This is a genomic window from Aeromonas sp. QDB56 (genome assembly GCF_027705505.1).
In the GTDB taxonomy this organism is placed as follows: Bacteria; Pseudomonadota; Gammaproteobacteria; order Enterobacterales; family Aeromonadaceae; genus Aeromonas; species Aeromonas caviae.
Map to the genome: position 1 here is coordinate 1 of NZ_JAPDBZ010000002.1, position 57,671 is coordinate 57,671.

Sequence of the window (57,671 nt, forward strand, 5' to 3'; positions counted from 1 at the left end):
TGCCTCCCTCATTTTTTAGCCCTGATACTACGTGGACTGGAACTCAAATTCTCTTAAGTGAACAGCATTGCGGCAGTTGCCGGGCGTTTTTTTGTGGGCGGGCGCAGCACATGGCCGGGCCGGGGGATCAGATGCCGGAGCCGTCGCTCTCGCCACCTTCCTCATGCAGGCCGCACTCGCGCTTGAGGCCGAAGAAGCGAGTCTGCTCCTCGCTCATGCCGGGCTCCCACTTGGCGGTGGTGTGCACGTCGCCGACCGAGAGGTAGCCCTGCTCCCACAAGGGGTGGTAGGGGAGGTCGAACTCCTTGAAATAGTAGAAGACGTCCTTGTTGCTCCAGTCGATCACCGGCAGGAACTTGAAGCGACCGCGCTGGATGGCCAGCACCGGCAGCTTGCCCCGGCTGCCGGACTGCTCACGGCGCAGGCCCGAGAACCAGGTGCGGGCACCCAGCTCGTTCAGGGCGCGGTCCATCGGCTCCACCTTGTTGAGCTGGTTGTAACGGGTGATCCCCTCCACCCCCTGCTCCCACAGGAGGCCGAAGCGGGCCTCCTGCCAGGCCGGGCTGAGTTCGGCCCGGTAGATCTTGAGGTTGAGCGCGAGACGCTCGGTCAGCTCGTCGATGAAACGGTAGGTCTCGGGGAAGAGATAACCGGTGTCTGTGAGCACCACCGGCACGTCGGCCCGCTCGCGGCTCACCAGGTGCAGCATGAGCGCCGCCTGGATGCCGAAACTCGACGACAGCACATGCTCCCCCGGCAGGTTGGCCAGGGCCCAGCGCACCCGCTCGGGGGCGCTCATGGCGTCCAGCGCCCGGTTGAGGGGGGCCAGCGCCTCGACCTGCTCCTCCCGGCCCTGGGCCAGGAGGGCGTCGAGGTCGAGCCGGCCGTCGGCGGTGCGCGCCAGCCGGGCTGTATCAGTCTGTTCAGGCTGCATAGAAGTCCCTCGCGGAGTCGATAACCGGGGCGATGATGCCGGCGCGAATGACAAAATCGCCGAAGCACTCACCCGGGTTGCGATCCTTGGCCCAGCGGCCGATCAGGGCGTCCAGTTCGGCCAGGATCTGCGGCTCGGTGATGTTCTCCAGATGCAGGCGCGGGATGCGGGTCCCCTCGAGGTTGCCCCCCAGGTGCAGGTTGTAGCGACCCGGCGCCTTGCCCACCAGACCCACTTCCGCCAGCATGGCGCGGCCGCAGCCGTTGGGGCAGCCGGTGACCCGGAAGATGATGGCGTCATCCGCCAGGCCGTGCTTGGCCAGCAGCCCCTCGATGTCGGTGACGAAGGCAGGCAGCATGCGCTCGGCCTCGGCCATTGCCAGGGGGCAGGTAGGCAGGGCCACACAGGCCATGGACTGCTTGCGCTGCTCGCTCACGCCGTCATCCAGCAGACCGTACTGACGCGCCAGGGCCTCAATGCGGGCCTTCTCGCCGGCAGGCACGCCCGCGATGATGAGGTTCTGGTTGGCGGTGAGGCGGAAGTCCCCCTGATGCACCTTGGCGATCTCCAGCATGCCGGTTTTGAGGGGCTTGCCCGGGAAGTCCAGCAGGCGGCCGTTCTCGATGAACAGGGTCAGGTGGTGCTTGCCGTCGATCCCCTCCACCCAGCCGAAGCGATCGCCACGGCTGGTGAATTCATAGGGGTGAACCGGCCCGAACTGGATGCCGGCGCGGTTCTCCACCTCGGCCTTGAAAGCCTCGACCCCCACCCGTTCAAGGGTGTACTTGGTCTTAGCGTTCTTGCGGTTGACCCGGTTGCCCCAGTCGCGCTGGGTGCTGACCACAGCGGCCGCCACCTCCAGCACGTGGGAGAGCGGAATGAAGCCAAAGTCGCTCGCCTTGCGCGGGTAGGTGGTGGTGTCGCCGTGGGTCATGGCCAGACCGCCCCCCACCAGCACGTTAAAGCCCACCAGCTTGCCGTGTTCGGCAATGGCCACGAAGTTGAGATCGTTGGCGTGGATGTCCACGTCGTTGTGGGGCGGGATGACCACGGTTGTCTTGAATTTGCGCGGCAGGTAGTTGGAGCCCAGGATCGGCTCCTCGTCACCCCCCAGCTTCTCGCCATCCAGCCAGATCTCCACGTAGGCGCGGGTCTTGGGCAGCAGGTGCTCGGAGATCTTCTTGGCCCACTCGTAGGCCTCCTGGTGCAACTCGGACTCCACCGGGTTGCTGGTGCAGAGCACGTTGCGGTTCACGTCCCCCGCGGTGGCGATGGAGTCGATACCTGTGCTGTTGAGGGTCTGGTGCATCAGCTTGATGTCGCGCTTCAGTACCCCGTGGAACTGGAAGGTCTGGCGAGTGGTCAGGCGGATGCTGCCGTACATGCTGTGTTCTTCGGCGAACTTGTCGATCACCTGCCACTGGGCCGGGGTGATGATGCCGCCGGGCAGGCGGGCGCGCAGCATGACGTTGTGCAGGGGCTCCAGCTTCTGGGCGGCGCGCTCCGGGCGGATGTCGCGGTCATCCTGCTGATACATGCCGTGGAAGCGGATCAGCTGGAAGTTGTCGCCGTTGAAGCCGCCGGTGAGCGGGTCCTGCAGATCTTCGGCGATGGTGCCGCGCAGGAAGTTGCTCTCGCGCTTGAGGCGTTCGTTGTCAGCCAGCGGCCCTTCGACCGGTCCCGGAATAAGTTGTTTGCTCATCAATAGACATCCCTTTGATAACGTTTGGCACGACGCAATTCGCTCAGATACTCTTCTGCTTCCTCACGGCTCTTGTGGCCGTGTTCCGCAATCACTTCCAGCAGGGCTTCCTGCACATCCTTCGCCATGTGGTTGGCGTCGCCACACACATAGAAGTGAGCGCCTGCTTCCAGCCACTGGTAGAGCTCAAGCCCTGCCTCGCGCAGACGGTCCTGCACATAAATCTTGTTGGCCTGATCCCGGCTGAAGGCCAGGGAGATCTTGGACAGCAGGCCCGATTTCACATAACGCTGCCACTCCACCTGATAGAGGAAGTCCTGGGTGAAGTGGGGGTTGCCGAAGAAGAGCCAGTTCTTGCCCTCTGCCCCCTGTGCTTCCCGCTCCTGCAGGAAGGCGCGGAACGGGGCAATGCCGGTGCCCGGGCCCACCATGATGACGGGGGTGTCGGGATTGGCGGGCAGGCGGAAGTTGTCGTTGTGCTCCACGAACACCCGGACCTCGGCATCTTCCGGCAGACGGTCCGCCAGATAGGAAGAGGCGCCGCCGCTTCGCACTGTGCCATCTTCTTGGCGGTAGCGCACCACGCCGACAGTCAGGTGCACCTCTTCTTCCACCTCGCTCTGGGCGGAGGCGATGGAGTAGAGGCGGGGGGTGAGGGGACGCAGCAGTGCGATCAGTTGATCGGCACTCAAGGAAGCCGGGAAGCGTTTCAGTACGTCCACCACCTGGGCGCTAGCCACCAGGGCGTTGACCTGGGCCTTGTCACCGGCCAGATCTTTGAGCGCCGCGTTGTCCGTGATCTCGGCGAGGCCAGTGATCAGGCCCCCGTGCAGCCGGGTCAGCTCGTAGTGACGGGTCAGCGCCTCGCGCAGGCTGCCATGGGGGGTGGCCTCGTCACCGGTCAGACCGGTCAGGGCCAGCACTTCCCCCACGAGATCGGCGTCGTTGTCGAACCAGATGCCGAGCGCGTCCCCCGGTTGATAGGTGATGCCGGACTCTTCCAGGTTGATCTCGATGTGACGGATGTCCTTGGTGGAGTCGCGGCCGGTGATCTTCTGGTTCACCGAGAGTCTGGCGGGGAAAGGGTTCTCCTTGTTGTACTGGCTGTGGCCGACGGCGGCCTGCACCGAGCCCGCCACGCTGGCAGTCGCGGCGCCGGCAGAGAGGGTGGCGGCGACCGCCGCAACGGCCTGCTCGCCCCAGGCCTTGGCAGCATCCTGATAATCCACATCGAGGCTAGCTAGCTCATGGATGCGCTCTGCCCCTGCCTTGGCGAGGAAGCCATCGAAATCCTTGCCGGTCTGGCAGAAGAACTCATAGGAGCTGTCACCCAGCCCCAGCACGGCAAACTTGAGCCCTTCCAGCTTGCCGACCTTGCCCTTCTTGAGCTGCTCGAACAGATCGACGGCACTCTCGGGGGGCTCCCCCTCCCCGTAAGTGCTCACTACCACCAGCAGGTGGCTCTCTTTCTTGAGCTGCTTGGGTTTGTAGTCCGCCATGGAGGTGAGGGTCACCGGCAGGCCGCGGGCCTCGGCCTGGGCCTTGATGGCGCTGGCCACGCCCTTGGCATTCCCGGTCTGGGAGCCGTAGAGAATGGTCAGGCTGCCGCCGGGAGCAGCGACTTCTACGCCTGCGCTCGCCACGGGTTGGACGCCCGCCTGGGAGAGGCCGTAGAGATAACCGCTGACCCAGGCCAGTTGCTGGGTATTGAGGGTGGTGAGAACTTGGTTGAGCTGGCGCTGCTGTTCGTCAGAGAGCGGGCTCAGGGTGGGGGCTGTCAATGGCATCACACATGTCTTCCATGGTCTGATTTTTGGTCAGGGTAAGGGGTGTAATGAATAACAACAAAGAATAAAAATATCTTCTTTATGCGATTTATGAATTTATAAAGCCAAAATCCATCTCAGCCCCGGGGGGCCCGTGATATAAAAATGGCCTTGCCGAGCCCCCTGTCCCAGGGATCTCTCATGCCTCAAGGAGCAACCATGTCCCGTCTCTATCATGTCAACGCCTTCAGCCATCACCCCTTCGGAGGCAACCCCGCCGTGGTGGTGCTGGGGGAAGCGCGGCCCGACGCCGAGCTGCAGGCCATGGCGGCGGAGTTCAACCTCTCTGAGAGCGCCTTTCTGACCCAACTGGGGGAGGGGCATTACGGGTTGCGCTGGTTCACCCCGCAAGTGGAGGTGGACTTGTGCGGCCATGGTACCCTGGCGGCGGCCCATGTGCTGTGGCAGACGGGGGCGGTGTCGGGGGAGCTCCCCATCCGCTTCGCGACCCGCAGCGGTGAGTTGGTGGCCCGGCGGGAAGGGGAGTGGATCTGGCTCGATTTTCCGCGCATTGTCCTGGCGCCCCTCGAGCTGGACCCTGCCTATGGGGCTGCTCTTGGCTGCCAGCCGCTGCAAACCCTGGCGGCCGGGGCCAAGTTCCTGCTTGAGCTCGGTAGCGAGGAAGAGGTCCGCGCGCTCACCCCCGATTTTCACGCCCTGCGGGCGCTGCCGGGCCGGGGGATCATGGTGACGGCGCCATCGAGCCGGGGAGAGGACGACTTCGTCTCCCGCTATTTCGCCCCCTGGGTCGGGGTGGACGAGGATCCGGTGACCGGCTCCAACCACTGCGCCCTGGTGCCCTTCTGGGCCGAGCGGCTCGGCAAACGGCAATTGCGGGCCCGCCAGATCTCGGCCCGAGGCGGGGATCTCAGGCTGGAATTGCAGGAGGAGCGGGTGCTGATGGCGGGCCGGGCACTGACCCTGTGGCAGGGGGAGTGGCTGCTGCCCCCTGTCGCACCAGCGGACCGATGACCGTTCGTCACTGTGTGACTTCTGCATAAAAAAAACGCCCCGCAATTGCGGCAATGCTGTTCAGATAAGCACATTTTTGACTAATTATTCATAAATGCGACTTGAGTTGGGGGAGCAAGGCTGTTTCCAGTCGATGTTCCTTCAGCCTTTATCCAGCGTGGCTTGCAATAGAAAGAGGGAGGCATCATGCCTCCCTCATTTTTTAGCCCTGATACTACGTGGACTGGAACTCAAATTCTCTTAAGTGAACAGCATTGCGCAATTGCGGGGCGTTTTGATTGCCATGGACGGCAGCGTTTTGCTACGGCCCTGTTTCTGCGGCGCTTACTTTTGTGGACGCAAGGCCGGGAACAGGATGACGTCGCGGATGGTGTGGCTGTTGGTGAACAGCATCACCAGACGGTCGATGCCGATACCTTGACCGGCGGTCGGCGGCAGACCGTGTTCCAGCGCGGTGACGAAGTCGGCGTCGTAGAACATGGCTTCGTCGTCCCCTGCGGCTTTCTGGTCAACCTGGGCCTGGAAGCGCTCGGCCTGATCTTCCGCATCGTTCAGCTCGGAGAAGCCGTTGGCCAGCTCGCGGCCGCCGATGAAGAACTCGAAGCGGTCGGTGACGTCCGGGTTCTGGTCGTTGCGACGGGCCAGCGGGGAGACGGCGGCCGGGTACTCGGTGATGAAGGTCGGTTGCAGCAGCATGTGTTCCACGGTCTCTTCGAAGATCGCGGTGATCACGTGGCCCAGCTCCCAGCTCTTCATCAGCTCGATCTTCAGACCCTTGGCGACGGCGGTGGCCTTCTCCAGGGTGGCCAGATCGTCACGGGTCACACCCGGGTTGTACTTCAGGATGGAGTCGACCATGGAGAGGCGCTGGAACGGCTGACCGAAATCGATGGTCAGGCCCTCTTCGCCCTCTTTGGCGTAACGGATCCTGGTGTCGCCCAGGATGTCTTGCGCCAGAGTGCGCAGCATCTCTTCGGTGAGATCCATCAGATCGATGTAATCGGCGTAGGCCATATAGAACTCGAGCATGGTGAACTCGGGGTTATGGCGAACGGAGATGCCTTCGTTGCGGAAGTTGCGGTTGATCTCGTAGACACGCTCGAAACCACCGACCACCAGACGCTTCAGATAGAGTTCCGGAGCGATACGCAGGTACATGTCGATGTCCAGCGCATTGTGGTGGGTGATGAAGGGACGTGCGGAGGCGCCACCTGGGATGACTTGCATCATGGGGGTTTCCACTTCCATGAAGCGCTTGTCGTTCAGGAACTTGCGAATGCCGGCCACCACCTTGGTGCGGGTCACGAAGGTCTTGCGGGACTCTTCGTTGGCGATCAGGTCCAGGTAACGCTGGCGGCAGCGGGCTTCCTGGTCGGTCAGGCCCTTGTGCTTCTCGGGCAGGGGGCGCAGCGCCTTGGTCAGCAGGCGGATCTCGCCGACGTGGACGGAGAGCTCGCCGGTGTTGGTGCGGAACAGGGTGCCCTCGACGCCGACGATGTCCCCCAGATCCCACTTCTTGAACTGCTCGTTGTAGAAGCCTTCCGGCAGGTCGTCACGGGTCACGTAGACCTGGATCTTGCCAGCCATGTCCTGCAGGGTCGCGAAGGAAGCCTTGCCCATGATCCGACGGGTCATGATGCGACCGGCAATCTTCACCCGTTTATTCAAGGCCGCCAGCTCGTCGGCGCTCTTGTCGCCGAACTCGGCGTGCAGATCGCCGGACAGGCTGTCACGACGGAAGTCGTTGGGGAAGGGGTTGCCCTGGGCGCGCAAGGCGGCCAGCTTGGAGCGACGCTCAGTCATCTCGTTGTTCAGTTCGAGAGTCTGGTCGACTTCCGGGGTGGTGGTTTGTTCAGACATGGTGATTCCTGCTGCTCTGTTTACAGGCCTGATTTCAGGCTGGCTTCGATAAACTTGTCCAAGTCGCCGTCGAGTACGGACTGGGTGTTGCGGGTCTCGACGCCGGTGCGCAGATCCTTGATACGGGAGTCATCCAGTACGTAGGAGCGGATCTGGCTGCCCCAGCCGATGTCGGACTTGGTCTCTTCGAGGGCTTGCTTCTCGGCGTTCTGCTTCTGAATTTCCAGCTCGTAGAGCTTGGCCTTCAGCTGCTTCATACACTGATCTTTGTTCTTGTGCTGGGAACGGTCGTTCTGGCACTGCACCACCACGCCGGTCGGGATGTGGGTGATACGCACCGCGGACTCGGTCCGGTTGACGTGCTGACCACCGGCACCGGAGGCGCGGTAGACGTCGATGCGCAGGTCCGCCGGGTTGATCTCGATCTCGATGTCGTCGTCGATCTCGGGATAGACGAACACGGAGCAGAACGAGGTGTGACGACGGCCGCCGGAATCGAACGGCGACTTGCGAACCAGGCGATGGACGCCGGTCTCGGTGCGCAGCCAGCCGAAGGCATACTCGCCGGTGAACTTGATGGTGGCGGACTTGATGCCGGCCACGTCGCCCTCGGAGCATTCGATGAGCTCGGGCTTGTAGCCGTGGGCATCACCCCAGCGCAGGTACATGCGCAGCACCATGTTGGCCCAGTCCTGGGCCTCGGTGCCGCCGGAACCGGACTGGATGTCGATGTAGCAGTCGGAACCGTCGTGCTGACCGGAGAACATGCGACGGAACTCGAGATCCACCAGCTTGGCCTCCAGCTCGTCCGCTTCGACCACGGCTTCGTTGAAGGTCTCTTCGTCTTCGCCTTCGACGGCCAGGCTGACCAGCATCTCGACGTCATCGACGCCCTGGGTCAGGGTATCGATGGTGCTGACGACGTTCTCCAGGGAGACGCGCTCCTTGCCCAGCGCCTGTGCGCGCTCGGGTTCGTTCCAGACATCCGGCTGTTCCAGCTCGGCATTGACCTCTTCTAGACGCTCTTTCTTGGCGTCATAGTCAAAGGTACCCCCTAAGCAGCTCGGTCCTCTCAGACAGCTCCTTAAGCTTGTTTAATACAGGATTGACTTCAAACATCGTGAAAACTCTCGGGGTCGATGTGATTTAAAAACGGGATATTCTAGCCAATTGCAGAAGGAATAAACAGGGTTGGCTGGCCTCGCTCTTTTTCCTGCTCCAATTTTCCGCAGCATTTTTAAAATTTCCGCGTAAAATATCGTCACTCACGCCATTCTCCGCTTCAGTTTTGTGCGGATTGGCCGCTAACAACACACAGTGCCACGCACTCCCGATTGATCCTGTTCCCGACTCCCACAAGAAGAAAACACGATGAAAAACCTATCACTCAAGCTGAAGATACTGTTGTCTGTGGTCATCGCCTTGTCACTGGTGATCCTGCTGCTCTCCTGGCAGAGCTACAGCAGCCAGAAGTCCATGCTGCTGCAAGACAGTCAGGAACAGGTGCAACGCCTTGGCAGCCAGCAGGCCGCCAGCGTCAGCGACTGGCTTGCCGCCCGTCGTGACGTTATCCAGGCCCTTGGCAACAAGGCCGGTGCCGAGCCCCTCAACGCCCTGCAACAGGCCCAGGTGTCCGGCCGTTTCCAGCTCACCTATTTTGGTGAGGGCAGCGGCAAGATGAACGACTCCGACCCCTCCATCAACCGCGACGGTTACGATCCCCGCTCCCGTGGCTGGTATCAGGAAGCCATGGCCAAGGGCGGCATGATCGTCACCAAACCCTACCTCGACGTGGCCTACAACATTCTGGTGGTGACCCTGGCCCAGCCGGCCCAGGGCGGCGTGGTGGGGGGGGGATCTCTCCATCGCCTCCCTGGTGGATGACATCACCAAGATGAAGCTGCCTGCGGACGGCTTCGCCATCCTGATGCACAAGGATGGCACCGTCATCTCCTACAAGGATGCGGCCAAGGCGATGAAGCCGGCCAGCGAGATCGACAACGATCTGACCAATGCCCTGATCGAGCAGAGCAAGGCGAGCAACAGCCTGGTGCCTGCTTTCTTCGACAACGAGGGGCGTGACAAGCTGCTGTGGGCGACGGACATTCCGGACACCGACTGGGAGCTGGTGCTGGTACTGGACAAGAGCACCCTGGAGGCGCCGCTCTCCTCCCTGCTGATGACCCAGCTCGGCCTGGCCCTGCTGGTGCTGGTGGGCAGCATTCTCGCCATCTCCTGGCTGGTCAGCCTGCTGCTCGGTCCCCTCACCAAGGTGTCCCAGGCCCTGGCCCGCATCGCAGACGGTAACGGCGATCTGACCCAGCGCATCAAGATCGACGCCAATGACGAAGTGGGCCAGCTCGCCGGCAGCTTCAACCGCTTCGTGGGCAGCCAGCATCAGCTCATCGCCAACATCCGTCAGCTTGCCAACGAGCTGAACGCCGATGCCGAACGCAGTCTGGTGACCAACCAGGCCGCGGTGGAAGAGCTGCAACGCCAGCAACAGGAGGTGACCATGGTCGCCACCGCCGTCACCGAGATGGCGAGTGCCACCATGGAGATCGCGGGCAACGCCGAGAACACCGCTGCCGCCGCCCAGCAATCCGCCCAGAGCAGTGAACAGGGCAAGATCCTGGTGAACCAGACTCGCCAATCCATCAACAACCTGGCCGAGGAAGTGGGGCAGGCGACCGGCGTCATCGGCGAGCTGAGCCGTCACGCTCAGGCCATCTCCGGCATCCTCTCCACCATCCAGGGCATCGCCGAGCAGACCAACCTGCTGGCGCTGAACGCGGCCATTGAAGCGGCCCGTGCCGGCGAACAGGGTCGCGGTTTCGCCGTGGTGGCGGACGAGGTGCGGGTGCTGTCGCGCCGTACCCAGGATTCCACCCAGGAGATCCAGTCCACCATCGAAACCCTGCAACAGACCACGGCCCGCGCGGTGAGCCTGATGCAGACCAGCCAGGGGCTGGCGGACAACAGCGTGAAGGATGCCGACGCTGCCGCTGCGGCTCTGGAGGAGATCACCCAGGCCGTCAGCCTCATCTCCGACATGGCGGGCCAGATCGCCACCGCCGCCGAGGAGCAGACCCAGGTGACCGGTGAAATCACCCAGAACACTACCGCCATCAAGGATGTGAGCGACGAGATCACCGCTTCCGCCATGCGCGACTTGGATCAGGCGCACAACCTCAAGGGGCGTGCCACCAACCTGAACCAGCAGGTGTCGACCTTTATTTTGTAAGGAAGGTCAGGCCGCAATCTGAACCAGCAGGTGTCGACCATCCTCCTGTAAGTTCTGACACGCGGCGATCAAGGCCGCCATGACAAAGCCCCGCACTCTGCCGAGTGCGGGGCTTTTTGTTTAGATGTTTCCCAGCGGGCACCCATGAAGGATGGGATTCAGTGCTGCTGGCGAGCAGAAATGACAGAGCCCACCGCAAGGTGGGCTCTGTCATACGGGGCCTGCGTCCGGGATCACAGGAAGGGCAGGGCCAGGAACAGCTTGATCACCACGGCGTTGATGATGTCGATGAAGAAGGCACCGACCATGGGCACCACCAGGAAGGCCAGGTGGGAGGGGCCAAAGCGCTGGGTGATGGCCTGCATGTTGGCAATGGCAGTGGGGGTGGCGCCGAGGCCGAAGCCGCAGTGACCCGCCGCCAGCACGGCCGCATCATAGTTGCGCCCCATGACCCGGAAGGTGACGAAGATGGCGTAGAGCGCCATGGCCACCGTCTGCACGGCCAGCAGGATGAAGATGGGCAGGGCCAGGCTTGCCAGCTCCCACAACCTGAGGCTCATCAGCGCCATGGCGAGGAAGAGCGACAGGCTGACGTTGCCGAGCAGGGAGACCTCGCGGTCGCTCACTTCGTGCCAGTTGAGCAGGGTGAGCAGGTTGCGCAGCAGCACGCCGACAAAGAGCACGCAGACGAAGATCGGCAACTCGAAGACGCCGCCCTTGAGGTAGAGGGCCAGCATTTCGCCCCCTTTCAGGCTGATGGCGATGAGTGCCAGGGTCTCGATCAGGCTGAAGGTGGTGAGCGGGCGCTCCATGTCCGGCATCTCGAAGCCCTGGGGGGCGCCGTCACGGTTATGCTCCTCACCGGGCACCTGCACTTTCTTCACCAGATAGCGGGCCACCGGGCCGCCGATGAGACCCCCCAGCACCAGACCGAAGGTGGCACAGGCAATCGCCAGCTCGGCGGCGGATTGTACGCCGTATTTCTCGGTGAAGATGGAACCCCAGGCCGCCCCGGTGCCGTGGCCGCCGGAGAGGGTGATGGAGCCGGCTAGCAGCCCCATGTGGGGATCCAGCCCCAGCAGGGTGGCCAGACCCACCCCCAGGCTGTTCTGCACCAGCAGCAGGCCGGTGACCACCAGCAGGAAGGTGGCCACCGCCTTGCCGCCGCGCTTGAGGCTGCCCAGATCGGCGGAGAGGCCGATGGAGGCGAAGAAGGTCAGCATCAGGGCCGTCTGCAGGCTGGTATCAAATTGCAGTTCGATCTGCAGGGTGGAACGCAGCACCAGCAGCACCAGGGCAACCACCAGGCCACCGGCCACGGGTTTGGGGATGTTGAAAGTGCGCAGGGGTCCTATCTTGTTGACCAGCAGGCGGCCAAGCAGCAGCACCAGGGTCGCGGCGACCAGGGTGGCGTAGGCATCAAGTTGTAGCATTCAGTGCTCCCATGTTGATCGGCTGTGTCTTTGGCGAGAAAGACTCACGGATCCAGCCGGGATGAAACAGAGTGGCGAACGCGCCAGTGACAGAGGGGCCGCAGCCCCGTCCCTCTGCAAAAGAGGGGGTCGACACGAGCCCGTGTTCGTCGGGCGTCCAGATGAGATTTGTGAAAAATCCGCCGGATACTAGCAAAAAACACCAAGTACATCCACATATATCACATTAATGATTAAAACATGGTGTTAATATGGCATTTAAAACTGCCTCGCCGAGTGTGCTCCGGATCGCAACAATGCTGCTGCGGCTGTCATTTGCAGCGGCACTCTTTATAATTCGCCCGGTTCCGCCCCCACGGGAGGACACAGACCCTCAAGAGGTCTGCTGATGACCGATATTGAGCCCGCCCGCACCATCTGAAGGACGGGGGCTGTATCGGTTGAGCCCTGTTTGATTTGCCGGTTTCCAGTCCAGAGAGAGGAGAGGGTGTGAAGAAGTCCATCTACATTGCCTACACAGGCGGCACCATAGGGATGCAGCGTTCCGACCACGGTTATGTACCGATGGCGGGCTTCATGGAGGACTGTCTGGCACGGATGCCCGAGTTCCATCGACCGGAAATGCCCGATTACCATATCCACGAATATGCCCCCCTCATCGACTCTTCCGACATGACGCCGGCAGACTGGCAGCGCATCGCCGAGGATATCAAGGGCAACTACGACAAGTACGACGGTTTCGTCATTCTGCACGGCACCGACACCATGTCGTTCACCGCGTCTGCGCTCTCCTTCATGCTCGAAGATCTGCACAAGCCGGTCATCATCACCGGCTCCCAGATCCCCCTGGCCGAGCTGCGCTCGGACGGTCAGCAAAACCTGCTCAACGCCCTCTATATCGCGGCCAACTACCCGATCCACGAGGTGACGCTCTTCTTCAACAACCAGCTCTATCGCGGCAACCGCAGCAAGAAGGTGCATGCCGACGGCTTCCACGCCTTCGACTCGCCCAACTACCCGCCCCTGCTCAATGCCGGTATCGCTATCTCCCTGGAGGCAGGTGAGCTGGGCGTGCCGTGCGATCGCCCCCTGGTGCTGCACGACATTACCCCCCAGCCCATCGGGGTGGTGACCCTCTACCCGGGGATATCGGCTGAGGTGATAGCGAACATCCTGCAACAGCCGGTGCGTGCGCTGATCCTGCTCTCCTTCGGGGTGGGCAATGCGCCCCAGAACCCGGCCATGCTGGCGCTGCTCTCCGAGGCATCTGCCCGGGGCGTCATCATCGTCAACCTGAGCCAGTGCCTGCACGGCAAGGTCAACATGGGGGGCTATGCCACCGGCAACGCCCTCTCCCGTGCGGGAGTCATCTCGGGCTTTGACATGACCGCCGAGGCGGCGCTCACCAAGCTGCACTTCCTGCTGAGCCAGGATCTGCCGGCGCCGCGCATCCGCGAGCTGATGCAGCAGTCCCTGCGCGGGGAGCTGACCCCCTGACTTTCCCTCTCACCCTAACCCTCTCACAGCGGGAGAGGGGATAGATCGAGGTGGCGAGGTTTGCCATGAAGATCGCCGGCAGGTGGCCCGCTGACTGCTCGCAGGTGCGTGCCAGCTCCCTTCTCCCCTGGTGGGAGAAGGGCCGGGGATGAGGGGGATGAGTCATCCTGCATAGAGAGGAAAAAAAGAGGGGAGCCATAATGGCTCCCCTCTTTCGTTTCGTTACCGCGATAGGTGACGTGCGGCCTGCCTCAGTGGCTAAGGTCTACCCGTACTATCTCTTCCTCATCGCGATACTGGCGCTTGAGCTCGCTCTTGCTCTTCATCACGATCTCGCCGTCACGGCCGATGTTCATGTGCTCGGGGTTCTCAAGGTGCATCGCCTGCCAGGCCATCACGGCCTGCAGGGAAGTGGCCTTCTGCTCCTCGGTGAGGGGCTTGCCATCCGGCCATTTGCCGAGCTCGACCGCAGTCTTGAGCCGCTCGTACACCTCTTTGGGCATCTGCGCTATCGCTTGTTGAAACGTCACTTGCTGAGACGACATCCGGCCTCTCCTTGAAAATTGAGCCATGAACACGGGTTCAGGCGGGCAGATCCTGTCGGACTATACCGGTAGATCTTGGCGGACTACGCCAGCCATCTGCTCCATCACCCGTACTACCTGACAACTGTACCCGAACTCGTTGTCATACCACACGTAGAGCACGCAGTGATCCCCCTCGGCGATGGTGGCCTGGGAGTCGACGATGCCCGCAAAACGGGAGCCCACCATGTCGGAGGAGACCAGCTCGGTGCTGGCACTGAAGTCGATCTGGCGATGCAGGGCCGAGCTCAGTGCCATCTGCTGCAGATAGGCGTTGAGGCTCTCCCGATCGGTGGTCTGTTCCAGCGACAGGTTGATGATGGCCAGGGACACGTTGGGTGTGGGCACCCGGATGGCGTTGCCGGTCAACTTGCCCTTGAGCTCCGGCAGCGCCTTGGCCACCGCCTTGGCGGCGCCGGTGCTGGTCATCACCATGTTGAGGGCTGCGCTGCGACCGCGGCGCTCGCCTTTGTGATAGTTGTCGATGAGGTTCTGATCGTTGGTATAGGAGTGGACCGTCTCCACGTGGCCGTGGCGGATGCCGTACTTGTCCTGCATCACCTTGAGCACCGGGGTGATGGCGTTGGTGGTGCAGGAGGCGGCGGAGACTATCTTGTCATCCGGGCCTATCACCTCGTGGTTGACCCCGAACACCACGTTCTTCATCTCCCCCTTGCCGGGGGCGGTCAGCAGCACCCGGGCGGCGCCGCGGGCCTTGAGGTGCTCGGACAGCCCCACTTCGTCACGCCAGACCCCGGTGTTGTCAACGATCAGCGCATTGTCGATGCCATAGGCGGTGTAGTCGATGTCGGCCGGGCTGTTGGCGTAGATCACCTGGATGAAGGTGCCATTGGCGATGATAGCGCTGCGTTCTGCATCCACCTCGATGGAGCCGTTGAAGGGGCCGTGCACCGAATCGCGGCGCAACAGGCTGGCACGCTTCTCCAGATCCCCGTCGCGACCGCCGCGCACCACGATGGCGCGCAGGCGCAGGGAGTTGGCGGCGCCGGTGCGCTCGATGAGCAGACGGGCCAGCAGGCGGCCGATGCGACCGAAGCCGTAGAGTACCACGTCGGTCGGGGCGGGCACGGTACTGCGGTTCAGGGCCGGTGCCAGCTTGGCGCGCAGATAGTCCTCGATGCCAGCTTCATCCTGGTGATCCTGCCAGTAGCCCACGGCCAGTTTGCCGAGATCGACTTCGGCGGCGGTGGGGTTCAGGGCGACGATGGTGCGCAGGAGAGGGAAGCTTTGCTGGATGGGCAGCGGGGTGCCCTGGTGGCGGCGAACGACCCGGTGGGCCTTGAGGATATCGATGGTGGAGGCGTTTTGCAGGGGGCGTCCGTAGAGGGTGATCTCTATCCCTTGCTGTCGGTAGAGGCGACCTATCAAGGGTTGCATGGCTTCGGCGAGCTCCTGGCTCTCCTGCCACGCCTGCAAGTAGTGCTCGTGGGTCATTAACCAGATCCTTTTATTTCACGTTGTTGAAGCAAGTTGCCTGGGCAAATTGAAATTCGTCGAAGGCAGATCAGTGTAGGGCTGATGGTTTCGTTATATTATTCTGCAATCGCGGCCTTATACGGCGCGCGCATTGTAATGGATATGTAGCCTGTTTGCTAGTTGGCGGTGGCCGGTGCGGGTTGCGATTGTTATCAACCAGATGTGAACCATGACCTTATTCTCACAGCGTCCGTTACTGCTTTCCCTCGCTTGTTGCCTGACGTTGACGGCCTGCGACGACGACAGGATCCACAACATCTGCTCCCAATATCCCGCCCTGTGCGCGGACCTGGTGGACGACGGCTGGTGCCGCTATGAGCGCAGCGACGTCATTCGCGGTCGTTACTATCTCCAGGAAGAGGGGGCGGACAGGCGCAAGTACGATCTGATGCGCGGCCTGGAACGTTATCTGCAGTGCGCCGAGCACTCCACCAACATTGAGTACAAGCGGGCCAGGGAGCAGAAGAGCCCCAGAGTGGAAGGGATGCTGGCCGCCGGCCGGCAACTGGAGCAACTGGACGCTCAGACCCGGGGCTCCCGAGATCCCTACCTGCTGCTCTGGCACTGGACCAACAACACCAGCCCCGATGCCCGCGCCAGCTTCCTCGCGCAGGAGGGGACGCCGAGCCTCGAGGAGCCCGAGCTGCAACTGGCGCTCGGCGGCATCTATGCGAAGAGCGAGCCCGAGAAGGCCATCAGGCTGATGCACCATGCGCTCTCCCTCTATCGGGAGGGGGACAAGGTCAACAGCCGGATCCTCACCGCCCTCAGCACCCTCTACATGGGGCAGAAGCGATTTGATCAGGCCTATCTGTGGGGCAAGGTGAGCGAGTCATTCCAGGAGAGCCCCGAGGTCTCCGCCACCCGGCTCGGCATTTACCATGCCATCGGCAAGGAGGAGCAGGAGACGCTGGACGACCAGGCGGCCACCATCGTCGATGCACTCAGGCAGGGGAGCTACCGCACACCATGAATCCGACCCTGACAGAGGTCCGGGAGTGGGCCCATCCCTTCGATATCCGTCTCGTCCACGGCCAGATCCGCGGCGAGGACAGGGTGCTTGAACGGGCCACGGTGAGGGCCGTGGTGATGCGTGGTGATCGACTGCTGCTGGTGCACTCCAGCGTCAACGGGGATCTCATGTTCCCCGGTGGCGGCATCGAGCACGGGGAGGCGCACGATGCGGCCCTGGCCCGGGAGCTGCGGGAAGAGTGTGGCGCCGAGCTGGTGGCCGTGGGCCCCCTGCTGGGAGAGACCCGGGAGTATCGTGCCGCGCGCGAGCCGGATTACGATGCCTACTGCATCCGATCGTCCTATTACCTCTGCCGGGTCGGGGAGGACTGGAGTGCGCCGCGCCCCCAGCCCTACGAGATCCGCCTCGGCTTCACGCCGGGCTGGTTCCCCCTGGCCGAGGCCCTGCAGACCAACAAGACCCAGCTGGCGGGTCCCTGTCCCCAGTGGACGGCGCGAGAGACCCGGGTGCTGGCAGAGTTGCACCGCTGGCAAGCGTCCGGCTTGCTGACCTGACAAGGCCGCTTGCCCCATAAAAAAACCGCCTGTCGGCGGTTTTTTTATGGCTGTCCCCGGCGTCAGGGGAGACAGACCTGGCAGAAGGCGTAGGTGCCCTGGGGATCGTTGAAGCGGGTCAGCGGGTCCAGAGTGCGGTTCATCTCCAGCAGCGCCTTGCCAAGCCCGGCGGGCAGCCAGCTTTGCAGGTGCGGGGCCAGCGCCTGGGCGCTGCTGTCAAACAGCTCGCGCAGGAACTTGTCCCTGGCAGACTCTTCCGGTGCGATGGGGGTGACCTGCCAGCTCTTGAGGTTGGCGAGATCGGCGGCCGCCTTGAGGGCGTCATCCAGATTGCCGAACTCGTCCACCAGCCCCAGTGCCTTGGCATCCTGCCCGGTCCAGACCCGGCCTTCGGCGGCTTTTTCCGCCTCTTCCGGGCTAAGGCCCCGGCCCTTGCCCACCAGGCCGACAAAGCGTTGATAGGTGTCTTCCACGCTCAGTTGAATGGCTTCACCCACGTGATCCGGCAGGGCACGGGTCAGCCCGACCCCCACGAAGTCGGTGGTGCCGACGCCGTCGGTGTGTACCCCGTACTGGGAGAGCGCCTTGTCGATGGTGGCGAACATGCCGAACACCCCGATGGAGCCGGTGAGGGTGGTGGGGGAGGCGAAGATCTTGTCCGCATCGGCGGAGATCCAGTAGCCACCGGAGGCGGCGTAGCTGCCCATGGAGATGACCACCGGCTTGCCTGCCTGTTTCAGGGCCAGCAATTCGGCGCGGATCTGCTCGGCGGCGAAGGCGCTGCCGCCCGGGCTGTCCACTCGCAGCACCACGGCTTTCACCTGATCGTCACGGCGGGCCTCGGCCAGCAGATCGGCAAGGCTGTCGCCGCCGATGGTGCCGGCAGGCTGGACGCCATCCATGATGGCGCCGCTGGCGGTGATGAGGCCTACCTCATCCTTGCCGCTCTGGGGGTATTGCTCCGGGATGGCGGCCAGATACTCTTTCAGGCCCACGCCCTTCCAGCCGTGATCATCGGCCTCGCCCACTTCCTTGATCACCGCCTGGGTCATCTCGTCGCGGGTGGCGAGCTGATCCACCAGACCGTTGTCGAGGGCGTAGCTGGCCGCATTGCCACCGGCCTTGCGCAGCAGTTCGAGGAAGTGATCCTTGTTCGGTGCCACGGCATCAGGCTCGATCTCCCGCTGCTCCGCCACGTCGGCCACATAGGATTGCCACAGCTGATCCAGCCAGCGCTGGTTCGCCTCCTTGCTCTCGGGGGACATCTCGTCCCGGGTGTAGGGCTCGACGAAGGACTTGTAGGTGCCGACCTTGAAGACGTGCGGGGTGATGTTGAGCTTCTCCAGTGCCGACTTGAAGTAGGTCTGGTAGACACCCAGCCCCTCGATCAGCACGGCACCACTCTGGTTGAGCAGCACGTGGTCGGCGTGGGCGGCGAGCAGATAGGCCCCCTGGCTGTAGTAGTCCGCCATGGCGATGACCGGCTTGCCGCTCTCCTTGAAGGCGTCGATGGCGGCCGTCACCTCCTGCAGTTTGGAGAGGCTGGCCCCTTGCAGACCCTGGGGCTTGATCACCAGCGCCTTGATGCGATCGTCATTCCCCGCGCTCTTGATGGCCCACAGCAGATCGGAGAGGACGATTTCGCTTGGCTGCTCGTCCCCCTTGTCCATCTGCCTGAGCAGTTGCACCGTGGGATCGGTCTGGGTGCGCTGTTCTACCAGCACACCGGAGAGATTGAGGGTGAGCGCCCCCTCGATGGGGGTGCTGGGGGTCTCGCTCTGGCTGACGCTGAAGACAATGACCAGCACGACGAGAAGAAACAGCAGGTTGACCAGCATCAAGCGGGTAAAGTTGAGCAGGCGCCAGAGGCTGCGAAAGAGCCATCCCAGACCTTTGAAAATAGACATAGCTGCGTTGTCGCCCTGTTAATGGGTTGAGAGCCGCCATTATTAACCAGTTGCGCAGCCAATTGCCATTTCCCCTTGAGTCGACTGCCTCCCCGCCACTTCGGAACACGGCTGTTCGCTGAAGAAATGTCCAAACATTTGTTTGAAAAAGGGTTTTCGATTCTTTACTCTAGCTCCAGCTTGATAACAAAAAATTAACTGAAAGGCCCGATGAGCCGGCCCCATCTCCACCCACCCCCTTCTTTTTACTGCCCGTCACCCGAGGCAGCCAGGAAGGCTGGAGCATGACCCCGTGCACATCGACCTCGACAAGGAGTGCATCATGAGCCGTTATCCCACGCTGCTGACCCCCCTCGATCTGGGTTTTACCCAGTTGCGCAACCGCGTACTGATGGGGTCCATGCACACCGGCCTCGAGGAGGAAAAAGGGGGCTTTGACAAGCTGGCCGCCTTCTATGGTGAGCGGGCCCGTGGCGGGGTCGGTCTCATCGTGACCGGCGGTATCGCCCCCAATTTGCGGGGGCGGCTGGTGCCCCACGGATCCCAGCTGAGCTTTTCCTGGCAGGTAGCCAAACACCGCAAGGTGACCGAGGCGGTGCACCAGGAAGGGGGCAAGATAGCGCTGCAGATCCTTCATGCGGGCCGCTATGCCTACCATCCGTTCAGCCTGGCGCCGAGCGCCCTCAAGGCTCCCATCTCCCCGTTCAAGCCGCGGGCCATGAGCGAGCGGCAGATCCGCGGCACCATTCGCGACTTCGCCGCCACTGCGGCGCTGGCCAAGGCGGCCGGTTATGACGGGGTCGAGGTGATGGGGTCGGAAGGCTATCTCATCAACCAGTTCATCTGCGAACGTACCAACAAGCGCACCGATGGCTGGGGCGGCAGCAGCGAAAACCGCATGCGCTTCCCGGTGGAGATTGTCCGCGCCATCCGTGAGCGGGTGGGCACGGATTTCATCATCATCTTCCGCCTCTCCATGCTGGATCTGGTGGAGCAGGGCTCCTCCCTTGAGGAAGTGATCGCACTTGGCCGGGCACTGGAGCAGGTGGGGGTCACCCTCATCAACACCGGTATAGGCTGGCACGAGGCGCGCATTCCCACCATCGCCACCAGCGTGCCGCGCGGTGCCTTTAGCTGGGTGACCGCCGAGCTGAAAAAGCACCTCAAGGTGCCCCTCATCACCACCAACCGCATCAACACCCCCGAGGTGGCGGAGCGCATCCTGGCGGGCGGCGAAGCGGACATGGTCTCCATGGCGCGCCCCTTCCTGGCAGACCCCGAATTCGTCATCAAGGCGGCTGAAGACAGGGCGGACGAGATCAACACCTGCATCGCCTGCAACCAGGCCTGCCTCGACCACGTGTTCAAGCAAAAGCGTGCCTCCTGCCTGGTCAACCCCCGCGCCTGTTTCGAGACCGAGTTGACGTTTGGCCGGGTGCCCCAGCCCAAGAAGCTGGCGGTGGTGGGGGCGGGTCCTGCGGGGCTGGCGTTTGCCTGCTACGCAGCCGAGCGGGGCCATCAGGTAAGCCTGTTCGATCAGGCGAGCGAAATCGGCGGCCAGTTCAACTTTGCCAAGCAGATCCCGGGCAAGGAGGAGTTTCACGAGACCCTGCGCTACTTTGCCAAACGGCTTGAGAAGTGCGGCGTCGAGCTCTATCTGGGCCAGCGCCAGAGTGCCGAGAGCCTGCTGGGCGGCGGTTTTGACGAGGTGATCCTCGCCACCGGCATCCGCCCGCGCACCCCCAATATCCCGGGTATCGAGCACCCCAAGGTGTTGAGCTATCTGGATGTGCTGCGGGATCACAAGCCGGTGGGCGAGAAGGTGGCGGTCATCGGCGCCGGCGGCATCGGCTTTGACGTGGCCGAATACCTGGTGGAGAAGAGAGGAGCGCCGGATGCTGAAAGCCATCGCGATCACTGGCTCAAGGAGTGGGGTATCGACAAGCAACTGGGTGAGCGCGGCGGCCTGACTACCCCCGAGATCGATGCCCCCGAGCGCCAGATCTGGTTGCTCCAGCGCAAGGAGAGCAAGGTGGGCGACGGCCTTGGCAAGACCACTGGCTGGATCCATCGCACCGTGCTCAAGAATCGCAAGGTGCAGATGCTCTCCGGCGTCCAGTACCTGCGTATCGACGATGCCGGGCTTCACATCCAGGTGGGCGACCAGCAGCAGTGCCTGCCGGTGGATCAGGTGATCATCTGTGCCGGACAGGAGCCCCTCAAGGAGCTGCAGGCCGGTCTGCAGGCTGCTGGCAAGCCGGTGCACATCATCGGCGGTGCCGACGTGGCCGCCGAGCTGGATGCCAAACGCGCCATCCGGCAAGGGGCGGAGCTGGCTGCCGTCATCTAGCCGCCCGACCCTTTCGTATCCTGACAAACCCCTGAACCTCAGGGGTTTTCTTCATCCGGTGCTGTGCTAAGGTAGCGCCATCATCGCCTTTGACAAGGAACTGCCCCATGGATGCCCTCCATCTGTTACTCAATCGCCACTCCTGTGGTCGTCTGGCCGAGCCTGCCCCGAGTGGCGAAGTGCTCGACAATATCCTCAAGGCCGGGCTGCGGGCGCCGGATCACGGCACTCTGACCCCCTGGCAGTTCATCCTGTTTGAAGGGGAGGGGCGTGAGCGTCTGGGGACATTACTGGCTGATGCCGCCCTTGCCCGTGGCGAGGATGCGGACAGTGTCGAGAAGTGCCGCGCCGCGCCACTGCGTGCTCCCCTGGTGATCGCGGTGGCGACCCGTTATCAGGCGCACCCCAAGGTACCGAAACTGGAGCAGGAGCTCTCTGCCGGTTGCGCCCTGATGGCGATGCAGATGGCGGCCCAGGCCCAGGGCTTCAACGGCATCTGGCGCTCCGGCTGGTTCATCTTCGACGAGCAGATCCATGGTGCACTGGGGCTGGCACCGGAGGATCAACTGGTGGGCTTCCTCTACCTTGGCACCCCCATGCTGGAGGCCCGCAAGCTGCGCGAGTTGCCCATCCAGGACTTCGTGCGCAGCTTCTGAAGCACAGAATGCCAAAAGCCCTGATTATTCAGGGCTTTTTTGTTTTCTGACAAAGCCGTCAGGCTGTACTGATAAATGTGCACTTGCCAAGAGGGGAGAAGGGGGTTGGCCAGACATTTTTTGAATTGTGAGAGATTCTTCTCACTCCTGGTTTATTACGCTATGTAAAACGTTTGCGCCGCGTTATTATCCCACTGCCAGTTTAGAAGGTGACCCCTTCTAATTTTCTGCGATGAGAGTCGCAATTCCGTAGCACCTTTTTAGAGCCCAACGTCTTGATGACATTGGGCTTCATTTTTTGTAGGGCTGGCACGTCAGCGTTCTTTCTCCTCTTCCTTTTATCTACCTCACCCTGCCTTTTTGTGGCGATCTTTTGCACAGCCATGCGTGTGGCCTCGATTGGAATCAGGATCAGGGTCAAATATCCTGCATTTGCAGGTGAAATCCGGCCCGGGATCCGCCAGCATCGGCAGAGACAAGAGAGCCAGAGGCTTCCCTTCGACGTCGACTGTCCGCACCTTTGCCATCCGGAGGCTATATGTGGTTCAACCGCAAGCTTGAAAAAGAGAATCAACAGCTCAGGGAGGCGATGCTTCTCAAAGAGCAGCAGCACCAGAGCGAGCTGGCCGAATTGCGCGCCACCATCGGTGAATACGAGCACATGCAGCGCACCAGCCGGGAGCGTGGCGATCTCTTCAATCAGGTGATCTCCTGCCAGAACCAGGGAGGTGAGATGCTGCAGAGCGTGCGGGAAGCGCTGGCTGGCAGTGCCGAGCACCTGATGGCGGAAAAGGGAGCGCTCTGCGAGCTGGATCAGCTCTTTGCCCAGACCCGGGGCGCCATCACCCGTCTCTCCGATCGCGCCCATGCCATCACGGATGAGGCGGCTCGCAGCCTCGCAGCCGTCCATCAGCTCGATGCCAGTACATCCGCCATCAACCAGTTCGTGACCGCCATCCAGGGCATTTCGGATCAGACCAACCTGCTGGCACTCAATGCGGCCATCGAGGCGGCCAGGGCCGGTGAAGCTGGCCGAGGATTCGCGGTGGTCGCCGATGAGGTGCGTCAGCTGGCGAGCAAGGCTCATGAAGCCAGCAGCCAGATCGAGGTGCTGGTCAGACAGATAGTGGCACAGGCGCAGGAGATCAAGTCCATCATCAATGACAACCAGGCCAGTGCCGCCGAGGTGGCGACCTCCTCCTCCCAGATCGATGTGGTGGTGACCCAGGTGCTGGCACAATCAGGCCGGATGCAGCAGGTGATCCACAGTGCGGCCTCCACCTCCTTCCTCAATACCACCAAGCTGGATCACGCTGTCTGGAAGAACACCATCTATCGGCTCATCGATCAGCAGCATTTTCACGAGCCGGTGAGCGACCACGCTCAGTGCAGGCTGGGCAAATGGTATTTCGAGGGGCAGGGTGCGGAGCTCTTCGCCCACAAGCCGGGCTTTCGTGAACTGGACGGGCCCCACAAACGGGTCCACGAGAGCGGCAAGGCCGCCCTGCACGCGCGCGAGCAGGGGGATATCAAAAGCATGGTCGAGCAGCTCAAGACCATGGAAAACGCCAGCATGCAGGTGGTGCACTGCATCGACCGCTTGCTGGAAAGCGCCTGAGCGAGCCTCTGGCCTTCCGCTCAACCTTTGACTGGCAGCAGCCGTGCCGGGTTGCCTGCCACCCTGGCACCGGCCGGTACATCTCTGGTCACGACCGAGCCCGCACCCACGACGGCTTCCCGCCCTATGGTGACGCCGGGAAGCAGAATGGCGCCGCCGCCTATCCAGACCCTGTCTTCGATGGTGACCGGCAGCGCCGTCTCAACCCCCTGAATGCGCTCATCGGCGTCCAGCGCATGGGCGGCGGTGTAGATCTGCACGTTCGGCCCAATCATCACCTCGGCACCGATGTGAATGGGGGCATTGTCCAGCAGGGTGGCCCCCATGTTGATGTAGCTGCCCTTGCCAAGGTGGATGTGGCGGCCATAGGTGCAGTAGAAGGGTGGGCAGATGAAGGCACCCTGTGCCAGCTCGCCGACGATCTGCAGCAGTGCCAGCTGTTCATCCTCCTCGTCGCTGCGATTGAAGCGGCGGTACAGGCGGGCCGTCTCCCGGCGCAACAGATCCAGCTCTGGCGCCATGCAGTTGTAAGGCTGGCTGGCGATCATCTTCTCGTATTCGGTCATGACTGGGCCTCTATGGGGTGGAGGAAGAGAGGATAAGTCATCGGGAGGCAGAGAAGCGTGAGGCTCTCCCCAGAGTGGGCAGAAGGAGAACGGCGTCCGGAAACGACAAGGGCACCCTGCTGGGGTGCCCTTGTCGTTCAACGACCTAAGTGTTGCCGCTGTGGCTTGTCAGCCGAGTGTGTGGCCAATGGGTTGGCAACTGCCGTGGCTTGTTGTTTATCAGCCGAGCTTGCGGCCGATGGGTTGGCAACTGCCGTGGTTTGTTGCTTATCAGCCGAGTGTGCGGCCGATGGGTTGGCAACTGCCGTGGCTTGTTGTTTATCAGCCGAGTGTGCGGCTGATGGGTTGGCAGCCACCGTGGCTTGTTGTTTATCAGCCGAGTGTGCGGCCGATGGGTTGGCAGCCACCGTGGCTTGTTGCTTATCAGCCGAGTTTGCGGCCGGAGAGGCGGCACCACTCTTCTTTCACCGCAGTCGGGTCCATCTCGAACCACTGGCCGTAGATGGTTTCCAGCTCCGGGGCCTGACTTTCCAGCACGCCGGAGAGAGCCATCAGGCTGCCCGCTTTGCCGTGGCCGGCGATAAGCGGCGCCAGCTCCCGCAGCGGGCCGGCCAGGATGTTGGCGACCACCACGTCCGCTTCGACATCTTGCGGCTGGTCGGCTGGTAGATAGAGCTCAATCTGGTCGGCGACGCCGTTGCGCGCGGCGTTGTCGCGGCTGGCCTGAATCGCCTGCGGGTCGATGTCGATACCGATAACGCGGGCGGCACCCAGTTTCAGGGCGGCGATGCCGAGGATGCCGGAGCCGCAGCCAAAGTCGACCACGGTTTTACCGGCCAGGTCCAGCCCGTCCAGCCACTGCAGGCAGAGTGCCGTGGTGGGGTGGGTACCGGTACCGAAGGCCAGACCCGGATCCAACATGACGTTGACCGCATCGGGGTTCGGCACGTCGCGCCAGCTCGGGCAGATCCAGAGCCGCTCGCCGAACTGCATGGGGTGGAAGTGATCCATCCATTCGCGCACCCAGTCCTTGTCTTCCAGTTGCTCGACCTTGTAGCCCACGTCTTCACCGAAGATCTGCTGGAAGAAGGCGATGGTGGGAGCCGGATCGGTTTCGGCGTCGAACAGTCCCATTACTTCGGTCTCGCCCCAGAGCGGGGTTTCACCGGGCATGGGCTCATAGACGGGCACATCCTTGGCATCCATAAAGGTCACCGCCTGGGCCCCACGCCCCAGCAGCATGTTGCTCACCTTGTCTGCGGTCTTGGCAGTGGCGTTGATTCGAATTTGTATCCAGGGCATGGCGTCGGCTCTTCATAAATGTGAAACCGCGGGATTCTATCATCATGGGCCCGTGCTGTCGTGGTTTGACCATGACCTCATGGAGAAGGGAGGCCACCCTGCCAAGTTGGCACGGTTAATGTATTCCTTCATGGGTGACGGGAAGCAACTTGTTCCCGCTGAATGCTTTGCTCTATGAAGTTCCGTCATCTTTTTTCAGCCACCTTCGGGTGGCTTTTTTTATGCCTGTGCGCTGAAAAACGGTTAATTGGGAGGGAAAAGCAGAGATTGGCACGCTATCTGCAAAGTTACAGATGTCCTGCATAAGGATATGTGTGTGATTGTTACCCCAACGTTCAGGTTTTTAGGGCCATCCCGACGGGATGGCCTCTTTTTTATGGTTTTTTCGGGGGAGATGCCCCGTCAGGGACAAAGGTCACCTGCGGGGCTGTGCACTCTTGGGGCTTGTCACTGGTGATTTCACCCCATGATGGTGCATTTATTTACCTACAAGGGAATAGGCTGGACGGTAAGGCCCGCTTGGGCTGCGCCTCAGCGATGGAAACCGCTCATGTCGATCACCAGCTTGCCCACCATGCGACCCGCTTCCAGCTCGGCATGAGCCCGGGCCAGGGTGAGGGGCGTCAGTTCGGGTACCACCTTGCTGAGGGTGGTCTTGAGCACCCCTTCATCGATCAGGGCCGCGACCCGGCCGAGCAGGTTGTGCTGCTCGATCATGTCCGGGGTCTGGAACAGGGAGCGGGTAAACATGAACTCCTGGCTGAAGGTGACGCTCTTGGGTTTGAGCAGACCCAGATCCCAGGGGTCACTGGACTCGGCGATGGTGCAGATGTGACCAAACGGACGGATGAGGCTGGCCATGGTGTTCCAGTGCTGCTCGGTGGCGTTGGTGCAGAAGATGGCATCCACCTCGCTGATGCCGAGAGCCTTGAGCTCCGCCTGCAGATGGTGATGGCTCACCACCTGGTGGGCCCCCATGTCCAGGCACCACTCCCGTGTTTCGGGGCGCGATGCGGTGGCGATCACCTCCATGCCGGTAAGCTGGCGGGCCAGCTGGATGGCGATGGAACCGACCCCGCCGGCGCCCCCGATGATCAGCAGTCGCCCGGTGCTTTCGCGGGTGAGGCTCATGCGCTCGAACAGGGTTTCCCAGGCGGTGATGGCGGTGAGCGGCAGGGCGGCGGCTTCCAGATCGGTCAGGGTGACTGGGGCGATGGCGGCAATGCGTTCGTCCACCAGTTGCAGGGCGCTGTTGCTGCCCGGGCGGCTGATGTCGCCGGCATACCAGACCCTGTCACCGGCCTTGAACAGGGTAACGTCGCTACCGACGGCGATCACCTCGCCCACGGCGTCCCAGCCCAGCACGCGGGGGCTGCTTTCGACCTTGTCCTTGGGTGCGCGTACCTTGGTGTCGACCGGATTGATGGAGGTGGCGTTGACCCGTACCAGCAGATCCCGCGGGCCCGGTGCCGGATCGGGTAGATCGCTCTCGATGAAGCAGTGGGGGTGGTTGCTTGGCAGATAGTGAGTCAGGGCGATGGCTTTCATGGCTTTTCCTTTCAAATAGCAGTGTTCGGGATTGCCACTCACTCTAGTCTGGATGATTATCAAGATTAAGATGGGTAATTGGTAAAGACTGTTTGAATATATGAACAATGTCGAACTGGAGTTGATGGGGCTGTTCGCCACCGTGGTGGAGCAGGGGAGCTTCACCGGGGCGGCCGAGGTGCTCGGTATGCCCAAGTCCTCGGTGAGCCAGAAGATCTCGCGCCTCGAATCCCGGCTCGGGGTGAGGTTGCTGCAACGCACCACCCGCAGGCTCAGCCTGACGCCCCAGGGGGAGGTCTATGTGGCCCATTGTCAGGAGCTGCTGGCACTGGCGCGCAGCGCCAATCTGGCGATGGCGCGGTTGCGCGCGGCTCCTGGAGGGCGGGTGCGGATCACTGCTCCCGAAGCCACGGGAACCTTGCTGCTTGGTCGGATACTGGCCGAATTTCGCGCCCTCTACCCCGAGGTGGTGCTGGAGCTGACCCTTTGCGATGAACAGCTGGATCTGGTGGGGGAAGGTTACGATCTGGCGCTGCGGGCGGCGCCGCTGAAAGATTCCAGCCTCATCTGCCGGCGCATCGGCCAGGTGGCGCGCCATCTGGTGGCATCTCCCGGTTACCTGGCGGCCAACGGGACGCCGCTCCAACTCTCGGAGCTGGCCGGACACGCCTGCCTGGTACATGGCTCCTTGCCGGTGTGGCCATTGCAGGAGGGGGGCTGGCGCCCTCGCGGGGCCTGCCAGAGCAACAGCCTGTTGGCGCTGCGGGAGCTGGCACTCCATGACGGGGGGATTGGCCTGCTGCCGGCCCATGTCTGCGGCGACGATCTGGCGGCGGGGCGACTGCTCAAGGTGCTGCCGGATCTCCTGGTTCCGGTGAACCCCTTCTATCTCATCTACCCGAGCCGGGAACACCTGGCCCCCGCCCTTCGCAGCCTGATGGACTTCGTGGCCGAGCGTCTTCCCTTTGCCTGATCACTGGTGCTGGCTAAGGGGAGCCTGAGCCGGTTCGAGACCGAGCGGGACCGACTGGCGTTCCGCCAGCATGCGGATCTGCCCTTCGATGAGGCCGGCATGGGGGCCGAGCACCAGCACCAGCTGATGTTCGTTCAGCACGACCCAGGAGAGGCAGCCCAGTCTGGCCAGGCAGGATTGATCCACCAGGGCCATGTCGCGAACTCGCAGGCTGAGGCGGGTCAGGCAGACGCTCATGGCCTGCAGGTTGTCCATGCCCCCCAGCATCTTGAGGTACTGGATAGCCAGCATCTGGGGATCGGTGGGGGCCACGGTCGCGAGCCGGGAGAGATCCTCGGCGATGGGCTTGCCCGGCAGACTGAGGGGAGCGTGTTCCAGCAGCCGGGAGAAGAGCAGGGCATAGACGACGAAGAAGAGGATGCCCAGGGGGATGAGCCAGAAGCTGTGCAGACCGGCGTGGTAGCTCAGCACCAGGTCCAGCAATCCGGCAGAAAAGTAGCTGCCCACCTGGATGTCGAGCCCGCTGCAGATGGCCAGCGACAGCCCGGTCAGCAGGGCATGGGCCAGAAACAGCCAGGGTGCGGTGAAGGCAAACAGGAACTCGATGGGCTCCGTGATGCCCACCAGTGCCGAGGTGAGCGCCAGGGTGAGCAGCAGCCCCCCCTGGGGCAGCTGCTGCATCCGCTGGCGATGGATCCAGATGGCAAAACAGGCGCCGGGCAGGCCGAACATGATGACCGGATAGAGCCCGGCCACATAGCCTTCATGCAGTGGCTGGGCGGTCGAGAGGGCTTGCAGGTTGCTCTCCCCGAGCCCGATGAGGCTGCCCAGCACCTGGTGCAGACCGAGGGGGATCAGCAGCCGGTTCAGCACGCCGTAGCAGAAGGCGCCAAATGGCGTGGTGAGCAGATCGGAGGCGAGCAGGGTGAGCCCCTGTTCCAGCAGCGGCCAGAGGATGGAGAGGGGGATCACCAGCAGCAGGCAGGCCAGCGCCGAGAGCAACATGCCCGGCAGATCTTCCTGCAGGGGGCGCAACCAGCCCGGCAGCCGCAGAGCGCGGGCCCGGGAGCAGACCATGGCGGTGACGAGCCCGGCCAGCAGGCCGCAGATCATGTCCGCATGCAGCCCGGGCACCAGGGTGCCCAGCGCCGAGCTCAGCAGCAGGAAGTTGACCGCACCGGCGAGCGCCTGAGCTCCTTGCCCCTGGCGACTCAACCCGAAGGCAATGGCCACCGCATAGATGAGCGGCATCTGGCTGAAGAGGGCGCGACCGGCGAGGGAGAGCACGGCGAGATCCAGCACGTCCGGTTGGCCGAGCCGGTGGAGCAGGGCGGCCAGGGGCAGGATTGAGACGGGCAGCAACAGGGCATAGCCGAGGCGCTGCAGGGACTGGGTCAGGATCTTTCTGGCGTTCTGGACTGTCATGGGGGCACGGTATTTGTGACGTGGCGCACATTTTACCCGTGAGCCCCCATTTGGGAATAGGCGAGCCTTCCTTTATTGATCCTTTTCTTAATTTTGATCAAACAATCGACGGACACGCTGATCCGGGGCCGGAGTGAGCAGGCTGGCCAGGACAAAGGCCGCCAGGCCAAGGGCCAGGCTTGGGACGATGGCGTGCAGACCGGCCAGCTTGATCCCCCACTGGCTCAAGGTACCGTAACAGAGGATGCCGCAGACCATGCTGGCGAGGGCTCCCGGGCCGTTGGCCCTGGACCAGTAGAGGCCGAGCACCAGGGGCCAGAGGAAGACCGCCTGCAGGCCGCCGAAGGCGAGCAGGTTGAGCCAGATGATCATCTCGGGGGGCTGGAGCGCCGCCAGCAGTACCAGGGTACCCAGGATCAGGGTGCAGAGCAGGGAGAGGCGCGGCACCCGGACCTCAAGCTTCTCCTGCCTGGGGTTGAGGTAATTGAGGTAGAGATCTTTCACCAGGGTGGCGGAGGCCTGGATCAGCTGGGAGTCGATGGTGGACATGATGGCCGCCATGGGGGCGGCCAGGAAGACCCCGGCCAGCCAGGGGGGGAGCACCTCCATCATCAGGGAGGGCATGATCTTGTCCGGGCTGTCCATGCCGGGCAGGATGGCGCGGCCCAGCGCCCCGGCCAGGTGCATGCCGAACATCAGCAGGGCGCAGACGATGGTGCCGATGAGGATGCCCCGGTGCAGCGCCTTGCTGTCCCGGTAGCCAAAGCAGCGCAGCGCCGAGTGGGGCAAGCCCACCACCCCGATGCAGACCAGCACCCAGAAGCTCAGCATGAAGGGCTGGGTCAGCATGTCGCCGGCCCCCTGGGGGCTCACCAGCTTGGGATCTATCTCCTTGAGCTGGTGGACAAGATTCGGCAACCCGTCACCGGCGATGAGGATGCCCGCCAGCAGGGCGCCAGTGCCGATGAGCATCACAATGCCCTGCAGGGCATCCGTCATCACCACGGCGCGAAAGCCGCCGATCACCGTGTAGAGCAGCACGCAACTGGCAAACAGGAAGAGCCCCTGCTGATAGCTGAGGCCGGTCGCCGTTTCCAGCAGGCGGGCGCCGCCGATGAACTGCACCACCATGGTGGCGATGAAGGCGAGGATGATGGTGACTGAACCCAGCACGACCACCGCCCTGCTCTGGTAGCGGGCCCACAGCATGTCGTTGATGGTCACCGCGTTGACCCGGCGGGCGATGATGGCGAACTTCTTGCCAAGCACCCCCAGGGTGAGCCAGACGGTGGGCAGCTGGATCATCGCCAGTAGCACCCAGCCGAGGCCGACCTTGTAGGCGGCACCCGGCCCGCCGATGAAGGACGATGCAGAGGTATAAGTGGCCACCAGGGTCATGGCGAGCACCAGCCCCCCCATGCTGCGGTTGCCGATGAAGTACTCCTGCATGAAGTTGCCGCCGGTCCGGTGGCGACTGGCCCAGAAACCGACCCCCAGTACCAGCACCAGGTAGATGCAGAGCGGCAGCATCAGCTCAAGATTCATGGGGTGGTACCTCGCTATCCAGGGGAATATCGACGAACAGGCGATCCACCATGAGGGCGCAGAGGCCGATGAACAGCAGGGGCATCAGGATGCAACTGAGCAGGAACCAGAGAGGCAGGTCCCACAGCTCGAGATCCTCGGGGATGAAATAAGCCGAGCCATACCAGGCGACAAAGTAGAGCAGGGTCAGCAGCAGGCAGAAGGCTGCTTCCCGACGGGCGAGTGCGAAACGGTTCACTGTGGCCTCCGACGAGTGAGCGGGGCGCAAGAATAACAAAAAAGGGCCATGTCGCCATGGCCCTTTTTTACGTTGGCGATCCGGGTGGATCGTGCAATTTCCCGATGAAAGGGGTCTTTGCAGACCCGACTTCTTGTGCAGGTAGTGGCTGTTCTGTGTTGCCACCGTGCTCAATGGGTCGGGCCTCAAGCCATTACAGACCCGACTTCTTGTGCAGGTGGTGGCTGTTCTGTGCTGCCACCGTGCTCAATGGGTCGGGCCTCAAGCCATTACAGACCCAACTTCTTGTGCAGGTAGTGGATGTTAGTGCCACCGTGCTGGAAGTTTTCGTCCTTCATGATCTCTTTTTGCAGGGCGATGTTGGTCTTGATCCCTTCCACCACCAGCTCGTCGAGGGAGTGACGCATGCGGGCGATGGCCACGTCGCGGTTCTCCCCGTAGCAGATCAGCTTGCCGATCATGGAGTCGTAGTAGGGGGGGACCTTGTAACCCGCATAGATGTGGGATTCCCAGCGCACGCCCAGGCCGCCCGGCGCGTGGAAGCGCTGGATGAGACCGGGAGAGGGCAGGAAGGTGGCCGGATCTTCGGCATTGATCCGGCACTCGATGGCGTGGCCACGGATGCGGATGTCCTGCTGGGTGATCGACAGGGGCTGACCGGCGGCAATGCGCAGCTGCTCCTTGATGAGGTCGACGCCGGTGACCATCTCGGTGACCGGATGCTCCACCTGGATACGGGTGTTCATCTCGATGAAATAGAACTCGCCGTTCTCGTACAGGAACTCGAAGGTACCCGCACCGCGGTAGCCGATCTCGAGACAGGCGCGCACACAGCGCTCACCGATGAACTTGCGCATCTCGTCGGTGATGCCGGGGGCCGGCGCCTCTTCCACGACCTTCTGGTGACGGCGCTGCATGGAGCAGTCCCGCTCACCCAGATAGAGGGCGGTACCCTGACCGTCAGCCAGCACCTGGATCTCGATGTGGCGCGGGTTCTCCAGGTACTTCTCCATGTAGACCATGTCGTTCTTGAAGAACTGGCCCGCTTCGGATTTGGTCAGCGCGATGGCGGAGGCCAGTTCGGCCTCGTTGCGCACCACGCGCATGCCGCGACCACCACCGCCACCGGCGGCCTTGATGATCACCGGATACCCGATCCGCTTGGCGATGGCGGCGTTGCGCTTGGCATCGTTGTCCACCGGGCCGTCGGAGCCGGGTACGCAGGGCACGCCCGCCTTCTTCATCGCCTCGATGGCGGAGACCTTGTCACCCATCAGGCGAATGGTCTCGGCGCGCGGACCGATGAAGATGAAGCCGGATTTCTCGACCACTTCGGCGAAGTCGGCATTCTCGGAGAGGAAGCCGTAGCCCGGGTGGATGGCGACGGCACCGGTTACCTCGGCGGCGGCGATGATGGCCGGCACATTGAGGTAGGACTCACCGCTGGCAGGTTTGCCGATGCAGATGGTTTCGTCCGCCAGGAGCACATGCTTGAGCTCCCGATCGGCAGTGGAGTGAACGGCCACTGTCTTGATCCCGAGCTCTTTGCAGGCGCGCAGGATCCGCAGGGCAATTTCACCGCGGTTGGCGATGACTACTTTGTCCAACATGGGTGGCATTTTCCCTTATTCGATGATGAACAGCGGCTCGTCAAACTCGACGGCCTGACCATTTTCAACCAGGATCGCTTTGATCACGCCGGCCTTGTCAGACTCGATTTGGTTCATCATTTTCATGGCTTCGACGATGCACAGGGTGTCGCCGACATTGACGTGCTGACCGACTTCCACGAACGGCTTGGCTTCCGGGCTGGAGGAGCGGTAGAAGGAGCCCACCATGGGGGAGCGCATCAGATGACCGCTCGGGGCGGCATCGGCAGCAGGCGCAGCGGCTGCTGCCGGAGCAGCGGCAACCGGTGCGGCAACCTGAGCTGCGGCCTGGGGCATGATCATCTGCGGGGCAACGCTAACCTGGCCGGAGAAATTACGGCTGATGCGAACGGACTCTTCCCCTTCGGAGATTTCCAGCTCGGCGATGCCGGACTCTTCAACCAGTTCAATCAGCTTCTTGATTTTGCGGATATCCATTAGCATTCTCTTTCTTCTTTATCTGATCAGTGATTATCAAGCCGCGCGCAACTGATGCACGGCCGCGGTTAAAGCGAATTGGTAACCATCGGCACCCAACCCGCAGATCACCCCCTTGGCGACATCAGACAGATAGGAGTGATGACGGAAGGGCTCCCTGGCATGAACGTTTGACAGGTGAACCTCGATAAAGGGGATGGCCACACCCAGCAGGGCATCGCGCAGGGCAACGCTGGTATGGGTGAAGGCGGCGGGATTGATGATGATGAAATCCACCTGGCCCATGGCCTGATGGATGCGGCCGATCAGCTCGTGCTCGGCATTGGATTGCAGATGTTCCAGGGTGACACCGAGTTCGCTGGCGCTGCGCGTCAGATCGGCGACGATCTCATCGAGCGTCTTGCTGCCGTAGATTCCCGGTTCCCGCTTGCCCAGCAGATTCAGATTGGGGCCGTTAAGCAGGAGGATTCGGTGATGTTGCGACATATTGAGTACATCCTCGATGATTATGCTGCTATCTATCAGCTATCTTTGGACTACCAAAAATCTAGCCAATTTTTGCACAAATCGGTGTGCCCTGACACACAGATTTCGCAATTATATTGATTTCGTGAAAATTAGCAGCATTTTACTGGTCTAATCTCTACATCTGGCTATTTATTGGTCTGGTTTGCCCGCAAGCCCTGCCTGCTACCGAACTCTGCCTTGTCCGGATCCCGAAGACAACAAAGCCGGCACGTGGCCGGCTCTGTTGACGTGGGGAAGAGACTCACGCCGCTTCCGACTTCTCGCGGATCAGCTTGTCCACGACCCCCGGATCCGCCAGGGTGGAGATATCCCCCAGGCTGTCGGTTTCGCCGGTGGCGATCTTGCGCAAGATACGGCGCATGATCTTGCCGGATCGGGTCTTGGGCAGCCCTTCGGCCCAGTGGATCACGTCCGGGGTCGCGATGGCGCCAATCTCCTTGCGCACCCACTCCTTCACTTCCTTGTGCAGCTCGCGGCTCGGCTCTTCCCCGGCGATCAGGGTGACATAGGCGTAGATGCCCTGTCCCTTGATCTCGTGGGGAACACCCACCACCGCCGCTTCGGCGATCTTCGGATGGGCCACCAGAGCGGACTCGATTTCGGCGGTGCCCATGCGGTGGCCGGAGACGTTGAGTACATCATCCACCCGGCCGGTGATCCAGTAGTAGCCGTCCTCGTCGCGACGGGCACCGTCGCCGGTGAAGTAGCGACCCGGGAAGGTGGAGAAGTAGGTCTGCTCGAAGCGCTCGTGATCGCCGAACACGGTACGCATCTGGCCGGGCCAGGAGTCGGTGATCACCAGGTTACCCTCGGTGGCGCCCTCCAGCGGCTCACCCAGGTTGTCCACCAGAGCAGGCTGTACTCCGAAGAAGGGACGGGTGGCCGAGCCGGGCTTGAGGGCGGTGACGCCGGGCAGCGGAGTGATGAGGATGCCGCCGGTCTCGGTCTGCCACCAGGTGTCGACGATGGGGCAGCGCTCGTCGCCGATGGTGCGGTAGTACCACTCCCAGGCTTCCGGGTTGATGGGTTCACCCACCGACCCCATGATGCGCAGGCTGGTGCGGGAAGTGCCTTCGACAGCCTCCTTGCCCTTGGCCATCAGTGCACGAATGGCGGTGGGGGCGGTATAGAGGATGGTGACCTGATGCTTGTCCACCACCTGGCTCATGCGGTTGGTGGCCGGGTAGTTGGGCACCCCTTCGAACATGACGGTGGTGGCGCCGTTGGCCAGTGGCCCGTAGACCAGATAGGAGTGACCGGTGACCCAGCCCACGTCGGCGGTACACCAGTAGATGTCCTCTTCGTGGTAATCGAACACGTATTTGAAGGTGAGGGCGGCATAGACCAGATAGCCGCCCGTGGTGTGCAGCACACCCTTGGGTTTGCCGGTGGAGCCGGAGGTGTAGAGCACGAACAGGGGATCTTCGGCGCCCATGGCTTCGGGCGGACAATCCGGGCTGGCGGCGTTGACCGCGTCATGCCACCAGATGTCTCTGTGATCGTGCCAGGCCACGTTGCCACCGGTGCGCTTGAGGACGATCACCTTGCTGACCTTGGTATCCGGGTGGGTAAGGGCCTCATCCACGTTCTTCTTGAGGGGGATGGGGCGACCGCCTCGCAACCCCTCATCGGCGGTGATGACGACGGAGGCGCCGGAGTCGATGATGCGGCCCGAGAGCGCCTCCGGCGAGAAGCCGCCGAAGACGATGCTGTGCACGGCCCCGATGCGGGTACAGGCCAGCATGGCGATGGCCGCCTCCGGCACCATGGGCATATAAAGGCAGACCATGTGGCCACGCTTGACCCCCTGGGCTTTGAGCACGTTGGCAAACTTGCATACTTCGGCGTGCAGTTCGCGATAGGTGATCTTGCGATCTTCGGCCGGGTTGTCCCCTTCCCAGATGATGGCGACCTTGTCGCCGCGCTCGCTCAGATGGCGATCCAGGCAGTTGGCCGAGACGTTGAGCAGGCCATCCTCATACCACTTGATGGAGACGTGGCCCGGATCGTAGGAGGTGTTCTTGACGCGGGTGTAGGGGGTCATCCAGTCGAGGATCTTGCCCTGCTCCCCCCAGAAGGCGTCCGGATCCTGCACCGACGCCTGATACATGGCTTCATAACCTTCCTTGTCCAGCAGGGCGCCGTTGCCGATGTGGGCCTTGACCGGGTAGACCTTGCTCTCGCTCATCTCTCACTCCTGTGAATACATTTTCTTAGTGATTGAGTAACAACTTATACCTTTGGTTCCCGAGGGCAATTAGACTTTTGGATAGCGACGAAGATAGCGCGCGGGAAGCCATGATGATGAAGCAGAAGGGAGCCATGGGCTCCCTTCTTTGCTTGCGTGGTGGCGCGGCCAAGGCTCAATGGCGGAGGGGGAGCAGGGGAGGCAGGTGGGGTTCTGGCAGGGGATGGCTGAACAGGTAGCCCTGTCCCTCCTCGCAACGCAGGGATTGCAGGAACTGGCGCTGGGGCTGGGTTTCTATGCCTTCCGCCGTGACGGCCATGCCGAGGGAGCTGGCCAGCTGGACTATGGTACGGCACAGCTCGCGGCTGTGCTTGTCGTCGGGCAACGCCTGGACGAAGGCCCTGTCTATCTTGATGCGATCGATGGGCAGGCTCCTGAGCAGGCTCAGGGAGGAGAAACCGGTGCCGAAGTCGTCGATGGCGATCTGTACCCCCAGCGCCTTGAGACGGGTGAAGAGCCGCAGACTGTGATCCACGCTCTGGATGATGCTCTCGGTCACCTCGATCTCCAGCCGCTCGGCAGGAAAACCGGTCTCGGCCAGAATGGATGTCACCCGCTCCACGTAGTCGTGGGAGCGCATCTCCCTGACCGACACATTGACCGAGAGCCTGGGCACGGCGCGCCCTTCGGCCAGCCACTGCTGCCCTTGCCGGCAGGCGGTGCGCATCACCCATTCGCCCAGCGGTTCGATGAGACCGCACTCCTCTGCCACCGGAATGAAACGGTCCGGGGATATGATGCCAAGGCTGGGATGCTGCCAGCGGATCAGGGCCTCCAGGCCGCTGAGATGACCATCCGCCAGATCCGTCATGGGTTGGTAGAGCAGGCGAAACTGTTGCTGCTCAATGGCCTTGAGCAGACCCTGCTCCAGCAGCATCCGCTCCCTGGTCTGTGCCGTCATGTCGGGGGAGTGGAACAGATAGCCGTTGCGGCCACGGCGCTTGGCTTCATGCATGGCGTTGTCCGCCGCGCTGATGAGGCTGTCCGGGGTCTGGCCATGCTCCGGATAGAGGGAGACGCCGATGCTGGCGGAGAGCCTCACCCGCTCCTGGCCGATGTCGGCGGGATCGTGCAGCCTGCGTTGCAACCCCTCGATGAGACCCAGCAGATCCTGGGTCTCCCTGATGGCGGGCAGCAACACCAGAAATTCGTCTGCCCCCAGCCGGATGGCGATGTCTCCGGGGCGCAGACAGTGGCGAATGCGGTCTGCCGACAGCTTGAGCAGCAGATCGCCGGCACTGTGCCCCAGGTTGTCGTTGATGAGCTTGAAGCCGTCGAGATCGATGAACAGCAGCGCCAGGACGTGGTGGTTCACCCTGGCCGTCTCTATCTCCAGGGTGAGGCGCTCTTGCAGCAGATGGCGATTGCCGAGATCGGTGAGGGGATCGTAATAGGAGAGGTGCTGCAAGCGGGCTTCGGCCTGATAGAGACGCAGTGCATGGCGGTGGGTCATCTCCTGCAGGCCGGGTGACGCGGGTGCGTCGAGGTGGGGGCCTGTCTGCGCGGATTCCCTCATCACGAGGAAGATGCCGCTGAAGGAGCCGTCCTCATCCAGCACGGAGCTGACGCTCACTTGCCAGCGTGCCGGGGAGGCCGCGCGGGAGAGACCGACCATTTCCACCTCAAATGTGCATCGGGGGGGACCTTGCCGCAGTTGCTGAAACAGCGGGAGCAGCTGGGGAGTCTGGGCAGGGACAATGTCGAACAGCGTCTTGCCCGGGTGCTCTGCCCGCGCGAGGCCGGTCAGTTCGGCAAAGCGTCCGTTGACGTCGCGACACCTGAATTCGTGATCGAAGACCCCAATCCCGACGGGCGCCTGGGCGAACAGCTGTTGCAACTCGTGGGGAGAGAGCGGACCTGACAAATGCCGTGTCGGAACCGATTCGGGTAGCACTTTTTCCATGGAGGCTCCTGAATTGATTGCTTTGTCATTTTGACGACTGTGTCAGTATGGCAGGAAGTGTCAGGAGAGAAAGAAAGTGTGAGAAGGGTGTGAAATCAACGGGATGTCAGCCTTTCTGGCGGCCAAATGCCTGGATCCCGCGAACGAATACCAGCCAGCCCACCAGATGAAACGGCAACGCCATGGCGTAGAGCACCAGCCAGTGGCTCTCGGTGCCGCTGCTGTTGATGAAATCTGCCCAGGCGGCGAGCAGGGCCAGCATGCCCGCTATCTGGAAGCGGCGACGCAGCACCACTTCCACCCCGAGATTGGCGAGGTAGAGGGTCAGCAGGATGCCGGCAAAGCCGGTGAGCTGGGCGGTGCCGTAGAGCGCGCGGTCCGGGTTGAACAGCAGCGTCACGAGGGGAGTGGCGCCCTGATCCAGCGGGATCAGGGCCAGCAGCCAGCATGCGATAAGAAGCAGGGCTGTCTTCATGCCGGGCTCAGTCGGCGGACGGTGCCGGTTTGACCAGGGAGAGGTAGTTGGCGTCCATCTTGAGGAACACCCCCAGCAGGCGGGCACTGGCTCCGTAGAAGCCAAACGTGTCGGCGGCCCGGCAGGCCTGCTCGAAGCGCTCGAACCAGCCCAGCAGGTGACCGTGCAGCAGGGACTCCTGCTCGCCGAGCCACGCCTCGCGCTGGGCGGCGGTGGTCGACTCGGCGGCGCGGATGATGAGGCTGCCCATCAGGTCCAGCTCGATGGCCAGATGATCGGCAGGCTCATTGTATTTGTCGCTGACATTGATGCCGAGGCGATCGAGGCGTGCCTGCATCTCGGTCATGGGGGCCTGCATCAGCTGCTTGCCTTCGCCCCGGTAGAGGGATTCGTAGGGCAGGGCACCCTGCCCGGGAGCGCTCAGGAACAGGCCGGCGAAGTCGGCGGCCAGGGCCGTCTGGCGCTCGGGGCGCACCAGCAGGCGGGCGATGGCATCGTTGAGCTCGGCCACGGCTTCGCGCATGGGGTCGAGAGTAGAGAGGCTCTTCAAGAAGCTGCGCACGTCATAGGTGTCGTATTCAGCGATCTGTGCATCACTGAGTTCGGCAGCAAACAGGGTGGAAAACCACCAGTAAAGCTCGGCCCGGCGTTCGCTGGTCGCCATGAATTCCTGCATTTTTCCTCCGTGGATGACAATCGGGAGCCTTGATGGCCCCCGATTCTAACGACTTTAAAAATAAAGGAAACTCATGGGGCCTTTTGGCCGGATAGCGCCAGGAGAGGGGATCGCATTCGCGGGATCACCGTGGGCGACGAGGAGACCGACCTACTCCTCGACGCGATAGAGCACCTGCTTGCAACGGGGGCAGATGTGCTGGCGGCGGTAATCCACCTGGTGCACCAGGCCGACCTCCCGCTGCTGATGATGACCGCAATGGATGCAGAAGATGAGATCCCCGTCGGCGGCGCCGGGATGGGCCGCCAGGTACTGCTCCCGGGTGGGAAGTGTCTCCCAGTTGGCGGTGCAGGCACCCTTGCGGCTGGCGGTGTAGTAGACCCAGTAGAAGAGAGCGAAGACCGCGACAATCACGAACAGCATCAGATGATCCATCATGGCGTTTCCCCTTGTGTTCCGGGATGGCAGGGTGCGACACCCGCTCGTGCAGATGTCCCATGGCCTAAAGATGTTATCTGTTAGTAAATGCTATATCCATGATCTGGCTCTGGTTTCTATCGCCTTGCCCGGGAAGCAGGGACGATGGCTGGAGCCGGATTGCGGGTGTGGGGAGGTCGGGGGGATGAGCGAAGCCAGGGGGCGGGATTCGAAATTTGCGACGTATTTTACATTTTATAAACAATTTTTTGGGTGGTTGGACTGTCTCTTTGATCCAGCTCACGTTACAATGCGCGGGCCCACTTCACCTATCGCGCAAACGATTTTCAGGAGATAAACGGATGTTGAAACGTGACATGACCATCGCCGGCTATGATCCAGAGCTGTGGCAGGCCATCACAGACGAGACCCGTCGTCAGGAAGAGCACATCGAGCTGATTGCGTCCGAGAACTACACCAGCCCCCGCGTCATGGAAGCCCAGGGCTCCCAGTTGACCAACAAGTACGCCGAAGGCTACCCGGCCAAGCGTTACTACGGCGGTTGCGAGTATGTGGATGTGGTTGAAACCCTGGCCATCGAGCGCGCCAAAGAGCTGTTCGGTGCCACCTACGCCAACGTGCAGCCGCACTCCGGCTCCCAGGCCAACAGCGCCGTCTACATGGCCCTGCTGCAACCGGGCGACACCGTCCTCGGCATGAACCTGGCCCACGGCGGTCACCTGACCCACGGCTCCCCCGTCAACTTCTCCGGCAAGCTGTACAACATCATCCCCTACGGCATCGACGAGTCCGGCAAGATCGACTACGACGAGATGGAGCGCCTGGCCGTTGAGCACAAGCCGAAGATGATGATCGGCGGCTTCTCCGCCTACTCCGGCATCGTCGACTGGGCCCGCATGCGCGAAATCGCCGACAAGATCGGTGCTTACCTGTTCGTGGACATGGCCCACGTGGCCGGTCTGATTGCCGCCGGCGTCTACCCGAACCCGGTGCCCCATGCTCACGTGGTCACCTCCACCACTCACAAGACCCTGGCCGGTCCGCGCGGTGGTCTGATCCTCTCCGCCGCCGACGACGAAGATCTGTACAAGAAGCTGAACTCCGCCGTCTTCCCGGGTGGTCAGGGCGGCCCGCTGATGCACGTCATCGCCGGCAAGGCTGTGGCCTTCAAGGAAGCGCTGGAGCCCGAGTTCAAGACCTACCAGGCCCAGGTCGTGAAGAACGCCAAGGCCATGGCGGCGACCTTTATCGAGCGCGGCTACAAGATCGTCTCCGGCGGTACCGACAACCATCTGATGCTGGTTGACCTGATCGGTCGCGAGCTGACCGGCAAAGATGCCGATGCAGCCCTCGGCAAGGCCAACATCACCGTCAACAAGAACTCCGTACCGAACGACCCGCGTTCCCCGTTCGTGACCTCCGGCGTGCGTATCGGCACCCCGGCCATCACCCGCCGCGGCTTCAAGGAAGCCGAGTCCATCCAGTTGGCCAACTGGATCTGCGACGTGCTGGACAGCCACGACAACGAAGAAGTGCTGGCGACCGTGCGCGAGAAGGTGCTGGACATCTGCCGCCGCTTCCCGGTCTACGCATAATCAGCCTGACCTTCAGGTTGAAGACCAATGCCACCCTCGGGTGGCATTGTTTTTTGCAGCGCCTGGCAAGATGAGACAGAGGTGACCATGTGCAATGACATGGAAGAGGACGCGCTGGAGGCGTCACTGCGGTAGACGGTTCGCGCCCAGTACCACTTTCGCACCAGCGAACAGGGGCTGCTGGCCTGGGATGTGCGCCGCTTGATCCGGCTGAGCCGCAACCTGCCGGTGCAGGCGGTGGCACTCGGCGAGATTGCCGAGCTTGACCGCGACCACTGGTACGGCCATGGCGACGCCACGCCCACGGTGCGCAGCGTGGTGGCGCATTGCCAGCTCATGATGGCGGCGGATCTCGCCTATCCCATCCTGCTCGACAGCGCCGGTCGGGTGATGGATGGCATGCACCGGGTGGGCAAGGCGCTGATGCTGGGTCACAGCCATGTGGCTGCTCGCCGGTTCGCGGCGGATCCTGCCCCCGATTACCAGGATTGCGACCCCAAGGCGTTGCCCTATGACGACTGAGTCCTGCCCGAAGGTCTGGCTGGTTGTCCCTTGTTTTCATGGGCTTTTACCGGCTCTGGATGGCCGTGTTACACTGGCCGGCCTAGCGCCAGCCCCCGGGGCCCGCGCCCATTTTCATCCACGCCGGAGGTCAGATGCATTGCCCTTTCTGTAGTGCCGTTGATACCAAGGTGATCGATTCCCGTCTGGTGGCCGAGGGCCATCAGGTGCGCCGCCGTCGCGAATGCCTGCTCTGTCACGAGCGTTTTACCACCTTCGAAATGGCCGAACTGGTCATGCCCCGCGTCATCAAGTCCAATGGCTCCCGCGAGCCCTTCAACGAAGACAAGCTGCGTGCCGGCATTCTGCGGGCGCTGGAGAAGCGGCCGGTGAGCATGGAGGCCATCGAGAAGGCGGTCAACCACATCAAGTCCCGCCTGCGGGCCACCGGTGAGCGGGAGGTGGCCTCCCAGCTGGTGGGCAATCTGGTGATGGATGAGCTCAAGAGCCTGGACAAGGTGGCCTACATCCGCTTTGCCTCCGTCTACCGCAGCTTTGAAGACATTCGCGAATTCGGGGAAGAGATCGCCAAGCTGGAGAAGTAACGTCGGCCTGTCGCTCCTTATGTGAATAAGAGAGGGGCTGCCGTTGCGGCAGCGCCAGTTGTTACACCAGTGAGACATCCAGATAGCGCATCGTTGCACTGGTGAAAAAGTATGAGGGCGTGCGGCCGCATCCTGCGATGTGTGTGCCCGTCGCCATGGCGTCAGATGCCATGGCCGATCTGCCCGATAAGGCGTGCTGCAAGCGCGTACACCCTATTTTCTTGTCCCATCGGATGGCCGTGCCACGGGGGACAGGTTGCTGGACACAGGAGCCCGGATGTTTAGTCAAGACGATTACCAATGGATGAGCCGGGCCCTCGAACTGGCCCGGCGCGGCCGTTACACCACGGCTCCCAACCCCTGCGTCGGCGCCGTGCTGGTGAAGGCCGGCGTGGTGGTGGGGGAGGGCTGGCACAAGCGGGCCGGTGAGCCCCATGCCGAGGTCTATGCCCTGCACGCGGCAGGGGAAGAGGCCCGCGGTGCCACCGCCTATGTGACCCTGGAGCCCTGCTCCCATCATGGTCGCACGCTGCCCTGCGCCGAGGCGCTCATCAAGGCCGGGGTGACCCGGGTGGTGGCTGCCATGGTGGATCCCAATCCCCAGGTGGGCGGGCGCGGCCTGCGGATGCTCTCCGAGGCGGGGATCAAGACCGATTTCGGCCTGCTGGCCGCGGAAGCCGAGGCCCTCAATCCCGGTTTCTTCAAGCGGATGCGCACCGCGTTTCCGCTGGTGACGGTCAAGCTGGGGGCGAGCCTGGATGGTCGCACCGCCATGGCGAGTGGCGAGAGCCAGTGGATCACCTCTCCGGAGGCGCGCCGGGACGTGCAGCGGCTGCGGGCCCGTCACGATGCAGTCCTCTCCAGCGCCGAAACCGTGCTGGCGGATGGCGCCTCCCTCACCGTGCGCTGGGACGATCTGCCCCCCTCGGTCAAGGCGGTCTATCCCAAAGAGACCCTGCGCCAGCCACTGCGGGTCATCGTGGATTCGCAAAACCGGCTCACCCCGGATCTGCCCCTGTTCCAGAGCGAGAGCCCGGTACTGCTGGCCCGCCACAAGGCATCCGGTGAGTGGCCCGCCTGGGTGCAGCAGTTGGAAGTGCCGCTGCTGGATGGCAAGCTGGATCTGGTCAGTCTGTTCATGCTGCTGGCCAAACAGAACGTCAACTCGGTACTGGTGGAGGCGGGGCCACGGCTGTGCGGCGCCCTGCTGGAGAAGGGGCTGGTGGACGAGCTTGTGCTCTATCAGGCGCCCAAACTGATGGGGGATGAGGGGCGCGGCCTGTTCCATCTGCCGGGGCTGACCCGGCTGTTCCAGGCCCCCAAACTCAACCTCAAGGATGTGCGCATGCTTGGCCAGGATATTCGCATCACTGCGAAAATAGCCTGATTTTTCAATGTTCACGGGGGCATCCGTCGCCCCCGTCATCAGCAAGGTGATCTGCATGTTTACCGGAATTATCGAAGCGGTGGGAACCCTGGCCGAGCTGCGTCGCCAGGGGGAGGACATGGCCCTCACCGTGCACGCGCCGACCCTGGACTTCAGTGACGTCAAGCTGGGCGACTCCATCGCCACCAACGGCGTCTGTCTCACCGTGGTGGCGCTCGGGGATCACAGCTACACCGCCGACGTCTCCCTGGAAACCCTCTCCCGCACCGGTTTTTCTGCCGCCAAGGTGGGAGATCCGGTCAACCTCGAGAAGGCGTTGATGCCCACTTCCCGCCTCGGCGGCCACCTGGTCTCCGGCCACGTGGACGGCATCGGCGAGGTGAAGAGCAAATCGTCCAGCGGCCGCGCCATCGAATACTGGATCAAGGCGCCGGGGGAGCTCTCGCGCTACATCGCCGAGAAGGGCTCCATTGCGGTGGATGGCATCAGCCTCACCGTCAATGCGGTTCAGGGGGATCTGTTCCGGCTGACCATTGTGCCCCACACCGCCCAGGAGACCACCATCGCCCGCTGGAAACCCGGCTACCGGGTCAATCTCGAGGTGGACCAGATAGCCCGCTATCTGGAGCGGCTGATGACGGGCAAGCGCGAGGAGAGCAGTGCCTCTACCCTGACCCTGGAAAAGCTGGCCCAGTCCGGATTCTTGTGAGCCGTTTTGACGGGAAAACGCGGTTCTGTGATCCCGCGCGGATTGAAACGGGGCCGCGTGCCCCCATCTAGAGCACAATACGCAGTATCAAGTCGAGCCGACTGGCTCAATCCCCAAGCATGTTGATGGAGTAGCCCATGGCGCTGAGCACGACCCAGGAAATCATTGCCGATATCAAGGCTGGCAAGATGGTGATCCTGATGGATGACGAAGACAGGGAGAACGAAGGGGACCTGATCATGGCCGCCTCCTGTGTCCGCCCGGAAGACATCAACTTCATGGCGCGCTACGGTCGTGGCCTCATCTGCCTGACCCTGACCCGGGATCGCTGCAAGCAGCTGGCGCTGCCGCTGATGGTCGATCGCAACAATGCCCAGTTCTCCACCGCCTTCACCGTCTCCATCGAGGCGGCGGAAGGGGTGACCACTGGCATCTCCGCCGCCGACCGCGCCGTCACTGTACAGGCCGCGGTGGCGCCCCATGCCAAGGCCGCCGATCTGGTGCAGCCCGGCCACATCTTCCCGCTGATGGCGCAGGATGGCGGTGTGCTGACCCGCGCCGGCCACACCGAAGCGGGCTGCGATCTGGCCCGGCTGGCCGGCTTCGAGCCTGCCTCCGTCATCGTCGAGATCCTCAACGAAGACGGCACCATGGCCCGGCGCCCGGATCTCGAGATCTTCGCCGAGCAGCACGGCATCAAGCTCGGCACCATCGCCGACCTTATCGAATACCGCAACCAGCACGAGACCACGGTAGAGAAAGTGGCCGAGTGCAAGTTGCCCACCGAATACGGCGAGTTCGACCTCGTCACCTTCCGCGACACCATCGACAACCAGGTGCACTTCGCCCTGAAGAAAGGGGACGTGAAGGCCGACCAGCCGACCCTGGTACGGGTGCACCTGCACGACGTGCTGAGCGATCTGCTGCTCACCGACCGCCACAGCGCCCGCAGCTGGCCGCTGCCCAAATCCATGGCCCGCATCGCCGACGAGGGCGGGGTGCTGGTGATCCTGGGGGCGGAAGCCCATGGCGCCGAGCTGCTGGCCAGGGTCAAGGGTTTTGAAGCCGCCGACAAGGGGCTGGCACCGGAAGGGGCCAAGTGGCAGGGCACCTCGCGCCGGGTCGGGGTCGGTTCCCAGATCCTCAAGGCGCTGGGGGTCGGCAAGATGCGCCTGTTGAGCTCCCCCAAGAAGTACCATGCCCTCGGTGGCTTTGGTCTGGAAGTGGTGGAGTACGTCGGCGAGTAAGCGCTGCGTATGGTTGAATTCATCACCATGGCCGCCCGTTGCGGCCATGGTTTTTGTCGCGGCTCTGTTGTGCTAGAATGCGTGCACTTTTGAGCCCGGCCCCTAATTGATTGCACAGAGACAGGATTTCCAATGAAGATTATCGAAGGAAATATCGCCGCTCCCGAGGCGCGTGTTGCTATTGTCGTTGCCCGTTTCAACAGCTTCATCAATGACAGCCTGGTGAACGGCGCGCTGGACGTGCTGAAGCGTCAAGGTCAGGTCCAGGAGAGCAATCTGACCCTGGTGCGCGTACCGGGGGCCGTCGAAATTCCCCTGGCGGCCAAGAAGCTGGCCAAGAGCGGTCAATACGACGCCATCGTCGCACTCGGCACCGTCATCCGCGGCGGTACCTACCACTTCGAACTGGTAGCGAGCGAGAACGGCAAGGGTCTGGCCCAGGTGATGATGGAATACGACATTCCCGTTGCCTTCGGCGTGCTGACCACCGAAAACATTGAACAAGCCATCGAACGCGCCGGTACCAAGGCGGGTAACAAGGGTGCAGAGGCTGCACTGAGCGCGCTCGAAATGATCAACGTCCTGAAACAACTGGACGTGTAACGAGGAGAAATGCATTGAAACCGTCCGAGCGCCGTAAGGCCCGCCATTGCGCCACCCAGGCCATCTACCAGTGGCAGATGACCCAGGCCAACGTGGGCGACATCGAAGAGCAGTTCAAGATCGATCAGGACACCAAGGGTGTGGACCTGAACTATTTCCGCGATCTGCTGTTCGGGGTAGCGGTCCACTGCAACGAGCTGGACAAGGTGTTCGCGCCTTTCCTCTCCCGTCCGCTGGAAGAAGTGGACATGGTGGACAAGGCGATCCTGCGTCTGGCGACCTACGAGCTGACCCGTCGTGAAGATGTGCCGCCACGCGTGGTGATCAACGAAGCGATCGAGCTGGCCAAAGCCTTCGCCGCCGATGACAGCCACAAGTTTGTCAACGGCGTCCTGGACAAGGTGATCAAGACGCTGCCCAAGCGTTGATCCTGCTGTCCGTCAGCAATTAAGAGAGGAGCCAGCTTATTGCTGGCTTTTTACTGTATGGGTGAATTTGAGCTGATTGAGAAGTACTTCAAGGCCCCCCACGCCCGCAAGGACGTGGTGATGGGCCCTGGAGATGACTGTGCCCTGCTGACCCTGCCCCCCGACGCCCAGTTGGCGGTGAGCACGGACACCCTGGTGAGCGGCGTGCACTTCTTCCCCGACATGGATCCGGTGGATCTCGGCTACAAGGCGCTGGCGGTCAATCTCTCCGATCTGGCCGCCATGGGGGCCGAGCCGCGCTGGGTCTCCCTGGCCCTGACCCTGCCCGCCATCAACGAGCGCTGGGTCGCCGGTTTCGCCGAAGGGTTCCTCGAGCTCGCCGAGTACTACAACGTGGCGCTGGTGGGGGGAGACATGACCCGCGGGCCCCTCTCCATCACCGTCTCGGTGAAAGGATCGGTCCCGGCAGGTCGCGCCCTGATGCGCAGCGGCGCCAAGGCCGGTGACGGGGTCTACGTGACCGGTACCCTGGGGGATGCCGCCCTGGCGCTCTCCCACCTGCTGGGCAAGCGCACCCTCAACGAGAACCAGCTGGCGGCCGTGCTGCCGCGCCTCGACCATCCCCATCCCCGCATCCTGGCCGGTCAGGCCCTGCGCGGGCTGGCCAGCAGCGCCCTGGATCTCTCCGACGGCCTGGCGTCTGATCTCGGCCACATCCTCAAGGCGTCCGGCGTGCGGGCCCAGATCGATCTCGATCTGCTGCCCCTCTCCCCCGTGTTGCAGGATGCGGTGCCGGCCATGGATGCCTGGCAGCTGGCCCTGGCCGGGGGCGACGACTACGAGCTCTGCTTCACCGTGCCCCAGGAGCATCACGGCGCCCTGGACACGGCGCTGGCCAATTGTGGCGTGAAGTTCACCCGCATCGGTCGCATCCTGGCCGGGGAGCCTGGCATCGACTACCTGCAGGACGAACAACCCGTCGAACTGCACCTCAAGGGCTGGGATCACTTCGCATGATGTCTTTCAAGATAAAGCCCGAACTGACGCGGCTGAACCTTAAAAACCCGCTCCACTTCCTTGCGGTTGGGTTTGGCTCCGGCCTCTCCCCCAAGGCGCCGGGCACCATGGGGACCCTGGCAGCCATCCCGCTCTATCTGTTGGTGAGCGGGCTGCCGACCTCCTGGTTCATCGTCCTGCTGGTGGTGGGTTTCGTGGCGGGCATCCGCATCTGCCAGAGCGCCACCGACGCCATCGGGATGCCGGATCACGGGGCTATCGTCTGGGACGAGGTCATCGGATTCGGGGTCACCATGATTGCGGCCCCGGCCGGCTGGGAGTGGGTGCTGGCGGGTTTCGTGCTGTTTCGCCTGTTCGACGTGCTCAAGCCCTGGCCCATCTCCTGGTTCGATCGCCGCATTCACGGCGGGCTTGGCATCATGCTGGACGATCTCATCGCCGGCCTGTTTGCCCTGGCCTGCATGCAACTGCTTGCCCACTGGTGAGGGGAGGCGGCTCCCGAACGCCCGTCTCGTTGTTTTTTCACTCATCTCCTCTTGCAAAGAGGTCGGATATACCGCACACGCAGGCCCTGAGGGGCCTGCGTTTTTTTGTATGCAATCCCTCCCGGCTTGCCGTGCCGGCGGGCCTGTGGCCCAGGTTGATCCTTCTGCATTGTCCCTATTTAGCTCTGCCTATTTTTCCTTACTCCAGATATGCTGCCGTCAAAAAATCATTTCACATAAATATTCACTACTCATTCGAAGCTGGCCAGCATAATGCTGATAGTGAATAAGATGGTTTGTTGCTATTTTGTTGAAACATAATTGGTTGATGGTCTCGCATTGCCAGCGTAATCTCTGGTAATGTGACTTTTATCGACATTTTAACCCCAGGGTGTCGGCATTCTCTGGGCAAAGTATTGCGAAATTGTATAACTGGATCATTTACACCCGCGGGCAAACCGACTAATTTACTCGCGGGTTATTCCAAAAAAATGCAAAAAACCCGCCCGGATCGCTGGTTTGGCTGCCTCATTGATTGAGCGTTAATTACACAACAACGGCTCTCGAGCAGTACCAAGGCACAACCAGCATCTGCGGCTGATTTACGGACGAATTATTTGGGACGGATGTCCCCCGCAGAGGTAACCATGTCCTTGCTTGAAGTAAAGAACTTGCGGATCGAGTACCCCTCCCGCTACGGGGTGCTTGCCGCGGTCAAGGATCTCTCTTTTTCTGTTGAAAAGGGCGAGATCGTCGGCGTCGTCGGTGAGTCCGGCGCTGGCAAATCCACCATCGGCAACGCCGTCATCGATCTGTTGAGCCCGCCCGGTCGCATCGCCCGTGGTGACATCTACCTCAACGGCGAGCTCATCTCCGGCAAGAGCCAGAACGAGATGCGGGCCATTCGCGGCTCGCGCATCGGTTTCATCTTCCAGGATCCCATGACCTCCCTCAACCCGCTGTTCACCGTGGAGCAGCAGCTGGTGGAGACCATCCTCGCCAACACCGACCTGTCTCGCGAGGCGGCCTTTGCCAAGGCCCTCGAGCTGATGGGGGCGGTGGGGATCCCGAACCCGGATGTGCGCATCAAGCAGTATCCTCACCAGTTCTCCGGTGGCATGCGCCAGCGGGTGGTGATCGCCATCGCCCTCTCCGGGGATCCCGAGCTCATCATCGCCGATGAGCCGACCACGGCGCTGGACGTCTCCATCCAGGATCAGATCCTCCAGCTCATCCGCAACCTGTGCAAAGAGCGCCAGGTCGGCTGCATGCTGGTGACCCATGACATGGGGGTGGTCTCCAACGTCACCGACAAGGTGGCGGTGATGTACCGCGGCGATCTGGTGGAGTTCGGCACCACCGAACAGGTGCTGGGCCGCCCCAATCACCCCTATACCCGCAGCCTCATCTCGGCGGTTCCCCGCTCGGATGTGAAGCTGGTGCGCTTCCCCCTGGTCTCCTATATCGAGGATGCCGGTGCGGCGGATACCAGCATCGATCTCAAGACCCACTGGCTCGGCCAGAGTCAGGACGAGCGCACCTATGAAGGCGCGCTGTTGCGGGTGGAGAACGTGGATCTGAAGTTCGTCACCAAGGATTCCATCTTCCCGAGCCGCCGCCAGTACGTGCGCGCCTGCAACAACATCAGCTTCGAGATCTTCGAGGGTGAGACCTTCGGTCTGGTGGGGGAGTCGGGCTCCGGCAAGTCCACCATCGCCCGTGCCATCACCGGGCTCTATCCGCCCGACACCGGCAAGATTGTCTTCGAGGGGATCGATCTCACCGCCCTGAAAGGGGAACACGAGCGTCGCCCCCTGCGCCGCCAGATGCAGATGGTGTTCCAGAACCCGTACTCTTCGATGAACCCGCGCATGAAGGTGCGTGACATCATCGCCGAGCCGATCCGCTTCCACCGCCTCGCCGAGAGCGAGCGGCAGATAGAGCAGATCGTCGGGGACCTGCTGGATCACGTGGGCCTGGGCCGCGGCGCCGGGGTCAAGTATCCCCATGAGTTCTCCGGTGGTCAGCGCCAGCGCATCTCCATTGCCCGCGCCCTGGCGACCCGCCCGCGCTTCCTCATCTGCGACGAGCCCACCTCGGCGCTGGATGTCTCGGTGCAGGCCCAGATCCTCAACCTGCTCAAAGACTTGCAACAGGAGCTTGGGCTCACCATGCTGTTCATCAGTCACGATCTGCCGGTCATCCGCCAGATGTGCGACCGCATCGGTGTGATGCAGCACGGTCATCTGGTGGAAGTGGCCGAGACCGAGAAACTGTTCACCAATGCCGAGCATGAGTACAGCCGCAAGCTGATCTCCCTCATGCCGGAATTCAAGGGAATGTCCCGCGAGGGGCTGGAAATCGCAAGCTAGGAAAGCACCGGTTCGCCGGTTTGTCTGTCAATAAAAAGCCAAAAGCATGGAGAAAGACATGAAGAAAGGATTATCCAAGATCGCCATGGCGCTGTTCGCCGCTGGTCTCGCGTTCAACGTTTCTGCTGCCGACATCAAGGTCGCCGTCGCGTCCGACGCCACCTCGCTGGACCCGCAGGAGCAGCTCTCCGGTCAGACCCTGGAGATGTCTCACCTGGTGTTTGACCCCCTGATGCGTTACACCCAGGATCTGCAGTTCGAGCCGCGTCTGGCCGAGAAGTATGAGCGCATCGACGACAAGACCGTCCGTTTCCACCTGCGCAAGGGTGTGAAGTTCCACTCCGGCAACGACTTCACCGCCGATGACGTGGTATGGACCGTCAACCGTCTGAAGGCCTCCCCGGACTTCAAGGCGATCTTCGACCCCATCGCCGAAGCCAAGAAGGTGGATGATTTCACCGTGGATCTCGTCACCGCCAAGCCGTTCCCGCTGGTACTGCAGACCGTCACCTACATCTTCCCGATGGACTCCAAGTTCTATAGCGGCAAGACCGAGGCGGGCAAGGACAAGGCCGAGATCGTGAAGAACGGTGACTCCTTCGCCTCCACCAATGTCTCCGGTACCGGTCCGTTCAGCGTCAAGTTCCGCGAGCAGGGCGTGAAGCTGGAATACGTGCGCAACGCCAACTACTGGGACAAGGCCTCCAAGGGCAACGTCGAAAACCTGACCGTGGTACCGATCAAGGAAGACGCCACCCGTGTTGCAGCCCTGCTGGGCGGCGACGTGGACATGATCTACCCGGTTGCCCCGAACGATCTGGAGCGCGTGAAGAACGGCAAGGATTCCCAGCTGGTCACCCTGTCCGGTACCCGTGCCATCATCATCGAGCTGAACCAGAACACCAACCCGGCGCTGAAAGACAAGCGCGTGCGTCAGGCGATCAACTACGCCATCAACCAGGTGGGCATCGTTGACAAGATCAACAAGGGCTTCGGTACCCCGGCCGGCCAGCTGAGCCCGAAAGGCTACGCAGGCTACAACGAGGCGCTCAAGCCCCAGTATGATCTGGCCAAGGCCAAGGAGCTGATGAAGGAAGCCGGTTACGAGAAGGGCTTCAAGATGAGCTTCATCTCCCCGGCTGCCCGCTACGTCAACGACGTCAAGATTGCCCAGGCCGTCTCCGCCATGCTGTCCAAGATCAACATCAAGGTGGATCTGAAGACCATGCCGGTGGCCCAGTACTGGCCGGAGTTTGACAAGTGCGCCGCTGACATGCAGCTGATCGGCTGGCACTCCGACACCGAAGACAGTGCGAACTTCTTCGAGTTCCTGACCTTCACCAAGGATGCCAAGACCGGCATGGGTCAGTACAACTGCGGCGGTTATGCCAACGCAGAAGCTGACAAGATGGTGATGGAAGCCAACACCGAGACCGATCCTGCCAAGCGTGCCGCCATCCTGCAGAAGGTGGAAGCCATGCTGATCGACGACGCTGCCTATGTGCCGCTGCACTGGGAAGACCTGGCCTACGGTGCCAAGAAGAACGTCGACATCAAGCCGGTGGTCAACGTGATGAACTTCCCTTATCTGGGTGACCTGGTGGTCAACAAGTAAGCGAAGCGTTTAAGGAAGGACCCGGCGGGGCACCCATGGTTGCCCCGCCATTAACAGAAGCCTGTGCCAAGACACAGGCCACGTAGAAGGACAAGCATGTTTACATTCCTGCTGAAACGGTTCTATCAGGCCGTGATAGTGATGTTCGTCATCAGCCTGGTCGCCTTCTCCATCCAGGACAACCTGGGGGATCCGCTGCGCGAGCTGGTGGGACAATCCGTCTCCGAGTCCGTGCGCCAGGAGCTGCGCGACAAGATGGGACTCAATGATCCCTTCCTCGTGAAATACAGCCGCTTCTTGAAGAACGCGGTACACGGGGATCTGGGCACTTCCTATTTCTTCAAGCGACCAGCCCTCGAGGTTATCCTCGACAAGCTGGTGGCTACCCTTGAGCTGGTGTTTGCCGCCGCGCTCATCATCGTCGTGGTCTCCATTCCGCTGGGGGTTTATTCGGCGATAAGACCGCGCAGTTTCCTGACCAAGCTCATCATGGCGGTGAGCAGCATCGGCATCTCGATCCCGGTCTTCCTGACCGCCATCATGCTGATGTACCTCTTCTCCATCCAGCTGGGCTGGCTGCCGGCCTATGGCCGTGGCGAGACTTACAACCTGCTGGGCTGGGAGTCGGGATTCTTTACCTGGGACGGTATCCTGCACCTGGTGCTGCCTGCGGTCTCCCTCTCGTCCATCATGCTGCCGCTGTTCATCCGGCTGGTGCGCTCGGAGATGCTGGAGCAGCTCTCCTCCGAGTACGTCAAGTTTGCCCGTGCCAAGGGGCTGGACAACAACAAGGTCTACTACCAGCACGCCCTGAAGAACACCATGCTGCCGGTCATCACGGTGGGCGGTGTGCAGATCGGGACCATGGTGGCCTACACCATCCTGACCGAGAGCGTGTTCCAGTGGCCGGGGACCGGCTTCCTGTTCCTTGAGGCGATCCACCGGGTCGATACGCCGCTGATCACCGCCTACGTCATCTTCGTCGGCCTCATTTTCGTGGTGACCAATACCCTGGTCGACCTGCTCTACGGGTTGATCAACCCGACCGTCAACCTGACCGCCAAGGGGTAACAGATGACTAACGCTGTAACTGCAAGCCCAAGCCGTTGGGCACGCTTCAAAAATTCCGACATCGTCTACTACTTCCTGCGGGACAAGGTAGCCATGTTCAGCTTCGCGGTGTTTGTGGTCTTCGTGCTGGCGGCTCTGCTGGCACCCTGGATCGCACCGCACAACGTCTATGACCAGACCAGCTTCGATCTGATGGATGCGGAGCTGCCCCCCTCCTGGCTGGAAGGGGGCGAGGCCCGCTTCTGGCTCGGGACCGACAACCAGGGACGCGACATCTGGAGCACCATCCTCTATGGCGCCCGCATCTCGCTGACCATTGGTCTGTTCGCGGTGGGGCTGCAGCTGGTGCTCGGTATCGTCATCGGTCTGATGGCCGGTTACTTTGGTGGTCGCATCGACAACCTGCTGATGCGCTTTGCCGATGTGCAGCTGTCGTTCTCCACCATGATGGTGGCGATCATCATCTCCGCCATCTTCCAGGCGACCTTTGGCTCCGAGTTCTACTCGAAGTTCGCCATCCTGATGCTGGTGGTGATCATCGGTATCGCCGAGTGGCCCCAGTATGCCCGGACGGTACGCGCCTCCGTGCTGGCGGAGAAGAAGAAGGAGTATGTGGAAGCAGCTCAGGTGATGGGGTTCCGCGCCCCGCGCATCATGTTCCGCCATATTCTGCCGAACTGCCTGTCACCCATCCTGGTCATCTCCACCGTGCAGGTGGCGAACGCCATCATGAGCGAGGCGGCCCTCTCCTTCCTGGGCCTGGGGATGCCGGTTGATCAACCGTCCCTGGGGTCGCTCATCAGTGTGGGCTTCAACTACATCTTCTCCGGATCCTGGTGGATCACTGCCTTCCCGGGCCTCTGCCTGGTGGTGCTGGTGCTGGTGATCAACCTGCTGGGTGACTGGCTGCGGGATGTGTTCAACCCGAAGATCTACAAGGGCTGATAAACCTATCCACGAACTGGCTGCGAGGCCGTGATCAAGGTTCATGTGCTGCTCACTTATGTGGAATCAGGAGTGCTCATGTATGTCTCGGTTCCTGAGCGGCTTGTAACCTTGTTGACGGCCTTCTCGCGACAGTGTGTGAGCAGGGTTGGTCTGGCACAGTGAATAACAAAAAAAAGGCGCCATAAGGCGCAATGCTGTTCACTTAAGAGAATTTGAGTTCCAGTCCACGTAGTATCAGGACAAAAAAGCGAGGGAGGCATGATGCCTCCCTCTTTCTATTGCAAGCCCCGCTGGATAAAGACTGGAGGAAGATCGACTGGACACAGCCTTGCCCCCTCAACTCAAATCCAATTTATGAATAATCAGTCAAAAAAGTGCTTATCTGAACAGCATTGGCCATAAGGCGCCCTTTTTATTACTTGCAATAACCCTTGTCAGGCCTGCAGCCAGCTCTCGATGCGGGTCTGAATGCCCACGCTGTCCAGCCCCAGCAGGGCGTAGATCTCATCCTGGGTGCCCTGCTCGATGAAGCGATCCGGCAGGCCGAGGTTGAGCACCGGTTTGCACTGCTTGCAGCCCATCAGCAGCTCGTTCACCGCAGAGCCTGCACCGCCCATGATGGCGTTGTCCTCGAGGGTGACGAACTGATCGTGGGAGGCGGCCAGAGAGAGCACCAGCGCCTCGTCCATGGGTTTGACGAAGCGCATGTCCACCAGGGTGGCATCCAGCGCCTCTGCGGCTGCTCTGGCCTGTTGCAGCAGGGTGCCGAACGCCAGGATGGCGGTCCCCTTGCCCTCGCGAACGACACGTCCCTTGCCGAGGGGCAGGGCCTGCATCTCGCTCTCGGCCTGGATACCGGTGCCGCTACCACGGGGGTAGCGCACCGCCACTGGTCCGTTGCACAGATAGCCGGTGTAGAGCATCTGGCGGCACTCGTTCTCGTCGGACGGGGTCATCACCACCATGTTGGGCACGGTGCGCAGGAAGCTGATGTCGAACGCCCCCTGATGGGTCGGGCCGTCGGCCCCCACCAGACCGGCCCGGTCGATGGCGAAGAGCACCGGCAGGTTCTGCAGCGCCACGTCGTGGATCAGCTGGTCGTAGGCCCGCTGCAGGAAGCTCGAATAGATGGCGACCACGGGTTTCTGGTCGGCGATGGCGAGACCGGCGGCGAAGGTGACCGCATGTTGCTCGGCGATGGCCACGTCGAAGTAGCGATCCGGATATTGCTGGCTGAATTTCACCAGACCGGAGCCTTCGCGCATGGCGGGGGTGATACCGACCACGCGCTCATCCTTGGCGGCGATATCGCACAGCCACTGACCGAAGATGGCGGAGAAGGTGGGTTTGCCACCGGCGCTCTTGGGCAGGGCACAGTCATCCGGGTTGAATTTGGGGACGGCGTGATAGCCGATGGGATCTTTTTCCGCCGGCTCGTAGCCCTTGCCCTTCTTGGTCTTGACGTGCAGCAGCTGGGGACCCTTGAGGTTGCGCATGTTGCGCAGGGTTTCGACCAGGGCATGGATGTCGTGACCGTCGATGGGGCCGATGTAGTTGAAGCCGAACTCCTCGAACAGGGTGCCGGGCACCACCATGCCCTTGAGGTGCTCCTCGGCCCGCTTGGCGAGCTCCTTGACCGGCGGCAGACCCGCCAGCACCTTCTTGCCTCCCTCGCGAATGGTGGTGTAGAGCTTGCCGGACATCAGCCTGGCGAGGTGATTGTTCAGGGCTCCCACGTTCTCGGAGATGGACATCTCGTTGTCGTTGAGCACCACCAGCATGTCCTTGTGGACATCGCCGGCGTGATTGAGGGCCTCGAAGGCCATGCCGGCGGTGATGGCGCCATCACCGATGACCGCGACCACCTTGCGGCCAAGCCCTTCGCTCTCGGCCGCCACCGCCATGCCGAGCGCTGCCCCGATGGAGGTGCTGGAGTGGCCCACGCTGAGCACGTCGTACTCGCTCTCTTCCCGCCAGGGGAAGGGGTGCAGGCCATCTTTCTGGCGAATGGTGTGAATGCGCTCCCGTCGTCCGGTCAGGATCTTGTGGGGATAGGCCTGGTGGCCTACGTCCCACACCAGCCGATCGAAGGGGGTGTTGTAGACATAGTGCAGGGCAACCGTCAGCTCGACGGTGCCAAGGCCGGAGGCGAAGTGGCCGCTGGAGCGGCTCACCGAGCGCAGCAGATACTCGCGCAGCTCGTTGCACACCACGGGCAGCCGCTCGAAGGGGAGGGATCGCAAATCGACCGGCGTGTCTGCGAGGGCCAGGTTGGGGAAATCGCTAATATCAACGCTCATATTGTTACTGTTATCCAGCGTTTAGTGGGTTCGCTCGATGATGTAATCGGCAAACGCTTCCAGAATGTCGGTATTGTAGGGCAAGGATTGCAGGGCTGTTAAGGCCTTGTCATGCAGTTCGCGAGCCAGCTCACGGGCATTGTCGAGTCCGAGCAGGGCCGGATAGGTACTCTTTTCCAGCGCCAGATCCGAGCCTTGCGGCTTGCCCAGGGTGGCAGTATCGCCCGTGATGTCGAGGATGTCGTCCTGCACCTGGAAGGCGAGTCCGATGGCGGCGGCATAGGTTTGCAGGGCGGTGAGGGTGGCGGGGTCCACGTCAGCCTTGCACAGGGCGCCGAGGGTCACGGCGCACTCGATGAGGGCCCCGGTCTTGTGGCGGTGCACCTGCTCCAGCTCGGCGAGGCTGATCCGGCGCCCTTCGGCGTCCAGATCCAGTGCCTGACCGCCGCACATGCCGAGATAGCCGGACGCGCGGGCCAGGGCACTCAGCATCCGCACCCGGTTGGCCATCAATGTATCGGGCATGGGGTGGTCGGCCAGAATGGAAAACGCCAGGGTCTGCAGGGCATCGCCCGCCAGGATGGCTGTGCCTTCATCGAAGGCCTTGTGTACGGTGGGCTGACCACGACGCAGGTCGTCGTCGTCCATGGCGGGCAAGTCGTCGTGCAGGAGGGAGTATGCGTGAATGCACTCCACGGCGGCGGCGGGGCCATCCAGCAGTTCGCTCTTGACGCCCAGCATCTCGCCAACGGCATAGACCAGGAAGGGGCGCACCCGTTTTCCACCGAGCAGCAGGCCGTATTTCATCGCGTCCCGCAAACGTGGCGCCATGGCGGGCAGGGCGTCAAGCTGTGCCGAGAGGCAATCGTCGATGCGGCGCCGATGCAGGCGGGAGAAATCGTCCAGGGTCACTCACTCCTCTCCTTGTTCTGCTCGAAAGGGGACCGCTTGCTCGCTGCCATCGGCCTGGGTCAGGAGGATCTGGATCTTCTGTTCGGCCTGTTCCAGCTTCTGCTGGCCGGCACGCACCAGATGGATGCCCTGTTCGAATTGTTTGAGTGCCTCCTCGAGGGGGAGCGAGCCCTGTTCGAGTTGATGCACTATGGTTTCCAGCTCTTCCAGGGTGGCATCAAAACTCAGACGGTCGATTTTTTTACTGGCCATGTCCATCCTCGGGGATTGAAAAAAACGGCTCATCTTAACATCGACCGGCCACAGGGGGGAGGCAG

General features: G+C 62.2%; 46 protein-coding genes and 4 pseudogenes. 24 read left to right on the forward strand and 26 right to left on the reverse strand.

What is annotated here, in order from left to right; genetic code table 11:
- Positions 1–127: 127 nt before the first annotated feature.
- Genes OKB81_RS00420 through OKB81_RS00430 form a run of 3 tightly spaced genes read right to left on the reverse strand, consistent with a single transcriptional unit; the run spans position 128 to position 4,423 of the window.
- The gene (locus tag OKB81_RS00420; RefSeq protein ID WP_160838074.1) at positions 128–934 is read right to left on the reverse strand and encodes a phosphoadenylyl-sulfate reductase; all 807 of its coding nucleotides are present in this window, start codon (positions 932–934) and stop codon (positions 128–130) included.
- On the reverse strand, positions 924–2,636 hold the full coding sequence (gene cysI, locus OKB81_RS00425; protein WP_143237144.1) for an assimilatory sulfite reductase (NADPH) hemoprotein subunit: 1,713 nt from the start codon (positions 2,634–2,636) through the stop codon (positions 924–926). Before cysI ends, OKB81_RS00420 begins: the two co-directional genes overlap by 11 nt.
- Positions 2,636–4,423, reverse strand: a complete 1,788-nt coding sequence (locus OKB81_RS00430) for an assimilatory sulfite reductase (NADPH) flavoprotein subunit (RefSeq protein ID WP_160838094.1) — start codon at positions 4,421–4,423, stop codon at positions 2,636–2,638. The genes cysI and OKB81_RS00430 overlap by 1 nt, the downstream gene beginning before the upstream one ends.
- A gap of 198 nt (positions 4,424–4,621) precedes the next feature.
- On the opposite strand from OKB81_RS00430, the gene OKB81_RS00435 reads away from it, so the two are divergent.
- Positions 4,622–5,434, forward strand: a complete 813-nt coding sequence (locus tag OKB81_RS00435) for a PhzF family phenazine biosynthesis protein (RefSeq protein ID WP_160838076.1) — start codon at positions 4,622–4,624, stop codon at positions 5,432–5,434.
- A gap of 324 nt (positions 5,435–5,758) precedes the next feature.
- On the opposite strand, the gene lysS is transcribed toward OKB81_RS00435, so the two are convergent.
- Positions 5,759–7,294, reverse strand: coding sequence for a lysine--tRNA ligase (gene lysS / locus OKB81_RS00440; protein ID WP_160838078.1), 1,536 nt, complete (start codon positions 7,292–7,294; stop codon positions 5,759–5,761).
- 20 nt (positions 7,295–7,314) lie between these two features.
- A protein-coding gene (gene prfB / locus OKB81_RS00445; RefSeq protein WP_134696129.1) for a peptide chain release factor 2 occupies positions 7,315–8,413 on the reverse strand; the annotation gives its coding sequence in 2 pieces (ribosomal slippage) (positions 7,315–8,337 and positions 8,339–8,413; 1,098 coding nt in all).
- Positions 8,414–8,665: 252 nt separating this feature from the next.
- On the opposite strand from prfB, the pseudogene OKB81_RS00450 reads away from it, so the two are divergent.
- Positions 8,666–10,538 (forward strand): annotated as a pseudogene (locus OKB81_RS00450) (methyl-accepting chemotaxis protein).
- A 233-nt stretch (positions 10,539–10,771) separates the two neighbouring features.
- Here the strand turns inward: OKB81_RS00450 and gltS are convergent.
- Positions 10,772–11,971 (reverse strand): sodium/glutamate symporter, encoded by a 1,200-nt coding sequence (gene gltS / locus OKB81_RS00455; protein WP_041212483.1) that lies wholly within the window; start codon positions 11,969–11,971, stop codon positions 10,772–10,774.
- A gap of 489 nt (positions 11,972–12,460) precedes the next feature.
- Between gltS and ansA the strand changes: the two genes are divergently transcribed.
- On the forward strand, positions 12,461–13,468 hold the full coding sequence (gene ansA, locus OKB81_RS00460) for an asparaginase (RefSeq protein WP_010675424.1): 1,008 nt from the start codon (positions 12,461–12,463) through the stop codon (positions 13,466–13,468).
- A 251-nt stretch (positions 13,469–13,719) separates the two neighbouring features.
- Here ansA and OKB81_RS00465 read toward each other — a convergent pair whose 3' ends face one another.
- Both OKB81_RS00465 and OKB81_RS00470 read right to left on the reverse strand, forming a co-directional pair.
- A complete protein-coding gene (locus OKB81_RS00465; protein ID WP_010675423.1) occupies positions 13,720–14,013 on the reverse strand; it encodes a YeaC family protein in 294 nt (97 codons plus the stop codon).
- A 60-nt stretch (positions 14,014–14,073) separates the two neighbouring features.
- Positions 14,074–15,507 (reverse strand): glyceraldehyde-3-phosphate dehydrogenase, encoded by a 1,434-nt coding sequence (locus OKB81_RS00470; RefSeq protein WP_160838080.1) that lies wholly within the window; start codon positions 15,505–15,507, stop codon positions 14,074–14,076.
- Between the two features lie 211 nt (positions 15,508–15,718).
- Here OKB81_RS00470 and OKB81_RS00475 point away from each other — a divergent pair, with 211 nt between their 5' ends.
- Together OKB81_RS00475 and OKB81_RS00480 are read left to right on the forward strand one after the other, a co-directional pair.
- On the forward strand, positions 15,719–16,522 hold the full coding sequence (locus tag OKB81_RS00475) for a DUF2989 domain-containing protein (RefSeq protein WP_160838082.1): 804 nt from the start codon (positions 15,719–15,721) through the stop codon (positions 16,520–16,522).
- Positions 16,519–17,076 carry an NUDIX domain-containing protein gene (locus OKB81_RS00480; RefSeq protein ID WP_041212486.1) on the forward strand — a complete coding sequence of 186 codons (558 nt, stop codon included), beginning with the start codon at positions 16,519–16,521 and terminating at the stop codon, positions 17,074–17,076. Before OKB81_RS00475 ends, OKB81_RS00480 begins: the two co-directional genes overlap by 4 nt.
- A gap of 62 nt (positions 17,077–17,138) precedes the next feature.
- Here the strand turns inward: OKB81_RS00480 and sppA are convergent, their stop codons facing one another.
- Positions 17,139–18,983 (reverse strand): signal peptide peptidase SppA, encoded by a 1,845-nt coding sequence (gene sppA, locus OKB81_RS00485; protein WP_160838084.1) that lies wholly within the window; start codon positions 18,981–18,983, stop codon positions 17,139–17,141.
- Positions 18,984–19,305: 322 nt separating this feature from the next.
- Between sppA and OKB81_RS00490 the strand changes: the two genes are divergently transcribed.
- From OKB81_RS00490 to OKB81_RS20845, 4 genes and pseudogenes are all read left to right on the forward strand, one after another.
- A complete protein-coding gene (locus OKB81_RS00490) occupies positions 19,306–21,333 on the forward strand; it encodes an NADPH-dependent 2,4-dienoyl-CoA reductase (protein WP_103858126.1) in 2,028 nt (675 codons plus the stop codon).
- Positions 21,334–21,440: 107 nt separating this feature from the next.
- Positions 21,441–21,989 carry an NAD(P)H nitroreductase gene (locus OKB81_RS00495; RefSeq protein WP_049636567.1) on the forward strand — a complete coding sequence of 183 codons (549 nt, stop codon included), beginning with the start codon at positions 21,441–21,443 and terminating at the stop codon, positions 21,987–21,989.
- Between the two features lie 781 nt (positions 21,990–22,770).
- Positions 22,771–23,214: pseudogene (locus tag OKB81_RS20840) on the forward strand (methyl-accepting chemotaxis protein); the annotation flags it as partial.
- A 24-nt stretch (positions 23,215–23,238) separates the two neighbouring features.
- Positions 23,239–23,607 carry a CZB domain-containing protein gene (locus tag OKB81_RS20845; RefSeq protein ID WP_231563281.1) on the forward strand — a complete coding sequence of 123 codons (369 nt, stop codon included), beginning with the start codon at positions 23,239–23,241 and terminating at the stop codon, positions 23,605–23,607.
- A 20-nt stretch (positions 23,608–23,627) separates the two neighbouring features.
- On the opposite strand, the gene OKB81_RS00505 is transcribed toward OKB81_RS20845, so the two are convergent.
- From OKB81_RS00505 to OKB81_RS00515, 3 genes are all read right to left on the reverse strand, one after another.
- Complete coding sequence (locus OKB81_RS00505; RefSeq protein ID WP_160838090.1) at positions 23,628–24,173, reverse strand: sugar O-acetyltransferase; 546 nt, start codon at positions 24,171–24,173, stop codon at positions 23,628–23,630.
- 423 nt (positions 24,174–24,596) lie between these two features.
- On the reverse strand, positions 24,597–25,475 hold the full coding sequence (gene prmA, locus OKB81_RS00510; protein WP_045525764.1) for a 50S ribosomal protein L11 methyltransferase: 879 nt from the start codon (positions 25,473–25,475) through the stop codon (positions 24,597–24,599).
- Between the two features lie 531 nt (positions 25,476–26,006).
- Positions 26,007–27,023, reverse strand: a complete 1,017-nt coding sequence (locus tag OKB81_RS00515) for a zinc-binding alcohol dehydrogenase family protein (RefSeq protein ID WP_270661835.1) — start codon at positions 27,021–27,023, stop codon at positions 26,007–26,009.
- A 100-nt stretch (positions 27,024–27,123) separates the two neighbouring features.
- Between OKB81_RS00515 and OKB81_RS00520 the strand changes: the two genes are divergently transcribed.
- The gene (locus OKB81_RS00520) at positions 27,124–27,996 is read left to right on the forward strand and encodes a LysR family transcriptional regulator (protein ID WP_160838468.1); all 873 of its coding nucleotides are present in this window, start codon (positions 27,124–27,126) and stop codon (positions 27,994–27,996) included.
- On the opposite strand, the gene OKB81_RS00525 is transcribed toward OKB81_RS00520, so the two are convergent.
- From OKB81_RS00525 to OKB81_RS00575, 11 genes and pseudogenes are all read right to left on the reverse strand, one after another.
- Positions 27,997–29,421: a PTS transporter subunit EIIC gene (locus tag OKB81_RS00525; protein ID WP_270661834.1), complete on the reverse strand. Its 1,425-nt coding sequence runs from the start codon at positions 29,419–29,421 to the stop codon at positions 27,997–27,999.
- Between the two features lie 87 nt (positions 29,422–29,508).
- Entirely contained in the window at positions 29,509–30,966 is a 1,458-nt protein-coding gene (gene panF / locus OKB81_RS00530; protein ID WP_160838472.1) for a sodium/pantothenate symporter, read from the reverse strand.
- Positions 30,956–31,204 carry a YhdT family protein gene (locus OKB81_RS00535; protein ID WP_039040309.1) on the reverse strand — a complete coding sequence of 83 codons (249 nt, stop codon included), beginning with the start codon at positions 31,202–31,204 and terminating at the stop codon, positions 30,956–30,958. Before OKB81_RS00535 ends, panF begins: the two co-directional genes overlap by 11 nt.
- Before the next feature lie 269 nt (positions 31,205–31,473).
- Positions 31,474–32,814, reverse strand: coding sequence for an acetyl-CoA carboxylase biotin carboxylase subunit (gene accC / locus OKB81_RS00540; RefSeq protein ID WP_010675406.1), 1,341 nt, complete (start codon positions 32,812–32,814; stop codon positions 31,474–31,476).
- A gap of 15 nt (positions 32,815–32,829) precedes the next feature.
- Complete coding sequence (accB, locus tag OKB81_RS00545) at positions 32,830–33,291, reverse strand: acetyl-CoA carboxylase biotin carboxyl carrier protein (protein ID WP_010675405.1); 462 nt, start codon at positions 33,289–33,291, stop codon at positions 32,830–32,832.
- A gap of 36 nt (positions 33,292–33,327) precedes the next feature.
- Positions 33,328–33,777: a type II 3-dehydroquinate dehydratase gene (gene aroQ / locus OKB81_RS00550; protein ID WP_039040307.1), complete on the reverse strand. Its 450-nt coding sequence runs from the start codon at positions 33,775–33,777 to the stop codon at positions 33,328–33,330.
- A gap of 283 nt (positions 33,778–34,060) precedes the next feature.
- Positions 34,061–36,007 (reverse strand): acetate--CoA ligase, encoded by a 1,947-nt coding sequence (gene acs / locus OKB81_RS00555; RefSeq protein WP_048207056.1) that lies wholly within the window; start codon positions 36,005–36,007, stop codon positions 34,061–34,063.
- Positions 36,008–36,182: 175 nt separating this feature from the next.
- Positions 36,183–37,910, reverse strand: a pseudogene (locus OKB81_RS00560) (sensor domain-containing protein); the annotation flags it as partial.
- A gap of 166 nt (positions 37,911–38,076) precedes the next feature.
- A complete protein-coding gene (locus OKB81_RS00565; RefSeq protein ID WP_270661832.1) occupies positions 38,077–38,445 on the reverse strand; it encodes a hypothetical protein in 369 nt (122 codons plus the stop codon).
- A 7-nt stretch (positions 38,446–38,452) separates the two neighbouring features.
- Positions 38,453–39,121 carry a molecular chaperone TorD gene (gene torD / locus OKB81_RS00570; protein ID WP_270661831.1) on the reverse strand — a complete coding sequence of 223 codons (669 nt, stop codon included), beginning with the start codon at positions 39,119–39,121 and terminating at the stop codon, positions 38,453–38,455.
- Between the two features lie 150 nt (positions 39,122–39,271).
- Positions 39,272–39,559, reverse strand: a complete 288-nt coding sequence (locus tag OKB81_RS00575) for a hypothetical protein (protein ID WP_042883236.1) — start codon at positions 39,557–39,559, stop codon at positions 39,272–39,274.
- A 341-nt stretch (positions 39,560–39,900) separates the two neighbouring features.
- Here OKB81_RS00575 and glyA point away from each other — a divergent pair, with 341 nt between their 5' ends.
- The 14 genes and pseudogenes from glyA to OKB81_RS00645 all read left to right on the forward strand — a co-directional run bounded on the left by glyA (position 39,901) and on the right by OKB81_RS00645 (position 54,139).
- Entirely contained in the window at positions 39,901–41,154 is a 1,254-nt protein-coding gene (gene glyA / locus OKB81_RS00580) for a serine hydroxymethyltransferase (RefSeq protein ID WP_010675397.1), read from the forward strand.
- 87 nt (positions 41,155–41,241) lie between these two features.
- Positions 41,242–41,676, forward strand: a pseudogene (locus tag OKB81_RS00585) (hypothetical protein).
- 134 nt (positions 41,677–41,810) lie between these two features.
- Entirely contained in the window at positions 41,811–42,260 is a 450-nt protein-coding gene (gene nrdR / locus OKB81_RS00590; RefSeq protein ID WP_010675395.1) for a transcriptional regulator NrdR, read from the forward strand.
- Between the two features lie 277 nt (positions 42,261–42,537).
- Positions 42,538–43,647: a bifunctional diaminohydroxyphosphoribosylaminopyrimidine deaminase/5-amino-6-(5-phosphoribosylamino)uracil reductase RibD gene (gene ribD, locus OKB81_RS00595; RefSeq protein ID WP_270805090.1), complete on the forward strand. Its 1,110-nt coding sequence runs from the start codon at positions 42,538–42,540 to the stop codon at positions 43,645–43,647.
- A 55-nt stretch (positions 43,648–43,702) separates the two neighbouring features.
- Positions 43,703–44,356: a riboflavin synthase gene (locus OKB81_RS00600; RefSeq protein WP_039040359.1), complete on the forward strand. Its 654-nt coding sequence runs from the start codon at positions 43,703–43,705 to the stop codon at positions 44,354–44,356.
- Positions 44,357–44,493: 137 nt separating this feature from the next.
- Positions 44,494–45,603 (forward strand): bifunctional 3,4-dihydroxy-2-butanone-4-phosphate synthase/GTP cyclohydrolase II, encoded by a 1,110-nt coding sequence (gene ribBA / locus OKB81_RS00605; protein ID WP_039040299.1) that lies wholly within the window; start codon positions 44,494–44,496, stop codon positions 45,601–45,603.
- A 132-nt stretch (positions 45,604–45,735) separates the two neighbouring features.
- Positions 45,736–46,206, forward strand: a complete 471-nt coding sequence (gene ribH, locus OKB81_RS00610; protein ID WP_010675391.1) for a 6,7-dimethyl-8-ribityllumazine synthase — start codon at positions 45,736–45,738, stop codon at positions 46,204–46,206.
- A 14-nt stretch (positions 46,207–46,220) separates the two neighbouring features.
- Complete coding sequence (gene nusB / locus OKB81_RS00615; protein ID WP_010675390.1) at positions 46,221–46,634, forward strand: transcription antitermination factor NusB; 414 nt, start codon at positions 46,221–46,223, stop codon at positions 46,632–46,634.
- 57 nt (positions 46,635–46,691) lie between these two features.
- A complete protein-coding gene (thiL, locus tag OKB81_RS00620) occupies positions 46,692–47,651 on the forward strand; it encodes a thiamine-phosphate kinase (RefSeq protein ID WP_160837303.1) in 960 nt (319 codons plus the stop codon).
- Complete coding sequence (locus OKB81_RS00625; protein ID WP_043153244.1) at positions 47,648–48,136, forward strand: phosphatidylglycerophosphatase A family protein; 489 nt, start codon at positions 47,648–47,650, stop codon at positions 48,134–48,136. The genes thiL and OKB81_RS00625 overlap by 4 nt, the downstream gene beginning before the upstream one ends.
- Positions 48,137–48,783: 647 nt before the next feature.
- Positions 48,784–50,508 (forward strand): dipeptide ABC transporter ATP-binding protein, encoded by a 1,725-nt coding sequence (locus OKB81_RS00630; RefSeq protein ID WP_010675387.1) that lies wholly within the window; start codon positions 48,784–48,786, stop codon positions 50,506–50,508.
- 58 nt (positions 50,509–50,566) lie between these two features.
- The gene (locus tag OKB81_RS00635) at positions 50,567–52,123 is read left to right on the forward strand and encodes an ABC transporter substrate-binding protein (RefSeq protein ID WP_010675386.1); all 1,557 of its coding nucleotides are present in this window, start codon (positions 50,567–50,569) and stop codon (positions 52,121–52,123) included.
- Between the two features lie 96 nt (positions 52,124–52,219).
- Positions 52,220–53,194 (forward strand): ABC transporter permease, encoded by a 975-nt coding sequence (locus OKB81_RS00640; protein WP_010675385.1) that lies wholly within the window; start codon positions 52,220–52,222, stop codon positions 53,192–53,194.
- Positions 53,195–53,197: 3 nt separating this feature from the next.
- On the forward strand, positions 53,198–54,139 hold the full coding sequence (locus tag OKB81_RS00645) for an ABC transporter permease (RefSeq protein WP_029314771.1): 942 nt from the start codon (positions 53,198–53,200) through the stop codon (positions 54,137–54,139).
- Between the two features lie 437 nt (positions 54,140–54,576).
- Here the strand turns inward: OKB81_RS00645 and dxs are convergent, their stop codons facing one another.
- From dxs to xseB, 3 genes are read right to left on the reverse strand one after another with little or no spacing between them, the layout of a single operon-like run.
- A complete protein-coding gene (gene dxs, locus OKB81_RS00650) occupies positions 54,577–56,442 on the reverse strand; it encodes a 1-deoxy-D-xylulose-5-phosphate synthase (protein ID WP_010675383.1) in 1,866 nt (621 codons plus the stop codon).
- Between the two features lie 21 nt (positions 56,443–56,463).
- The gene (gene ispA, locus OKB81_RS00655; protein WP_160837299.1) at positions 56,464–57,354 is read right to left on the reverse strand and encodes a (2E,6E)-farnesyl diphosphate synthase; all 891 of its coding nucleotides are present in this window, start codon (positions 57,352–57,354) and stop codon (positions 56,464–56,466) included.
- Complete coding sequence (xseB, locus tag OKB81_RS00660; RefSeq protein ID WP_010675381.1) at positions 57,355–57,606, reverse strand: exodeoxyribonuclease VII small subunit; 252 nt, start codon at positions 57,604–57,606, stop codon at positions 57,355–57,357.
- Between the last annotated feature and the right edge of the window lie 65 nt (positions 57,607–57,671).

What these genes read in the sequence shown, in the direction of transcription:
- accC (WP_010675406.1), bottom strand. Translation starts at nt 32,814, where the DNA reads ATGTTGGACAAAGTAGTCATCGCCAACCGCGGTGAAATTGCCCTGCGG.
- accB (WP_010675405.1), bottom strand. Translation starts at nt 33,291, where the DNA reads ATGGATATCCGCAAAATCAAGAAGCTGATTGAACTGGTTGAAGAGTCC.
- ribD (WP_270805090.1), top strand. Translation starts at nt 42,538, where the DNA reads ATGTTTAGTCAAGACGATTACCAATGGATGAGCCGGGCCCTCGAACTG.
- OKB81_RS00575 (WP_042883236.1), bottom strand. Translation starts at nt 39,559, where the DNA reads ATGATGGATCATCTGATGCTGTTCGTGATTGTCGCGGTCTTCGCTCTC.
- nrdR (WP_010675395.1), top strand. Translation starts at nt 41,811, where the DNA reads ATGCATTGCCCTTTCTGTAGTGCCGTTGATACCAAGGTGATCGATTCC.
- ribBA (WP_039040299.1), top strand. Translation starts at nt 44,494, where the DNA reads ATGGCGCTGAGCACGACCCAGGAAATCATTGCCGATATCAAGGCTGGC.
- torD (WP_270661831.1), bottom strand. Translation starts at nt 39,121, where the DNA reads ATGCAGGAATTCATGGCGACCAGCGAACGCCGGGCCGAGCTTTACTGG.
- sppA (WP_160838084.1), bottom strand. Translation starts at nt 18,983, where the DNA reads ATGTCTATTTTCAAAGGTCTGGGATGGCTCTTTCGCAGCCTCTGGCGC.
- OKB81_RS00495 (WP_049636567.1), top strand. Translation starts at nt 21,441, where the DNA reads ATGGATGCCCTCCATCTGTTACTCAATCGCCACTCCTGTGGTCGTCTG.
- OKB81_RS00640 (WP_010675385.1), top strand. Translation starts at nt 52,220, where the DNA reads ATGTTTACATTCCTGCTGAAACGGTTCTATCAGGCCGTGATAGTGATG.
- ribH (WP_010675391.1), top strand. Translation starts at nt 45,736, where the DNA reads ATGAAGATTATCGAAGGAAATATCGCCGCTCCCGAGGCGCGTGTTGCT.
- OKB81_RS00505 (WP_160838090.1), bottom strand. Translation starts at nt 24,173, where the DNA reads ATGACCGAATACGAGAAGATGATCGCCAGCCAGCCTTACAACTGCATG.
- OKB81_RS00475 (WP_160838082.1), top strand. Translation starts at nt 15,719, where the DNA reads ATGACCTTATTCTCACAGCGTCCGTTACTGCTTTCCCTCGCTTGTTGC.
- prmA (WP_045525764.1), bottom strand. Translation starts at nt 25,475, where the DNA reads ATGCCCTGGATACAAATTCGAATCAACGCCACTGCCAAGACCGCAGAC.
- gltS (WP_041212483.1), bottom strand. Translation starts at nt 11,971, where the DNA reads ATGCTACAACTTGATGCCTACGCCACCCTGGTCGCCGCGACCCTGGTG.
- OKB81_RS00435 (WP_160838076.1), top strand. Translation starts at nt 4,622, where the DNA reads ATGTCCCGTCTCTATCATGTCAACGCCTTCAGCCATCACCCCTTCGGA.
- OKB81_RS00515 (WP_270661835.1), bottom strand. Translation starts at nt 27,023, where the DNA reads ATGAAAGCCATCGCCCTGACTCACTATCTGCCAAGCAACCACCCCCAC.
- OKB81_RS00480 (WP_041212486.1), top strand. Translation starts at nt 16,519, where the DNA reads ATGAATCCGACCCTGACAGAGGTCCGGGAGTGGGCCCATCCCTTCGAT.
- OKB81_RS00520 (WP_160838468.1), top strand. Translation starts at nt 27,124, where the DNA reads ATGAACAATGTCGAACTGGAGTTGATGGGGCTGTTCGCCACCGTGGTG.
- OKB81_RS00625 (WP_043153244.1), top strand. Translation starts at nt 47,648, where the DNA reads ATGATGTCTTTCAAGATAAAGCCCGAACTGACGCGGCTGAACCTTAAA.
- thiL (WP_160837303.1), top strand. Translation starts at nt 46,692, where the DNA reads ATGGGTGAATTTGAGCTGATTGAGAAGTACTTCAAGGCCCCCCACGCC.
- cysI (WP_143237144.1), bottom strand. Translation starts at nt 2,636, where the DNA reads ATGAGCAAACAACTTATTCCGGGACCGGTCGAAGGGCCGCTGGCTGAC.
- OKB81_RS00565 (WP_270661832.1), bottom strand. Translation starts at nt 38,445, where the DNA reads ATGAAGACAGCCCTGCTTCTTATCGCATGCTGGCTGCTGGCCCTGATC.
- acs (WP_048207056.1), bottom strand. Translation starts at nt 36,007, where the DNA reads ATGAGCGAGAGCAAGGTCTACCCGGTCAAGGCCCACATCGGCAACGGC.
- aroQ (WP_039040307.1), bottom strand. Translation starts at nt 33,777, where the DNA reads ATGTCGCAACATCACCGAATCCTCCTGCTTAACGGCCCCAATCTGAAT.
- OKB81_RS00525 (WP_270661834.1), bottom strand. Translation starts at nt 29,421, where the DNA reads ATGACAGTCCAGAACGCCAGAAAGATCCTGACCCAGTCCCTGCAGCGC.
- lysS (WP_160838078.1), bottom strand. Translation starts at nt 7,294, where the DNA reads ATGTCTGAACAAACCACCACCCCGGAAGTCGACCAGACTCTCGAACTG.
- OKB81_RS00645 (WP_029314771.1), top strand. Translation starts at nt 53,198, where the DNA reads ATGACTAACGCTGTAACTGCAAGCCCAAGCCGTTGGGCACGCTTCAAA.
- panF (WP_160838472.1), bottom strand. Translation starts at nt 30,966, where the DNA reads ATGAATCTTGAGCTGATGCTGCCGCTCTGCATCTACCTGGTGCTGGTA.
- OKB81_RS00630 (WP_010675387.1), top strand. Translation starts at nt 48,784, where the DNA reads ATGTCCTTGCTTGAAGTAAAGAACTTGCGGATCGAGTACCCCTCCCGC.
- glyA (WP_010675397.1), top strand. Translation starts at nt 39,901, where the DNA reads ATGTTGAAACGTGACATGACCATCGCCGGCTATGATCCAGAGCTGTGG.
- OKB81_RS00470 (WP_160838080.1), bottom strand. Translation starts at nt 15,507, where the DNA reads ATGACCCACGAGCACTACTTGCAGGCGTGGCAGGAGAGCCAGGAGCTC.
- OKB81_RS00635 (WP_010675386.1), top strand. Translation starts at nt 50,567, where the DNA reads ATGAAGAAAGGATTATCCAAGATCGCCATGGCGCTGTTCGCCGCTGGT.
- OKB81_RS00420 (WP_160838074.1), bottom strand. Translation starts at nt 934, where the DNA reads ATGCAGCCTGAACAGACTGATACAGCCCGGCTGGCGCGCACCGCCGAC.
- OKB81_RS00430 (WP_160838094.1), bottom strand. Translation starts at nt 4,423, where the DNA reads ATGCCATTGACAGCCCCCACCCTGAGCCCGCTCTCTGACGAACAGCAG.
- OKB81_RS00465 (WP_010675423.1), bottom strand. Translation starts at nt 14,013, where the DNA reads ATGTCGTCTCAGCAAGTGACGTTTCAACAAGCGATAGCGCAGATGCCC.
- dxs (WP_010675383.1), bottom strand. Translation starts at nt 56,442, where the DNA reads ATGAGCGTTGATATTAGCGATTTCCCCAACCTGGCCCTCGCAGACACG.
- OKB81_RS00600 (WP_039040359.1), top strand. Translation starts at nt 43,703, where the DNA reads ATGTTTACCGGAATTATCGAAGCGGTGGGAACCCTGGCCGAGCTGCGT.
- xseB (WP_010675381.1), bottom strand. Translation starts at nt 57,606, where the DNA reads ATGGCCAGTAAAAAAATCGACCGTCTGAGTTTTGATGCCACCCTGGAA.
- OKB81_RS00490 (WP_103858126.1), top strand. Translation starts at nt 19,306, where the DNA reads ATGAGCCGTTATCCCACGCTGCTGACCCCCCTCGATCTGGGTTTTACC.
- OKB81_RS20845 (WP_231563281.1), top strand. Translation starts at nt 23,239, where the DNA reads ATGCAGCAGGTGATCCACAGTGCGGCCTCCACCTCCTTCCTCAATACC.